General features: G+C 53.5%; 45 protein-coding genes and 1 pseudogene (2 of these 46 only partly in view). 34 read left to right on the top strand and 12 right to left on the bottom strand.

The genetic code is table 11. The features are described from left to right. The 4 genes from ACYQ15_RS19155 to ACYQ15_RS19140 all read right to left on the bottom strand — a co-directional run. Nucleotides 1–2,107: the 5' portion of a M4 family metallopeptidase gene (locus ACYQ15_RS19155; protein WP_459939093.1), read on the bottom strand. Its footprint begins 1,178 nt before the window's first position; 2,107 of the gene's 3,285 nt are visible here — the first part of the coding sequence; it begins with the start codon at nucleotides 2,105–2,107; its stop codon lies off the left edge, out of view. Nucleotides 2,108–2,429: 322 nt separating this feature from the next. Continuing rightward, on the bottom strand, nucleotides 2,430–3,953 hold the full coding sequence (locus ACYQ15_RS19150; RefSeq protein ID WP_459939092.1) for a DUF4214 domain-containing protein: 1,524 nt from the start codon (nucleotides 3,951–3,953) through the stop codon (nucleotides 2,430–2,432). A gap of 316 nt (nucleotides 3,954–4,269) precedes the next feature. After that, nucleotides 4,270–4,773, bottom strand: coding sequence for a DUF4214 domain-containing protein (locus ACYQ15_RS19145; protein WP_459939091.1), 504 nt, complete (start codon nucleotides 4,771–4,773; stop codon nucleotides 4,270–4,272). Nucleotides 4,774–5,356: 583 nt separating this feature from the next. Beyond that, on the bottom strand, nucleotides 5,357–6,844 hold the full coding sequence (locus ACYQ15_RS19140; protein ID WP_459939090.1) for a CAP domain-containing protein: 1,488 nt from the start codon (nucleotides 6,842–6,844) through the stop codon (nucleotides 5,357–5,359). Nucleotides 6,845–7,014: 170 nt separating this feature from the next. Between ACYQ15_RS19140 and ACYQ15_RS19135 the strand changes: the two genes are divergently transcribed. From ACYQ15_RS19135 to ACYQ15_RS19125, 3 genes are all read left to right on the top strand, one after another. Then, the gene (locus tag ACYQ15_RS19135) at nucleotides 7,015–8,568 is read left to right on the top strand and encodes a glycosyltransferase family 4 protein (protein WP_459939089.1); all 1,554 of its coding nucleotides are present in this window, start codon (nucleotides 7,015–7,017) and stop codon (nucleotides 8,566–8,568) included. Between the two features lie 39 nt (nucleotides 8,569–8,607). Continuing rightward, nucleotides 8,608–10,899, top strand: coding sequence for a right-handed parallel beta-helix repeat-containing protein (locus ACYQ15_RS19130; protein WP_459939088.1), 2,292 nt, complete (start codon nucleotides 8,608–8,610; stop codon nucleotides 10,897–10,899). Between the two features lie 73 nt (nucleotides 10,900–10,972). Then, nucleotides 10,973–11,911 carry a glycosyltransferase gene (locus tag ACYQ15_RS19125; protein WP_459939087.1) on the top strand — a complete coding sequence of 313 codons (939 nt, stop codon included), beginning with the start codon at nucleotides 10,973–10,975 and terminating at the stop codon, nucleotides 11,909–11,911. A 42-nt stretch (nucleotides 11,912–11,953) separates the two neighbouring features. On the opposite strand, the gene ACYQ15_RS19120 is transcribed toward ACYQ15_RS19125, so the two are convergent. Together ACYQ15_RS19120 and ACYQ15_RS19115 are read right to left on the bottom strand one after the other, a co-directional pair. Beyond that, on the bottom strand, nucleotides 11,954–13,123 hold the full coding sequence (locus ACYQ15_RS19120; protein WP_459939086.1) for a glycosyltransferase family 4 protein: 1,170 nt from the start codon (nucleotides 13,121–13,123) through the stop codon (nucleotides 11,954–11,956). Further along, complete coding sequence (locus tag ACYQ15_RS19115; RefSeq protein ID WP_459939085.1) at nucleotides 13,123–14,154, bottom strand: glycosyltransferase family 2 protein; 1,032 nt, start codon at nucleotides 14,152–14,154, stop codon at nucleotides 13,123–13,125. Before ACYQ15_RS19115 ends, ACYQ15_RS19120 begins: the two co-directional genes overlap by 1 nt. Before the next feature lie 165 nt (nucleotides 14,155–14,319). On the opposite strand from ACYQ15_RS19115, the gene ACYQ15_RS19110 reads away from it, so the two are divergent. The 14 genes from ACYQ15_RS19110 (at nucleotide 14,320) to ACYQ15_RS19045 (ending at nucleotide 31,881) form a co-directional block, all read left to right on the top strand. Next, entirely contained in the window at nucleotides 14,320–15,114 is a 795-nt protein-coding gene (locus tag ACYQ15_RS19110; RefSeq protein ID WP_459939084.1) for an ABC transporter permease, read from the top strand. 225 nt (nucleotides 15,115–15,339) lie between these two features. Then, complete coding sequence (locus ACYQ15_RS19105; RefSeq protein WP_459939083.1) at nucleotides 15,340–16,569, top strand: ABC transporter ATP-binding protein; 1,230 nt, start codon at nucleotides 15,340–15,342, stop codon at nucleotides 16,567–16,569. 20 nt (nucleotides 16,570–16,589) lie between these two features. Further along, nucleotides 16,590–17,864, top strand: a complete 1,275-nt coding sequence (locus ACYQ15_RS19100) for a class I SAM-dependent methyltransferase (protein ID WP_459939082.1) — start codon at nucleotides 16,590–16,592, stop codon at nucleotides 17,862–17,864. Next, nucleotides 17,864–20,584, top strand: coding sequence for a glycosyltransferase family 4 protein (locus ACYQ15_RS19095; protein WP_459939081.1), 2,721 nt, complete (start codon nucleotides 17,864–17,866; stop codon nucleotides 20,582–20,584). The genes ACYQ15_RS19100 and ACYQ15_RS19095 overlap by 1 nt, the downstream gene beginning before the upstream one ends. A 430-nt stretch (nucleotides 20,585–21,014) precedes the next feature. Beyond that, a complete protein-coding gene (locus ACYQ15_RS19090) occupies nucleotides 21,015–21,413 on the top strand; it encodes a GxxExxY protein (protein ID WP_459939080.1) in 399 nt (132 codons plus the stop codon). 305 nt (nucleotides 21,414–21,718) lie between these two features. Next, nucleotides 21,719–23,686, top strand: a complete 1,968-nt coding sequence (locus ACYQ15_RS19085; RefSeq protein WP_459939079.1) for a choice-of-anchor L domain-containing protein — start codon at nucleotides 21,719–21,721, stop codon at nucleotides 23,684–23,686. Nucleotides 23,687–24,009: 323 nt separating this feature from the next. Continuing rightward, nucleotides 24,010–26,376 (top strand): DUF4214 domain-containing protein, encoded by a 2,367-nt coding sequence (locus ACYQ15_RS19080; RefSeq protein ID WP_459939078.1) that lies wholly within the window; start codon nucleotides 24,010–24,012, stop codon nucleotides 26,374–26,376. Nucleotides 26,377–26,577: 201 nt separating this feature from the next. After that, nucleotides 26,578–27,333, top strand: a complete 756-nt coding sequence (locus ACYQ15_RS19075) for a SapC family protein (RefSeq protein WP_459939077.1) — start codon at nucleotides 26,578–26,580, stop codon at nucleotides 27,331–27,333. Between the two features lie 9 nt (nucleotides 27,334–27,342). Beyond that, nucleotides 27,343–27,570, top strand: coding sequence for a hypothetical protein (locus ACYQ15_RS19070; protein WP_459939076.1), 228 nt, complete (start codon nucleotides 27,343–27,345; stop codon nucleotides 27,568–27,570). Nucleotides 27,571–27,675: 105 nt separating this feature from the next. Continuing rightward, nucleotides 27,676–28,272 carry a hypothetical protein gene (locus ACYQ15_RS19065; RefSeq protein WP_459939075.1) on the top strand — a complete coding sequence of 199 codons (597 nt, stop codon included), beginning with the start codon at nucleotides 27,676–27,678 and terminating at the stop codon, nucleotides 28,270–28,272. Nucleotides 28,273–28,437: 165 nt separating this feature from the next. Continuing rightward, nucleotides 28,438–28,707, top strand: coding sequence for a BrnT family toxin (locus tag ACYQ15_RS19060; RefSeq protein ID WP_459939074.1), 270 nt, complete (start codon nucleotides 28,438–28,440; stop codon nucleotides 28,705–28,707). Further along, nucleotides 28,697–28,912, top strand: a complete 216-nt coding sequence (locus ACYQ15_RS19055) for a hypothetical protein (RefSeq protein WP_459939073.1) — start codon at nucleotides 28,697–28,699, stop codon at nucleotides 28,910–28,912. Before ACYQ15_RS19060 ends, ACYQ15_RS19055 begins: the two co-directional genes overlap by 11 nt. A gap of 454 nt (nucleotides 28,913–29,366) precedes the next feature. Then, a complete protein-coding gene (locus ACYQ15_RS19050) occupies nucleotides 29,367–30,539 on the top strand; it encodes a site-specific integrase (RefSeq protein WP_459939072.1) in 1,173 nt (390 codons plus the stop codon). Between the two features lie 166 nt (nucleotides 30,540–30,705). Further along, complete coding sequence (locus ACYQ15_RS19045) at nucleotides 30,706–31,881, top strand: MerR family transcriptional regulator (protein WP_459939071.1); 1,176 nt, start codon at nucleotides 30,706–30,708, stop codon at nucleotides 31,879–31,881. A 1,357-nt stretch (nucleotides 31,882–33,238) separates the two neighbouring features. Here ACYQ15_RS19045 and ACYQ15_RS19040 read toward each other — a convergent pair. From ACYQ15_RS19040 to ACYQ15_RS19030, 3 genes are all read right to left on the bottom strand, one after another. After that, nucleotides 33,239–34,066 (bottom strand): tetratricopeptide repeat protein, encoded by an 828-nt coding sequence (locus ACYQ15_RS19040; RefSeq protein ID WP_459939070.1) that lies wholly within the window; start codon nucleotides 34,064–34,066, stop codon nucleotides 33,239–33,241. 70 nt (nucleotides 34,067–34,136) lie between these two features. Further along, on the bottom strand, nucleotides 34,137–34,775 hold the full coding sequence (locus ACYQ15_RS19035; protein ID WP_459939069.1) for a hypothetical protein: 639 nt from the start codon (nucleotides 34,773–34,775) through the stop codon (nucleotides 34,137–34,139). Beyond that, on the bottom strand, nucleotides 34,772–35,002 hold the full coding sequence (locus ACYQ15_RS19030) for a hypothetical protein (protein ID WP_459939068.1): 231 nt from the start codon (nucleotides 35,000–35,002) through the stop codon (nucleotides 34,772–34,774). Before ACYQ15_RS19030 ends, ACYQ15_RS19035 begins: the two co-directional genes overlap by 4 nt. Nucleotides 35,003–35,973: 971 nt before the next feature. Between ACYQ15_RS19030 and ACYQ15_RS19025 the strand changes: the two genes are divergently transcribed. From ACYQ15_RS19025 to ACYQ15_RS18975, 11 genes are all read left to right on the top strand, one after another. After that, the gene (locus tag ACYQ15_RS19025) at nucleotides 35,974–37,137 is read left to right on the top strand and encodes a hypothetical protein (RefSeq protein ID WP_459939067.1); all 1,164 of its coding nucleotides are present in this window, start codon (nucleotides 35,974–35,976) and stop codon (nucleotides 37,135–37,137) included. Then, the gene (locus tag ACYQ15_RS19020; protein ID WP_459939066.1) at nucleotides 37,121–38,416 is read left to right on the top strand and encodes a hypothetical protein; all 1,296 of its coding nucleotides are present in this window, start codon (nucleotides 37,121–37,123) and stop codon (nucleotides 38,414–38,416) included. The genes ACYQ15_RS19025 and ACYQ15_RS19020 overlap by 17 nt, the downstream gene beginning before the upstream one ends. Before the next feature lie 9 nt (nucleotides 38,417–38,425). Then, nucleotides 38,426–39,670 (top strand): DnaB-like helicase C-terminal domain-containing protein, encoded by a 1,245-nt coding sequence (locus ACYQ15_RS19015; RefSeq protein WP_459939065.1) that lies wholly within the window; start codon nucleotides 38,426–38,428, stop codon nucleotides 39,668–39,670. A 14-nt stretch (nucleotides 39,671–39,684) separates the two neighbouring features. After that, nucleotides 39,685–41,655 (top strand): DNA polymerase, encoded by a 1,971-nt coding sequence (locus ACYQ15_RS19010; protein ID WP_459939064.1) that lies wholly within the window; start codon nucleotides 39,685–39,687, stop codon nucleotides 41,653–41,655. Between the two features lie 175 nt (nucleotides 41,656–41,830). After that, a complete protein-coding gene (locus tag ACYQ15_RS19005) occupies nucleotides 41,831–42,856 on the top strand; it encodes a hypothetical protein (RefSeq protein ID WP_459939063.1) in 1,026 nt (341 codons plus the stop codon). A 148-nt stretch (nucleotides 42,857–43,004) separates the two neighbouring features. After that, nucleotides 43,005–44,333, top strand: coding sequence for an AAA family ATPase (locus tag ACYQ15_RS19000; RefSeq protein WP_459939062.1), 1,329 nt, complete (start codon nucleotides 43,005–43,007; stop codon nucleotides 44,331–44,333). Between the two features lie 13 nt (nucleotides 44,334–44,346). Further along, nucleotides 44,347–45,321: a DUF3150 domain-containing protein gene (locus ACYQ15_RS18995; protein ID WP_459939061.1), complete on the top strand. Its 975-nt coding sequence runs from the start codon at nucleotides 44,347–44,349 to the stop codon at nucleotides 45,319–45,321. Between the two features lie 14 nt (nucleotides 45,322–45,335). After that, entirely contained in the window at nucleotides 45,336–47,426 is a 2,091-nt protein-coding gene (locus tag ACYQ15_RS18990) for a vWA domain-containing protein (protein ID WP_459939060.1), read from the top strand. 5 nt (nucleotides 47,427–47,431) lie between these two features. Then, complete coding sequence (locus ACYQ15_RS18985; RefSeq protein WP_459939059.1) at nucleotides 47,432–48,034, top strand: hypothetical protein; 603 nt, start codon at nucleotides 47,432–47,434, stop codon at nucleotides 48,032–48,034. A 96-nt stretch (nucleotides 48,035–48,130) separates the two neighbouring features. Continuing rightward, nucleotides 48,131–48,556 (top strand): JAB domain-containing protein, encoded by a 426-nt coding sequence (locus ACYQ15_RS18980; RefSeq protein WP_459939058.1) that lies wholly within the window; start codon nucleotides 48,131–48,133, stop codon nucleotides 48,554–48,556. A 23-nt stretch (nucleotides 48,557–48,579) separates the two neighbouring features. Further along, nucleotides 48,580–49,362 carry a hypothetical protein gene (locus ACYQ15_RS18975; protein WP_459939057.1) on the top strand — a complete coding sequence of 261 codons (783 nt, stop codon included), beginning with the start codon at nucleotides 48,580–48,582 and terminating at the stop codon, nucleotides 49,360–49,362. A gap of 353 nt (nucleotides 49,363–49,715) precedes the next feature. On the opposite strand, the pseudogene ACYQ15_RS18970 reads toward ACYQ15_RS18975, so the two are convergent. Continuing rightward, nucleotides 49,716–49,928: pseudogene (locus tag ACYQ15_RS18970) on the bottom strand (site-specific integrase); the annotation flags it as partial. 76 nt (nucleotides 49,929–50,004) lie between these two features. Here ACYQ15_RS18970 and ACYQ15_RS18965 point away from each other — a divergent pair. After that, nucleotides 50,005–51,150 (top strand): IS630 family transposase, encoded by a 1,146-nt coding sequence (locus tag ACYQ15_RS18965; protein ID WP_459939056.1) that lies wholly within the window; start codon nucleotides 50,005–50,007, stop codon nucleotides 51,148–51,150. On the opposite strand, the gene ACYQ15_RS18960 is transcribed toward ACYQ15_RS18965, so the two are convergent. After that, the gene (locus ACYQ15_RS18960; protein WP_459939055.1) at nucleotides 51,074–51,562 is read right to left on the bottom strand and encodes a tyrosine-type recombinase/integrase; all 489 of its coding nucleotides are present in this window, start codon (nucleotides 51,560–51,562) and stop codon (nucleotides 51,074–51,076) included. The genes ACYQ15_RS18965 and ACYQ15_RS18960 overlap by 77 nt on opposite strands. Nucleotides 51,563–51,805: 243 nt before the next feature. On the opposite strand from ACYQ15_RS18960, the gene ACYQ15_RS18955 reads away from it, so the two are divergent. After that, nucleotides 51,806–52,822 (top strand): Rpn family recombination-promoting nuclease/putative transposase, encoded by a 1,017-nt coding sequence (locus ACYQ15_RS18955; RefSeq protein ID WP_459939054.1) that lies wholly within the window; start codon nucleotides 51,806–51,808, stop codon nucleotides 52,820–52,822. A gap of 59 nt (nucleotides 52,823–52,881) precedes the next feature. On the opposite strand, the gene ACYQ15_RS18950 is transcribed toward ACYQ15_RS18955, so the two are convergent. After that, nucleotides 52,882–54,036, bottom strand: coding sequence for an integrase (locus ACYQ15_RS18950; RefSeq protein ID WP_459939053.1), 1,155 nt, complete (start codon nucleotides 54,034–54,036; stop codon nucleotides 52,882–52,884). A gap of 723 nt (nucleotides 54,037–54,759) precedes the next feature. Between ACYQ15_RS18950 and ACYQ15_RS18945 the strand changes: the two genes are divergently transcribed. The 4 genes from ACYQ15_RS18945 to ACYQ15_RS18930 form a co-directional block, all read left to right on the top strand. Then, nucleotides 54,760–56,493, top strand: a complete 1,734-nt coding sequence (locus tag ACYQ15_RS18945) for a hypothetical protein (protein WP_459939052.1) — start codon at nucleotides 54,760–54,762, stop codon at nucleotides 56,491–56,493. A gap of 103 nt (nucleotides 56,494–56,596) precedes the next feature. After that, nucleotides 56,597–57,355, top strand: coding sequence for a SapC family protein (locus ACYQ15_RS18940; protein WP_459939051.1), 759 nt, complete (start codon nucleotides 56,597–56,599; stop codon nucleotides 57,353–57,355). A gap of 9 nt (nucleotides 57,356–57,364) precedes the next feature. Further along, nucleotides 57,365–57,589: a hypothetical protein gene (locus ACYQ15_RS18935; RefSeq protein ID WP_459939050.1), complete on the top strand. Its 225-nt coding sequence runs from the start codon at nucleotides 57,365–57,367 to the stop codon at nucleotides 57,587–57,589. Between the two features lie 80 nt (nucleotides 57,590–57,669). Further along, nucleotides 57,670–57,671 carry a 2-nt sliver of a hypothetical protein gene (locus tag ACYQ15_RS18930; RefSeq protein ID WP_459939049.1) on the top strand. The gene runs 574 nt beyond the window's last position, so just 2 of its 576 coding nucleotides fall inside the window; only part of the start codon is in view: it crosses the right edge, with 2 bases visible at nucleotides 57,670–57,671; its stop codon lies off the right edge, out of view.

Below are 57,671 nucleotides of genomic sequence, written 5' to 3'. Positions count from 1 at the left end.
ATACGAAGGTTCCATCCCGTGAAACCGATGGACGGATCGCGGCCGCGGGATACGAAGACAACTGGACGCCCTGGACCGGATCGCCCAAGGCTGCTTCCCGCCGTCCGAGAAATGTTCCTTCATGCGTGGCGAAAAGAAAGATGTCGTTGTCCGCTCCGGACAAGAAAGGAATATCCCTGGGGTCGCGAGGAGACACCGGTTCTCCGGAGAAGGCTGGATCATAAATCTCAACCATGTCGAATGCTTGCGCAACGATCAATGCTTCCGGCGACCCTTTTCCGTACAATTCCTCGGCAGAGGCGATGCAAGCCAGCCGGACGTCGATGAATTGCGAATTGCTGAGCAGGTGAACGGTATTGGCCCGGAAAAAAATGGCCGCGGCCCGCTCCAGGCCCATGGCGCCGGGCAGGGCCTCGGCCATCAGGTAGAAAGCGTGACTGACGATCATGTTGTTGATGTGCACTCCGCCGTGATCATCCGTGCCGATCATCTCCCACAGCGGATGATCTCGTCCCAGGTACTCACTCATCCTGCTGGGATAGACATAGGGAAGGTCAGGGGCAATTCGAATCGAACCGGGGTCGCTCAAAGAGCGCATGCCGCCATCCTCCGCAATGTAGCCCATGATCCAGTTGATCCTCCCCTTGGCCCAGGCATCCGCGGCGACCCCGAAGATGTCGCTCATGGCCTCGTTGGCCGAACCGGATTGATCCCGGTATACGAGATCGGATGTGGAGGAAGTGATGCCGTGGGTGAACTCATGGGCCACGACCCCCAGGTCCGCGACAAAAGGTCGGGCGTCACCGTAGCCCATGATCTTGTGATGCGGATTCCAGAACGCATTGTAGTAGTTCTGGCCGATCCGGGTGATGCCCACGAGGTCGTGTCCCTGGCCGTCGAAGGAGCTCCAGTCGTGGACCTGGTGAAAATAGTCGTATGTCAGGGACATGTTCCTGTGCAGGCTCAGACCGTCCGCCACCCAGGGACCCGAAGGCAAAGGGGCTGTGTGATGCCAGAGCGTCTCGCTGACAGTGTTCCGGGCATCCAGGGTCATGATAACGCCTGACTCTGCCGTCTGATCAAACATTGGCTTGCTGGTGTCCAGCAACACGTAGGCGTCGCCTTCTTTCAGCCCCATGACGGCAATCGGATCACCAAGAACTCCCGTGCCCGAGACAACACTCGAGACCCCGGGGATGGTGTTGTAGGCGTCGAGGACAAACCCCGCGTGGGCATCCACCAGGACCCGCCAGACCTGATCCAGCGAGACATGCAGCTCGACTTTCCACGTCAGGATCGCGGGCCTGTCCCCCGGAGCAAAGATGATCAGTTCCTCGTCAATGCCCACGGCCGACGGGTCCTCCACAACCAGGCCTGCATGGGCGATGACGGCGAAGGCGATTTCAATGGCCCGGAAGCTGTCCACCGTAGGCTTCAGAACCAACCGCTTGGGCGTGGGGGCATAGGCTCCGGAAAAGCGCTCAACTCTGCCGTCCGGGGTCAGACTGATCTGCCATTGGGCCGGCCAGACCGGAATATCCTTGTACTGCTGGGCATATCTGACATGAGCGCGTCCGGTGCCGTCCTGAAAATACCGGACCAGGGCCTTCTCACGGTCCGGATCGGCCAGGCGCAGAACATCCCGGTAAACATACAGAAAGTCGCCTGCCATCTCGAGGTGATAATCCTGGTCGTTCGGGCTCCATCCTCCGGCCTTGGTCCGGACCACGTCCCGGACAGGCATGACGATCTGTCTGGGCGTCTGGGCGCCAGCCTTCAGGATGATCTCATCGGGAATCTCCCGGCTGGACGTGTCTGCCCGCGTCGTTCGGACGGGTTTTCCCTCCGGGAGCCCCGCAATGCCGTTGAACGTGTCGCCGAGATAACCGGAAAGAGCGGCGCGCAGAGCCATAACCGTATCCCGCGGGTTCGCTGCGGAGGCATGACCGTCAGCAGCGGCCGCGGACAAGGCCGTGCTGATTCCCGCAGGCAACGGATGGACATGGATGTCATCGAGAACCGCGGCAGTCGCCAGGGTCGAGAAAATGACCAGTACCCAGAGCAGGAAAACCGAACCCAACCAGTGACGGAGACAGCGTCTCTTCATAAACACCTCTCTTTGAGAACTGTGACATGTAATTCCGCTATGCATCAAACGACATTGCCAAGTCAGCCTGTTGATGGAGACAAGGCCAAATGGGCATCAACAATCAACAAAAAATGCAGTTTTGAAAACTGTGATGGGGTTGCGGTTCTCGTGTTCAACACTGGGCGCAATCCGGCTGCCGATGTTCCGCAGTGCATCGGCAGGTGTAAAAAATGACCACTGAACCATCCTGTGCCGCCTCTCCGCTGAAGAAGCAGCAAGATGTTTTAAGCGTTCCGGCTCCCCTGAAGCATTGCGGAAGCCGAAACGCCCGACATCCCCGTTATGGCCTGGTGAACGTCAGTGGATTTTCGGATGTATGATACGTGAATCTTTCTGAAGTACCGAATACGAGGGACTTCATGATTTCCAAATCGTCATCAAATATGAAGGTGAGATAATCTCCGACAAGCTCCCAGGTTCCGCTGAATTCTCCTGTTCCTTCCGCCAGGACGATGGTGCCTGTTGCCCGGCCGTCCTCCATAAAAACCATCGTCCCGGCCCCATCATGTTCCGTAAAGTTCCACTCTCCCAATATGGTCGTCGGGGTCAAAGGTTCTCCGTCGAACTGCTGGAAAAACTGGTCGATCCTAACCTTGGCCGACACCAACGTTGCGGGATCGCCCTGTATGTAGTCCAGGGCATGCCCGGCCAGGTTCAGGTCGCTTTCCTGCCACATCCGGCCGCTGGCCTCGAAACGCTGGGTAAAATACTCGGCCGCCTGGATCTTGTTCCAGACGACAGCCCAATCTTCGCCGTCCAACTGGATCGCGGCGTGGATGATGTGTCCGATCACCGCGCCAGGAGTGGTATTGTCGGAGCGCAATTCCTGCACCCAGTAGACCAACCCGGCATCGTCCCCGGGCACGTCACGATTCAGAAGGTTCCGGTACACGGCTCGGACAAAGGCCGTTCGTTCCGCGTCAGTGGCCGTCTCCGGCGAGTTGAAGTACGGGTACATGGCCTTGGCTTCGTCGGACAGAGCGAAATTCTCGGCCACGCCGGGCACGTCGATGATTCCCTGACTTACCCGTCCAAGCCAATAGCTCAGACCGTCAGGATCTCCTGCCCGGCCCCAATAGGCCGCATAAAACGAGGAGATCCACTGGGCGTCGGTCAACCCCTGAGGCTCTGGCTCTGGATACAGAATGTGAATGTCCCGGAACAGGGCGTCGGCACGTCCCTCTTCCGCGTCAACGAGCACCAGGTAGAAGGGACTGAGCGAAAAATCGACGTCTTCATTCAATATACAGGTTTCGGTTCCATATTCCGCGGCAATAAAATGCATCTCATGACCCTTACGGGCTATTCCCAGCTGGATGCCGCTCTCCAGGGGATTGCCATGCACGGGGATGAAACCTTCACAAAGCGGTTCCTGGGATACTCGATCAATCACGACATATGAGACATTATATTCCCCTTCATAATGATAGATGAACATTACCGAATCGATCCTGTTGCCCTCGATGCTGTTGGCAAGCCGAGAGATGCGTATTCCCGCACGGGACGGCCCGCTCAACTCGTTGATGTCAATGGTCGCCGTCACACCGACTGCCCCTTCAAAGGGCTTGTACATATCTGCGTATGACTGCTCTTCAGCTGTCAGCACCACCTCGCCGGGACTTTGAATTTCAAATGCACCATCGTTGTCGATATATGATTCCCAATCGCTCAGGTCATTGACCCGCACCTGCTCGAAATGCTGAAGAGAAGATCCAGCTTCGGCCCGCACACTGTTGAGCCCCACGATGAACAAACACAGCAGCAAGACCAGAACGTGCTTTGAATAAAAAATCCCCTGTTTCATGTTGCCTCCAAGTGTTCAGGTTTCCGGTGTGAAACGGGCAGGATAAAAAAAAACGCCCGCTCCGGCCGATCAGGCGGAAACGGGCGTTGGACGATACTCTGATTCTCCAGAGCCGATACGGTTGAACAACAAAACACCTTACAGTAAAGAGATTCGCTGGAAATCAACCTGCTCTCACAATGTCATGATTAAAAAGGAAAACACAAAATTATCTTCCTGTGTGTATTGATATTGATGTCCCTATTTTGACTGCCTGTAGCTGATCACTGAAATCAGGTCAAGCGAATGCCGCAGACCAACTCGTGGAAACATTTGGTCACGGAAGCAGTCGATCCACCTCGGTTTTGCCTTCATCCACCGAGTCCGGATCATCCGTTACACCACGCAATGCCTGCCGTGCGAGCTCCAGATCGCCGTCCCGCCAGTGTCCTCCTCGCTTCCGGAATTGTTCCGTGAAGTATTCCGCCACCTGGACCTTGTTCCAGATGGTAGCCCAGTCCATGCCGTCCAACTGAATCGCGGCATGAATAATATTCCCGATGACAGCTCCCGGCGTAGTATTGCCAATGCGCAATTCCTTCGCCCAGTATTCGACTCCGGCATCATCGTCCGGCACGTCTCGGTTCAGAAGGTTCATGTACACGGCTCGGATAAAGGCCTCCCGTGCAACCGGCATCGTCTCTTTGCTGGAATACTCTCGATATCTTCTTCCTGCAAAACCCTGCCACGCGGCCACGGGACGGCCGTCCGCGCCGATGCTGATTCTCGGCAGAATATCCGGCGTCCGATTGTCGGGTGCGCCTTTTCCGGCACGCTCCATTTGTCACCGAGCCAGTGCACGGCGTACACGTCGCCCTGGATTCCATCGCTGCCGGAAAATACCATCCAGGCCCGACCTTCTTGATCCACTGCGAGCCACGGCGCCAAATCCGAACAGGTTTCCGTGGACAAGGTTCCCGGAGCACCCCACGCCCCATTGGCAAAAACTTTGTACCGGATCACGCCGTGTACTCCATTGAGTTCACTCCAGGCCACCCACACGGAACCGCGACGATCCGAAGCCACCGCGGGGAGGATTGCATCTTGCTCGCCGTCGGAAAGCAGCGCGGGTAAAGACCAGTTCCTGCCGTCATGACGGCTGAAATGCATTCTGTAGGTGCCGACGTCGTCGCGTTCCGCCCAAGCAAGGTATGAGTGCGGCACCCTCAGAAAGGGCAAACTGAGTTTCGCTCCCAAGCCCCCAGGTCATCGTCAACCCCCAAACGAGCATCCATCGTAAAAAAGGCGTTGCCCAAGATCATGATCGAATCTCCCAAGTATTCCGACGCAGCCATAGCCTATGTTGCTGCCGCGGCGAATCAGTTGCTAGAGGACTGAAGATATTCTCGAACTGCCACGATTTGTTACGGCATGAGCTGGTCAATCCAGGCCTTGCGCGCGGTGACCGTGGCTGGATCGCTGGTCAATCCCTTCAGGGCCTCGACCGCTGCATTCCGGGCATTTTCATTCCAGACGTACCCTTTCTGCTCGAAGCGCCAAGCGAAATAATTGGCCACCTCCACCTTGTTACGGATGATCAGCCAGTCCGTGGACCCGGCAGCCATGGCCGCGTTGATGATGTTCCCGATGACCAGCCCGGGCGTGCTTGCCCCGGTGCGCAGCACGTCGACCCAGTAGTTCAGGCCGGTGGTATCCGCGTGCCGGTTCAAGAGATTGATGTAGACGGCCCTGACGAAGTCGGCCCGTTGGGCGTCCGTGGCCTTGCTCGGAGAATGGAAATACGCATAAACGGCCCTGGCCTCGTCGGACATGGCGAAAACCTCGGCTACCTGGGAGACGTTCAGCCGTCCGGAGTTGATCATGTCCATCCAGTAGGCCAAGCCCTCCGGATCCGGACTGCGACCCCAGTAGGCCACGTAAAAAGCGTTTGCCCAGCCCAGATTGTTCAAAACCTCGGGCTGAGGATCCGGACTTGGCTGGGCGCCGGGCAGAGGCGGATCGGCCACGGCGGGGCATGTGCTCAGCCCATGTTTGCGACCGAAGTTCTGGGTCCAGTAATGCCTATACTGACTGGCGCTGTTGTGGACATATCCCACGCCGATGTCGCAGATGACGCTGTCCAGAATATTCTTGCGATGGCCCGGGCTGTTCATCCAGGCTTGATGAACTTCCACCGGCGTTGTCTGGCCCACGGCGATGTTTTCCCGGTACGCGTTCCAGACATATCCCGCGGCCGTGATCCGATCGCCGGGGTTGCGGCCGTCCAGGCTGGCGTGCGCGAAATAATTGCGCGCGGCCATGTCCCCGGAATGCTCCCGCGCTGCGGTTCGCAGCTTGTCGTCCCAGGCCAGGTCGTGCAGTCCGTTGATCCGACGCTCCTGGTTCACCAATCCGGCATTGTCCCACTCCACATTCAAAGGAGCCTGCCTGGTCCGCGAAGAGTTTGCCAAATCCGAGACGAAAACGACTTCCCGAATCACATGCGCATCGTCGTCAAGAGGCCTGATGTGAAACACCCGCCCATGCACGTGAACCTCCCCGGATATCGTTCTCCCACCCACGGCCAGAATTACCTTCGCAGGGGGCGTGTCCGTGCCGCGGCCCTGCCAGATACGGCTGCCCAGCACCTCCCGGTCCGCGGATACGCAGACCGCTTCCACCCGCACGTCGTCGAACAGGTTCAGCAGCACAGAACTGCCCGGTTCCATCCGGATCGAATCCGGACGCACCACGACCAGTCGCTGGCGCGGGACAAGGGACTGATCCACGGTCGGAACCTCCAGTGGGCCGGAATATGCCGCAAAAAGCGTTTCCGGAACATCCCCGGCTTCAGAGAATCCTCCGCTGAAAACAACCATGACCAACAAAATGATCCACAACCCGCGCGGCATGAATGTCCTCCTTGTAGTATTGGTGCGTACATGCACCGGTTGACGCAAAAGCTGGAACAACCTATCAAGACACGCCATCAGGCGCAAAAAAACAATTAAATCCGATCAAAACAACCAATAGCCTAAGACATTCCACCCCCATCTTCCGCCTCCATACGGCAATAGTCCTCATGCGCATAGGTTTCGACATCAGCCAGACAGGACAGGGCCGGGCCGGCTGCGGCCACTACGCCGCGTCCCTGCTCCAGGCCCTGCTGACCTTGAACCGGGACGACGAATTCCTGCTCTATCCCCGATTCAACCCGGCCGTCTGGGACGACTCCGTCTCTTTCCGCGGCCCATCAGATGAAGAGCGGGTTCGTAACCATTTTCTGGCGGAAAACCGCGGGGAGTTGGTCGAGTTCTGGCGCAGCGACCCTGACCATCTCGCCATGAGCCTGGGCAAGCCGGATGTGCTTCACGCCAACAGCTATTCCTGTCCGCCTCTCCTGCCAGGCTGCAGATTGGTCTACACGTTGTACGACCTGAGCTTCCTGGACCATCCGGAATGGACGACTCCTGAAAACTGGTGGAACTGCCTGAGCGGAGTCCTGGACGCAGCTTTTTTCGCGGACCGGATCGTATCCATCTCAGCCTATTCCAGAGAGCGCTTTCTCGACGTTTTTCCTTTTTTTCCCCGGGAACGTATTCATATTGCCCACCCGGCCAGCCGTTTAAGCTTCCCCGAAGGGGAGACCCCACAGAACTCCGTCCCTTTTGATTTGACTCCCGGTGCATTCTGGCTGGGCGTGGGCACGCTGGAACCGCGCAAGAACCATGTCCGGCTGCTCAAGGCCTATGCCTCCCTTTTGGAACGGCATCCGACTTCGGCTCCACTGGTTCTGGCCGGTGGTCGCGGCTGGCTGACCCAGGAACTGGACCAGGAGCTGAACAGGACAGAATTGTCCGGCAGGGTTCGAGTGCTGGGGTATGTTTCGGATCAGGAGCTTACGTGGCTTTACCGTCACTGCCTGGGCTTTGTCTATCCGTCCCTGGACGAAGGGTTCGGCATGCCCGTGCTCGAAGCCATGAACCTGGGCGCGGCAGTAATCACCTCCAACGTCGCGGCCCTGCCGGAGGTGGCCGGAGACGCCGCGTTGCTTGTCGATCCCCTGGACATGGAGCAGCTTGTCCAAACCATGCTCCACCTGGCTGAAAATCCTGCATTGCGCGCTGAGATGGGGCGAAAGGGCCGGATACAAGCCGAAGCGTTCTCCTGGAGTCGTTCAGCGGAAATCGTGAGACAAGCCTATTTCGAGGCCATGACAGGTGAGAAACGGACCTCGCCGGTTTCTCAGCGGCATCTGCGCCAATGGTGGCTGACATGCTCATTCCATCTGCGGGATCAAATCCAGGCCGTTTTCGAGCAGTGGCGACAATCCGAAACCGATCGGGAAGCTCGGCTGAAGGTCGTCAAAGAACTGGGGGACAGGCTGACCGTCTCCGAATCCGACCGGGAAGCACGGCTGCGGATCATCAACGACCTGGGAGACAAGCTGGCCGCCTCGGAAGCCGACCGCGAGGCCCGACTCCAGGTCATCCACGACCTGCAATCCCGCATCCATTCCACGGAAATGCAACGCCAAGTATTCCAAGACCGTCTGCAAGCCCTGGAAAGCAACCTGCTCATCCGCGGACTGCGGAAGCTGAAAATCTTGCGCTGCGGATCCGGGCAATACACCTGACCTTTTTTCATTCACTCCCTTGCAACCCGAGAGGTTCCCATGCCCGTGCCCATGTCTCCCCTCCGTCTCATGGCCCTTACCTGTCTCCTGACGCTCTGCCTGCCCCTGGCCGCGCAGGCGCAGGTTTTCGTGGACCAAAGCCGTCCCGGCGGCAACGGTTCCTCCTGGGTACAAGCTTTTCAGACTATTGAAGCGGCCATCAACGCCTCCGGCGACAATGCCGTGATCTGGGTCGCCCATGGCATCTATACTCCTTCACAAACTCTCTCGCTCAAGCCGGGAATGCACGTCTACGGAGGATTTGCCGGGCATGAGAGCGATTCCGACCAACGCGATATCGCAGCCAATCCCACTGTGGTTGACGGGCAAGGGCGTCTCAAGCACGTTTTCCTGATCAACATGCTGGCCGCGAACGCCCGCCTCGACGGGCTGACCATTCGCGGCGGAGCCGCGACCCCTGGTTCTGGCTGGGACGAGTACGGCGGCGGGCTGTTCATCGACATGCAGAACCCGACCATCGCCAACTGCGTTTTCGAGGACAATTCGGCGTCGTTCAGCGGCGGGGCCGTCTTCGTGAACAGGGCCGCGGCCACCTTTCAGAACTGTGTTTTCCGCCGCAACCAGTCACCCAAAGGTGGGGCAATGGGGGTTCAGGACAGCCCGATATTCATCGAAAACAGCCAGTTTGAGTCCAACCTGGCTACAGAGGGTTCACCCCAACGCGGCGGCGCGATCTGGGTCAACCAAGGGGCCCCGGTCATCAGCGGTTCCACGTTTCGCGACAACCGTGCCGGCGCCTTCGGCGGGGCCGTGGACTTCAACAATACCTCCGCTCAAGTGCACGGCGGTTATTTTATCGGTAACGAGGCCCAAAAAGCCGGCGGAGCCATCGCCAACAACTTGGGATCACTGGAGGTGAGCGGGTCCCGTTTCGTGAGCAACCACGCCCGAATCAACGAAGGCGGAGGCGTTTACAGCTATTTCACCCCCGTCGCTTTGCGCGACAGCGTCTTTCAGGGCAATTCAGCAAGCCACGGCGGAGGAGTGATGCTGGACTACAAGCTGGACCGGGAAGACGTCATTGAACGCTGCCAATTTCTGGGCAACAGCGCCTTCAAGGAAGGCGGCGGGCTGCATTCCTATGCCCGAAGCGTACGAGTCAGTTCAAGCATTTTCGCCGGAAACACAGCGCCCAACGGCGGCGCGATCCGGGTTCACGGTGGAGATACGCCTGAAACTTCCAATCCCAATTACCGGACCATTTTTACCAACTGCACGGTCTACGGCAACCAAGCCGCCCAGTATGGCGGAGGCCTTTTGTCCAGCAATACCCGGGATCTTCGCCTCCAGAATTGCATCTTCTGGGCCAACCACGCCGTGATCGCGATCTGGGACCAGAACCAGGGCCGCCATGTCCCCACCCCGGATTATTTCCTGTCAGGTTCCTCCAACCTGACCGTCGGCTATTCCAACATCCAGACCCTGGCCTGGAATCACGGCGCGCTTCAGGAGAATGTATCCAACTCGTTTTCCGAAGACCCGCGCTTCATTAATCCATATGGACCCGACGGCGTCCTCGGAACGCTGGACGACATCTTCGAGCTCGCTCCCGACTCTCCGTGCATTGACCGGGCCGACGGCGCACTGGCTCCGGCCGTGGACATCCTGGGCAACCCCCGCCTGGACTACCCCGGCGTGCCCAATAGGGGCACAGGGACGCCGAACTATGCGGACATCGGGGCCCAGGAAACCCTGCCGGACGCATTTCGACCGAACACGCTTACGGAACGAGGCTGGATTTCCGCCTTCTACGCGGCCTACTGGGGTCGAGCCGGGGACCCCGAGGGCCTGAGCTACTGGATAGATCAGGCGGGCAGCGGGCTGTTGACAATCCCGGCCGTGGCCGAAGTGTTCGCCTTGTCAGCCGAGGCCAAGGACATGTACCCCTATTTCAAAGCCCCTCACTCCGCCACGGACGCGGACCGGCTCGAATTCGTCCTGGCCGTGTATCGGAACCTGCTGAACAAGAGCCCTGGCCCCGAGGACCAGGGCGTCCGGTACTGGGTCGAGGAACTGCGCACCGGCCGCACCACCCCGGGCCTGCTCATCGGCAACGTCATCTACGCGGCCATCCAAGCCGACGGTCAGGACTGGGCGACCATCTGGCACAAGGTCCGCGTGTCCGAGTATTTTACCCAGCGCTTCGCGACCAAGGGGCGGATATGGCGGGCTGACGATGCGCACCTGGCCCGTAAGGCCCTGGATGGAGTGACCAGTGAACAGGCCACCGTGGCCAGCGGCCGGGACCGGGTAAGGGGGCTGCTGCCGTGATCCGGATTTATCTTTACCGTCGCCCAGGGAAAACAGAGAAAAAAAGCGGGAACAGGCGCAATAGGCTATTCCCATGAACCAGCACGCATTGTCTCCCGACCTCTCCGTCGTCGTCCCTGTCTACAACGGAGAAACCTACTTGCGCTGGACCTTGCAATGCCTGGCGGATTTGGACGACCACCTCCGGTGCGAGGTGATCGTCCAGAACGCATGCAGCACGGACAACACGGGATCGCTGGTCGAGGAATTCCGCCAAAATCGCCCGCACTGGCGCCATGTCGAGGAACGCGACGCCGGGCAAAGCGACGCCATCAATCGAGGCATGGCCCTGACCACCGGCCGCTGGGTTACGTGGCTTTGCGCCGACGACCTGCTACTGCCGGCCCTGGCGAAAACCCTGGTCGAGGCAGATCAGCACTGCGCCGACATCGTGTACGGGGATGTCTTTTTCGCCCTGGACAATGCCCTGATCCCCGCAACGGGTACCGAAACCCACGCCCCGGGGCGCTTGGCCGGACAGCGCCTGATCATCCAACAGCCGGGAACATGCATCCGGCGGCAAGTCTGGCATCAGGCCCAAGGCGTGCGCAATGACCTGAACTGGACCATGGATTACGACCTCTTCTTGCGCCTGGAAGCTCAAGGCCGCAAGTTCCGCCGCGCACGGACCTTCGTGGCCCTGGCGCGCCTACATGCCGACGCCAAGACCAGCTCCGGATCCGTCAGGCGACTCTTGGAACTGTGGCGCGTCCTTTGGGCCGCGCATCGCCGTCGACCAAGATTTTTCCGCCCCCGGCCCTATGTCCTCTATTTCTGGGAGTATCTGATCAAAAGCATGGAAGCGGGCGCCGGTCCAGTTTCGCCCCTGAAAGCCCGAATCATGCCCGCCATGCACGCTATTTTCTGGTTTCTGGCCAGACCCCGCGAAGAAGCCGAAATCCGCGCCCGCTTCACCCAGTCCCTGCCCGAAACCACCAAAAAACTCACCCCCCTGGGCATCCCTCCCCACTAACCCCAAAAACCCCACAAACCCCACAAACCCAATCCCCCCCCTCTACCCCCTCCGATGCTTCCACATGGTCCACAAGACGTGGCGCCCGTGTTCGAGCCGGCGAAGCCAACCGAGCCAGGGACGGTAGGCCGCTTTCGCCGCGATGAACGCCTGTTCATGGATTGCGGCCAGCCGTTGCCGGCTGAAAAGACGCACCCGCTCCCGCCCCAGTTCTCTCAGGGATGCACGGAGATTTTCGTCCGTCCAGAGCCGTTCCATGGCCAGGGCCATGTCTTCGGCGCTGTCCGGGTCGAAATAAAGCACTGCCTCGCCCCCCACTTCCGGCAGGGATGTCGTTTTGGAGCAGGTCACCGGACAACCCGCTGCCATGGCCTCGGCCAGGGGAATCCCGAATCCTTCGAACAGGGAAGGAAAGACAAGCATCCTCGCCCTGGACATCAGATAGACCATCTCCTCCACACGCAGATATCCCGCTTTGACCACCTCATTCTCCAGCCCGTGCGCGGCAATCCGTTCCGAAAGGTCGGATCCGCCGGCGACATTGTCGTGACCAGTGCAGATCAGGCGGATCACAAGGCCGCGTTCCCGCTTCAGCCATGCCAGGGCCTGAAACAAGGTTTCGTGATTCTTGTGCGGCCAGTGGTTGGCGGGGAACAGCGCGTAATCCTCCTCCAGCGGCAGATCAGGCCGGATGCCGTGGTGTTGCGGATCAAAAAAGCGATGATCCGGACACAAATGGGCCACATTCACCTTTCCCGCGGATATTTTGTGCCGCTCTACGATGGTCTGCTTGGAAAATTCGGAGATGGTCACCACCCGCTGGGCCAGACGGGTTGAGCCCACGTAATGCAGTTCCCGGTTGTACAGATCCACGGCTGAGAAGAATTGCGGAAAAAAAACTTCCTGGATGTCCACCAGGGTGACCACGCAGGGCAGGGGCAGGGGTCGCGGCCAGAGGGAGCCGAAGGGGCAAAAGTACAGGTCCATGTCTCGAGCGCGGCCCCGGATCTCGCCCTGATCGGCAATGAACACGGCATCCTTCCGCCACCTCTCGCTTTCCAGCTCTTCCAGCAAGGGCAGATTGTTCGGAGTATGAAAAAAAACGTAGTCGTTTTGCTCATCGCCAAGCAGCTCATTGAACAGGGCCATGAAGTACTGCCGCACACCCCCGGCCCGGGGGTGCAGCAGGAAACAGTTTACGCCGATGCGCATTACGTTACTCCTTGATCCTGCTCGATTTCCAGCAAGTAGCGTCGCGGTCGTCGCAAAACATGGTCCATCCGTCTGCGTTTGCGCAGAATCTTTACGAACCGTGAGGTCAGATAAAGGCCGGCCCGCAAGTAGTTCCTGGCCAGATTGGACTGGGGGGTCGCCGGGAACGAAGCCTCCGGCCGTCCGGTCCATGCCGTCCCGCCGCCGTTGGCAAGACCAAGGCCAAGCCCCGCCAGAGCCTTGAAGACCCGCAGCACCTCTCCTGCCGGATAATTCTCGGCCAGGGCCAGCAGGCAGTTGCGGCGGTACAGATACATTTTCCGTTCCAGGGATTTGCCCATGGCCTGACTTTCCAGATGATGCACCACCAACGAGGGCTCGTAGCGCACGTCCAACCCGGCCAGATGAATGCGCAGGCTCAGGTCCAGATCTTCGCAGGGATAAAAGTATGATGCATCGAAACCGCCCACGAGCTCAAAGACGTCCCGCCGCATGATCATGCCCGCGGAACAAACGCCCAGTACCCGCCGCGACACCAGATGCCCGCCTTTCGTCGCATCCCGGCGAAAGGCATGGTACCGTCCCCCGAAGACCAGCCCCACCCGTTCGATTCCACAGTCCAGAAGGACCGCTGGATCAAATCCGTTCAGGATCATCGCCCCGGCCTGCCCCAGTCCGGGTTCCTCGCGCATCAGGCGTACCGCCTTGTCCAGCCAGAATTCGTCTTCCAGAAAGGTATCGTCGTCGAACACGGCTATATAGGGACTTTTTCCCATTCCAGCGGCCACGTTACGGTTGTGGGCCGGCCCCTTGTTCCGCTTCTGAACCACGAAATTCACCCACGGATACCGTCCCCGGATCAACGGAGCAATGTCCTGCGGCGAGCAGTCATCAATGACTGTGCACGTAAACTCCTTGCATGTCTGCCGCTCCAGGCTGTCCAGCAGCCGCGGCAGATGATCCGTGCCGTTGTAAGTGGGTACAATCACGTCCACCACAGCCCCGGAACTCCGCAAAATCCCCACCTCCATACACCCCGCCTCCAATTAATATGAACAAACTCCCACAACCCCACAACCCAACAAACCCAACAAACCCAACAAACCCAAACCTTGACGTCTCAACAAAAAATGACATAAATTAAAAAGTTTGAGCACGCAAACCATAACTGTTCGACATCAGCAAACAGGAAACCTATGAACGCCATGTTGGCAGGCCTGTGGCGCTATCGCCATTTCATTTGGACCTCCATCCGTAACGAGTTCCTCTCCCGCATCGTCGGCAGTCGGCTTGGCCTGGTCTGGATCGTGCTTCACCCTCTATCCCAGGTCCTGATGTACGCCCTGGTTCTTTCCGCGGTCATCTCGGCCAGGTTGCCGGGCATTGACAGCAAGTTCGGCTACGCCGCCTTTCTCATGGCCGGCATTCTGGCCTGGAGCCTGTTTTCGGAAATCCTGACCCGCTGTCTGAACATGTACATCGACAATGCCAACCTGCTCAAAAAGATCGTCTTTCCCCGAATCTGCCTGCCCTTCATCATTACCGGATCATCAATCCTGAACAATATGCTGCTTTTCGCGGCCATAATCGTTGTTTTTGCGGTCATCGGCCACCTTCCCGGATCCACCATCATCTGGCTGCCCCTGCTGATTTTTCTGAACGTGGCCCTGGCCGCCGGGCTGGGTCTGCTCCTGGGCGTGATCAACGTCTTTGTCCGCGATGTGTCCCAGGCCGTGACCGTGGCCCTGCAGTTCGGATTCTGGCTGACCCCGATCATCTACAGTCCGGTCATCATCCCGGAATCCTATCGTCACCTGCTGGGCCTGAACCCCATGTACTACATCGTCACCGGGTATCAGAACGCCTTGATTTTCGGCACAGCACCGAGTCTGCGCGGCTTGGCAGTGGTGGCTCTCATATCCGCCGTGCTCCTGGTCTGTGCATTTGAGTTGTTTCGCAGGGCGGGGCCGGATATGGTGGATATGCTTTAGGGTTTGTGGGGTTTGTTGGGGGTTGTTGGGGGTTGTTGGGGGTTGTGGGTATAGGACAAGAATTTTGGACAGGATCATCAGGATTGACAGGCTTATGAAACGGCTTCCTCTCTCGCCTCTGGCGATAGTTTCTGCACAGTGGCCTCCGGCCGCTGATTGAGAATCCTGTCAATCCTGTTAATCCTGTCAAAAAATTCCTATATTTGTTTTTGTAGTTGGAGAAGTATGAACGACATTGTGCTGCGGGTGGAGGATCTGGGCAAGGCGTTTCGCCGGTATCGCCGGGAGAGCCACCGCTTTATGACCTGGTTCGGGTTGAACCGGAAGCCCGCGGAGGAGTTTTGGGCCTTGCGCGATGTCGACTTCACGGTCTCCCGGGGCGAGGCGGTGGGCATCGTGGGCCAGAACGGGGCCGGCAAGTCGACCCTGCTCAAACTGATCACCGGCACCTTGCGTCCCACCACCGGCAGCGTGGGCATTGCCGGGCGCATCTCGGCCATTCTGGAACTGGGCATGGGTTTTCATCCCGAGTTCACCGGCCGGCGCAACGCGGCCCATTCCGCCGGCCTGATGGGGTTCAGCCAGGAGCAGATCGAGACCATGATGCCGGAGATCGAGGATTTCGCCGAGATCGGCGATTATTTTGACAAACCGGTGCGCACCTACTCCAGCGGCATGCACATGCGCCTGGCCTTTGCCACGGCCACGGCCATGCGTCCGGAAATCCTGATCGTGGACGAGGCTCTGTCCGTTGGCGACGCCTATTTCCAGCACAAAAGCTTCGCCCGGATCAGGGAATACAAGCGCCAGGGCACCAGCCTGCTGATCGTCTCCCACGATAAATCCGCGGTCCAGGCCTTGTGCGACCGGGCCATCCTCCTACACAAGGGCGCCATTCTCAAGGACGAGATTCCCGAACTGGTCATGGACTGTTACAATGCCCTTCTGGCGGACGAGGAAAACCGGACCCTGCAGCTGGAGCAGGGACTGGACGGCCGAACTCGAACAGTCTCCGGAACCGGTGAGGCCTGGATCGAGGACGTCGCGCTGCTGAACGAGGCCGACGAGGAACTGCGCATGGTCGCCGTGGGTCAGGACGTCAATCTGCGCGTCGTGATCCGCACTCGGTTGCCGATTCCCCGCCTCGTGCTGGGCTACATGATCAAGGACCATCTCGGGCAAGCCATCTACGGAACCAACACCCACTTCACGGACCAGGCCGTGGGAGACCTGCCCGCAGCAAGCTCCCTCACCTTTTCCATCCGTTTCGCCGCGAACATGGGACCGGGCAATTATTCCGTTGCCGTGAACCTGGCCGACGGAGAGACCCACCTCGCCCATAATTACGAATGGCGCGACCTGGCCCTGGTCTTCACCGTGGCCAACCTGAACAAAACCACCTTCATCGGCTCCAACTGGCTCCCCCCCACCATCACCATCCACCCATCCCCATAACCCACAACCTAAAAACCCAAATGCTCAAAACCTCCATCCCCGGACTCGACCGCGATCTTCTGCAGGACCTGACTCGATCCGAGCTGGAGCGGCTGGGTGTCAGCCAAAAGCACTTGGCCTCGGAAGACGGGCCTGCTCCGGAATTGGCGCCGGTTCCGCTTCCTCCACCCGGGACGACACCGCCCCCGGCCACCCTGCCTGACCTCCTCGCCCTGAACGGCCAGGAATTCCTGGACCATGCCTGGACCGCCCTGACAGGGACGCGGCCTGATCCGACCCGGTTGGCAGCCTACATGGAAGCCATGCAATCCGGGGAACTGCATAAGGTTGAAGTCCTGGACGCCATCCGCCGAACTCCCGAAGGCCGCGCGGCAGCGGTTCCTCTTCCCGGCCTGCGACGACGTTTGCTGCCGTTCCATATCGCCCGGCTGCCCCTGCTCGGTCCGCTGCTGCGCTGGTGCGCGGCCATGTATCGCCTGCCGGAAAACTGGAAACGCATGAACATCCTTTGGGCGCGGCGGGACGTGCCGCCGGATTCGGCCCCTGTTGATCAGGAAATCCTGCTCCTGCGACGGGAACTGCAAGCCGCACGCATCCGCATCGAAGATCTGGAACGACGCAACGCGCCGACGTCCTCGCTCTTGGGGCTCGACGGCCTGTACCTGGACTTCGAGAACACCTTTCGCGGCCCTCGGGAGGAGATCAAACAGCGTCTGGCCGTCTATTTGCCATATCTAAACCGGATCAAGGCCGGAACGGCCGACGCTCCCGTCCTGGACATCGGCTGCGGCCGGGGCGAATGGCTGGAACTGCTCCGCGATCAGGGACTGCGAGCCTCGGGAGTGGATCTGAACCCCGCCTCCGCAGCCTTGTGCCGGGAACTCGGCCAGGACGTCCGCGTCGGGGACGCCCTGGACCATCTTCACGGCCTCCCGCCCGGCAGCCTTGGCGCGGTCACGGCCTTTCATCTCATCGAGCATCTGCCCCTGGAGGCCATTGTCGCCCTGCTCGACGCGGCCCATCGGGCTCTTGTCCCCGGCGGCGCCCTGATCCTGGAAACCCCTAACCCGGAAAACCTGCTGGTCGGCGCCTGCTCCTTCCACCGCGACCCCACCCACCTGCGGCCCATCCACCCGGAAACGGCCTTTTTCCTCCTGTCCCGGCGCGGCTACCAACGCGTCTACTGGACCGGCCTGCACCCCTTTGTACACCAGGACATGGGCCAGGTCCCCGATGGCTTCCTCCGCCGCATGTTCTTCGCCCCGCAGGATTATATGATCGTCGGGTATAAGTAATGACCTATTGCCAGGAAACTGCCTTTGCCCTGCGTGAGGGAATAAATATCCTTTGTTTGCGGCAGGAGTCGGATCTGGGCCAGCTGCACGTCCATCTGACCCGCCTGTTGCCCCATCCCATCCGCCTGATTCTGCCCCACCAGTCCGATCCCCATCCGCTTCCTCCGGAAGAGGGAGTCTATCACCCGCCGGACGATCCATCCGCCCTGGCCGCCTGCGTGCGCATGGCCTCGGTCTGTCTCGCACCGGGAGACGCGGAGCCCGACGCGGTTCTGCTCGACCTGTGCCGGGACATGGCCGTTCCGGTGCTCGTTCTCGGCAGCGACCCCCGGACGGCTGATCTGGCATCACGGGCCATCATCCTGGAACATCCCGACCCGGAGACCGTTGCCGCGCTCATCGCGGCCCTGCTGCGCACCCGCTCCCTGGCCCGGGCCGCCGCCCCCGTGGCCGATGACGGTCTCGACTACCTGGTGGACGGTCCTCATGAGGGCAGCTACAGTCTCTCTCTGTTGAACCGGGAGCTGGCCATGGCCCTGGAACGCATCCGTCCCGGCCGCGTCGGACTGGATTTTCTTTGCCGACCCAACGGCCAGACCCGGGCCGGTCGCGGCGGCGGCCTGCGTGAGCCAGGGTTGGAGGCGCTGCGCCGCAAGGCCGAATCCGCGATCGGCGTCCGCACCGTGCTCTGGAACTCGTATCCTCCTTATGTGTTCTCCCGCCCGGGCACGATCAACATGACCGGCAGCTACGGCTGGGAGGAATCCCTGGTGCCCGCGCCGAACGTGGAACGGTTCAACCGCACCCTGGACGGTCTGACGGTTATGTCCGAGTATGTGCGCAAGGTGATGGCGGACAACGGCGTGCGCCTGCCGGTCCATGTGGTCGGCCTGGGGCTGGATCATGTCCTGCGTGCGCAGCGCGAGCCCCTGGATATGGACCTGGGCCGAATGTTCCGCTTCCTGCACGTTTCCTCCTGCTTTCCGCGCAAGGGCGTGGACGTGCTCCTGGCTGCCTATGCCCGCGCCTTTTCGGACAGAGACGACGTCACCCTGGTGATCAAGTCCTTCCCCAATCCGCACAATACCGTGGCGGAGCAGGTTGCCGCCCTGCGCGCCGCCCATGCGGACTGTCCCCATATCGTGCTCGTCAATCAGGACTTGTCCGAGGGCCGGCTCAAGGATCTCTATCTGCGCTGCCATGCCCTGGCCGCGCCCAGCCGGGGCGAGGGGTTCGGCCTGCCCATGGCCGAGGCCATGCTTCTGGGTCTGCCGGTGATCACCACGGGCTACGGCGGCCAGACAGACTTCTGCACCCCGGAAAACAGTTGGCTGATCGACTGGGATTTTGCCCCTGCCGCCTCACACCTGAATCGCTTCGGTTCGGTCTGGGCGGAACCACGGGTGGAGAGCCTAGCCGCGTTGATGCGTGAAATCCACCAGACAGCCCCGGAACAACTCACGCCTCGCCTGGAGGTCGCCCGCCGCACCGCCTCGGCCCTGACCTGGGACAACTGTGCCCGAAAAATCATGCATGCCGTTGCCGCGACCACGCAGGCCCCGGTCCGGCCCCAACGCCTCTCCACGGCTATGATTTCCACCTGGAACAGCCACTGCGGTATCGCCAAGTACTCGGACTACCTCTGCGCCCATCTTGATGATACGCTGGAGGTCCACCACTTGGCGCCGGTCTGGGAATCGCGGCTGGGTCCGGACGAGCCTTCGGTCTGCCGCTGTTTCGGCCACGAGGATTTCGATCGGACCCTGCCCGAGGTCATACGGCAGCAAGGATGCGCCGCCGCGGTGATCCAGTTCCATTTCTCCTTTTTCGGCCTGGACCGTCTGGCAACGCTGCTACGCGAGCTTCACCGCGGCCGAATCTCGGTGGTGATCATCTTCCACTCCACCGGTGGACCGGGCAATCCGCTGCGGCGAATTGTCCCGGAGCTGGCCCTGGCGGACCGGCTTCTTGTGCATACGGTGGCGGACTTGAACCGGTTCAAGGACATGGGCTTGGGGGACAACGTGACCTACTTTCCCCAGGGCGTCCTTGATCGCCCCCTCCTCCATCCCAGCATCCCGGCATTTCAGCATCCCCCTGTCCATCAACCCTCAACCCCCAACCCTCATCCCTCCCCCCGCACCATTGCCGGCTTCGGCTTCCTGCTGCCCCACAAGGGCATCCTGGAGCTGATCCAGGCCTTTGCCGCCCTTGCCGGGCAGATTCCAAACCTGCACCTGCTGCTGCTTTGCGCCCGTTATCCCAAACCCGCCTCCCAGGGCTTGCATGCCGAATGCCTGGAACAGATCAGCGCCCTGAACATCATGGACCGGGTCTCGCTGATCACCTCGTTCCTGCCCGACGATCACGTCCTGGATCTGCTCTCCGCCTCGGAACTGGTCGTCTTCCCCTATCAGCACACCCAGGAGTCCTCCAGCGCCGCCGTCCGCTTCGGCCTTGCCGCCCGGCGACCCGTGGTCTGCACGCCCCTGCCCATTTTCAAGGACGTGGCCGAAGTGGTCCATTTTCTTCCCGGCACAACCCAGGACGACATCTTGAACGGCCTGCGCAACCTGCTCCACAACCCCGAACATGCCGCTTCGACCCTGGAGTTACAAAATCTATGGCTGGCCGCCCACTCCTGGCAAAACATGGGCCGCCGCCTCACCGGCCTCCTCCACGCCCTCCGCGTGCAACCCGACACGTTAGACGTGCGCTGAAACTTTTTTTTAGACAGGATGTACAGGATGAACAGGATTAAGCAGGCATTGGCCGGAAGCCAAAGCCCGCAACCATCGCCTACGGCAAAACCTCCCGCCCCCCACGACCGAGGATGCATTTCAGCCCCGGCCGTCCAGGCCACGGCTGACAATCCCGTCCATCCCGTTCATCCTGTCAAAAAAAACATTTAGACAGGATGTACAGGATGAACAGGATACGCGGATATTCACCGGAAGCCAAAGCCCAAAACCATCATCGCCTGACGGCAATACCTCCACACGCGCAGCGGATGCATGTCAGCCCCGGCCGTCCGTGCCGCGGCTGAATATCCCGTCCATCCCGTTCATCCTGTCAAAATTCTTTCCTTTCCCTCCTAAAGCAGTTACACCGAAACAACACAAATTATTCAACTTCAAAACGCATAAGGATATGGAACACCAAGAAATCACCAGCAAAATCATTGGTTGTGCATACAAAGTCCACAACAGTCTTGGCTTTGGCTTTCTCGAAAGTGTCTACCACAAGGCCATGCTCATCGAACTGGCCAATGCTGACATCAAGGCCGAGTCTGAAAAACCTCTTTTCGTAATCTATAACGGGCAATCAGTAGGAGAATTCCAGGCCGATCTTGTCGTCGAAAACAGCATCATCGTGGAATTCAAGTCCATTGAACGCTTGGCCAAGGCGCACGAAGTCCAGCTCGTTAATTATCTCCATGCCCTGAAAATCGATATCGGCCTGCTCATTAATTTCGGTCCGGAACGAGTTGAGGTCAAAAGAAAGTTCAGAAAACTTTCTCTAACTCGGACTATGCCCGCAACCCATTAAAGAATGAAGATTTTTTTGACAGGATGAACAGGATGCACAGGATAAGTGGGCAAAGCCCGGAAACCAACCTCGCGCAGCGAATGGCTCTTCAGCCTTGGCCTTCCGGGCCATGGCTGAAAATCCCGTCCATCCCGTTCATCCTGTCAAAAAATCTTCCTCTCTCCCTCCACTCATAAAACTCCCCCCCCAAAAACCCATAAACCCCACAAACCCCATAAGCCCAACAAACCACCCCCCCATTGACATTCCCTCCCCTCCATAGCAAAAATGCAAAAACTTTCACATCATCTACAGGAGGATCTGTCATGTCGAATGATTCCACAAATGTCTTTCACCTGTACGACCCTGACCAGCAAACTCCGCAAGATCTTCTCTCCCACATCATCGCCAATATTCCCGGCATCAACATCGACTGGCAGAGCGTGCGCCTCACCACCCCCCCTGGCGCCACGTCCTTTTTCAGCTCCATCTTTTTCGGCATGCACCAAGGCCAAGCCGTGGGCATGGAAACTAGCGGACTTCTCCTCACCTCCGGCGACGGATCGCCACCCCTGCAAAATACAGAGCGTGACTATACCGTTGCACATTTCGCCCCTGGCGATGCGGAGCTCAGCCAGATAGCCTTGGAGGCATTTCCTGCGGCAGGGCCTACATTTGACGCCTCGGTCCTTGAGTTTTCGTTTTCCGTAACCGATCCCTGGGTCCGGGGCATCAGCTTCGACGTTATCTTCGGATCGGAAGAATTTCCCGATTTCATCGACTCGGAATTTGTGGACATCGCCGCAATCACGGTCAACGGACGCAATTACGCCTACCTGGACGGCGATCCCGCCAAGCCCCTGAGCATCATCGGCGCCACCGTCGGCGACGGCCGGTTCATCGACAATATCGGCACGGCGAGCTTTGGTGATTGGGAGGATTTCGATTGGGAGGATTTCGACTGGGAAGATTTGCAAGACGGCCCCTCTATCAACGCGCCGCTGGCCATCGAATACAACGGCTTGACCCCGCGCATGACCATCTACATCCCCATTGATATCAACGAACCCATCCACACAGTGCGCATCGGCGTTGCGGATACCGGCGATACCGAATGGGACTCCGGTCTGTTCGTCTCCAATTTCAAGAGCCTGGGCACGGACTTCGAGGGCGTGCTCGTGGTGGTGGAGGCGCCCGCCGAAGGTGGCGTGATGGGTCCTCCCGCCCCGAACACCCCGACCCACTTCATCTCAGGGCCGGGCAACGATATCATCACCGGCAGCACCGGACAGGACTTCTACGACCTCACCGCCGGCGGCCAGAACCTCATCCAAGGAACCCTGGAGCAGCTCAACAACGACGTGATCAACGGCTTCGACGCCGACGATGCGCTTCTTTTTCTCGGCGCGTTCTTCAATCCGGAACAGCTCGCCGTGATCATGGGTTCGGCCATCCTGCACGTGGATTCCAACGGCGACGGTCAATCCGATACAGTGGTCACTCTGCAGGGGGATTACAGCAACGGCCAGTTCCAGGTAAGTCAGACGGAGCAGGGCACCGCGGTCACCTTTGAGCCCGGTACCGGGATTCAGTTCACCAGCGGAGATTGGCTCAGCGCGATTTACCTTGCGTATTGGGGTAGACCCGCCGATCCGGAAGGATTGGACTACTGGCTGAATCAATGGATGGGTACTGATGCCCAGGGCGCGCAGAAAAACGCTGTCTGGTTCGCTTCCACCTTCGCTCTTCAGCCCGAGGCCATTGCGGCGTACGACTATTTCGCCGCCTACACCGCAGGTGACGACATCACCCCGCAGATGCGCGAGAGCTTCATCCAGGACATCTACCAGAACCTGTTCAACCGCGCTCCCGATGCCGAAGGCTTCAGCTACTGGCTCAACCTCCTGGATTCCGGCGCGGTGGATCCCGGCGTGTTCATCGCGGAAATCGTCAATTCCGCGCTCTCCAACGCCGGCGGCCCGGACGCCCAGACCATCCTGGCCAAGATGCAGGTGGCCGAACATGTCACCTCGATCGTCCGTGCCAATATGATTGATTCCGGTATCCTGTTGCAAGGAGGAATCAAGGATATCATTGCCGCCACGACCCCAGGAAACGTTGCCCAGAAGCAGGCGCAGGCCGAGGACATCTTACTCCCCGCACAGAATGCGGTAATGCAGATGACATGGCTGACGGAACAAACGTCTGATCTTGGATGGGAGGACTCAGCAGGAGATAACATGCTCGACATGATTCAGTTGCAGGGAATATGCCTCGAATTTTCTGGAATTTAACTCCTATGGGTTGACAACATTTACTTATTGGAGCTATGTCGCTTGAAAACAAACGAGGTTTAGTTAGTCGCGTACAATCAAGCTTCCCCTGCTTGACATCCGCTCTCGTGCGGTTTTAAAATGTAATCTGATTTTTTTGGGCACATAGGTGGTTTACTCAGCTACCGGGCATGCATGAGGCATGGCTGCAAATTGAAAGGAGGATTTTTTTTTTAAGTGTTGGAGCTTCTCTCTGAACCAGCCGTAGTGAAAACCACCATGTCAGAATTTTGCGTACCTTAGGCAAGTATTTTTTTTCTATCAACAATTAGGAGGAAGTGATCATGGCGCTTACGACCAAGCAGTTTGTACAAGGTATTTATGTTGCCTACTTTGGCAGGGCAGCGGATCCGTCTGGTATCAACTACTGGACGAATCAATTCAACACCGGAAACTTGAGTTTTTCCGGAATTGCTTCAAACTTTGCTCAGCAGTCGGAAGCAAAGGCAAATTTCAGTTTTTTCGAGAAGTACTTCGCCCAGGAGCCGATTACCACCGCTGACTACCAACAGTTTGTCAGGGAAGTTTACCAAAATCTTTTTGACCGCGACCCCGCAACTGATGAAGGCGATCCGGAAGTGGAAGGCGACACCGCGCTGAGCTACTGGGTACGTCAGCTTGAGGAAGGAAATGTCGATCCGGGTGCATTCATCGCCCAGATCATCGACACTGCCATCATCCTCGACGGCGACGATGCTGCCCTGCTGACCGCCAAGGTTGAAGTAGCCGAAGCCATGACCGATGCCGCCGCTGCCGCCGGTTGGACTAATCAGGATGCTATCATTGAATTCCTGCAGAGTGCCGAGGCAACTGCCATCATTAACAACACAACAGCCGAGAATGTTGAAGCCCAGAAGCAGGCGGCTCAGGAAGCTGTTCCCCCGATTCCGACTCCCGGTGAGACCTTCACGCTCACTGTTGGTATCGACGACATCACCGGCACTACTGGTAATGACGTGTTTAACGCCCCGATCGTTGAAGACGACATGACCCTGAGCGCTGGCGACCTTATTGATGGCGGCGCAGGAATCGATCGCCTCAACGCTGTTTTGAATGACAACGTTTCTGGCTTCTCTATCGACAACGTTGAACAGTTCTTCATTCGTGCTGTTGACGGTGACCCGAACATTGATATGACCGATGTTACTGGCGCTCAGCAGCTGTGGAACGATCGTTCCATCACAGGCCAAACCCTTACTTTTGAAAATGTCCAGAACCAAGTCGTTATCGGTTTGAATGATGTACGTGGTGGTACGACCATTGTGGACTATCAAGTAGCCAACGATATCACGGCTCAAACCATTGTGGCTAATGGTACTCGTGCTCTACATGAAGTCAACGTGGACGGTGATGTTGATCTGACTTCAACGACGATCAATGTCACAGCCAACAGTAACATCGATCTGCTTGATGGCTTTGATGGCATCAGGACCCTGACGCTTACGGGTAATTCCGATCTCACGCTGACCAGCGCGAACGACTTCGCCAACATCAGGACCGTTAACGCTTCAGGTCTGAGCACCGATCTGACCTTGGATATCTCTGGACAGGACATTGTGACAGGTGCTCCCAGATTGCAGTCTGTTGTAACTGGCATTGGTGACGACAATTTGACGATCGCCTTCGAGCAATTGGAAGCCCGTACTGCAGCAGACTCACTCAGCATTAATCTTGGCAGCGGTGAGAATACACTCACAGTCGCGGGAGATCTCGACAATACTGAGATCGGTGGTTTGAACTTCGGCCGTACGGCTGCTGCTAACCTGACGATCGACGGAGTCGATACACTTGCATTTGCGGGTGATCTCGACGTTTCTGGCGATGCTACGCTCGATACAAGAGGGATTGATCCCTCAACACTTGTGTTCGAAGGTGAAGTTGATGGCGCAGGCCTTTTGACTTTGACTGGTTTCTCCGGAAACACCATTGTTTTTGAAGACCTGGTTGGTTTTACTAGCGATGTCAACCTCACTGCTGCTGGCATTGAAGGCGACCTGACTATTGTCCTCGAAGATGAAGCTTTCTTCGGTACCATCACTTTGGCCGAAGTCACCGACCTGACGATTGATGCAACTGAAACAGCTGCCTTGGACCTTGTGTATGTCGACACCCTGACCGCTGCCAAGTTGGAGACTCTGACTCTCAACCTTGGTGAAGGGATCCTCGAGATCGACACAGCTCTCGAGATGACCAACCTCACTTCCATCGTCGTGACGGGGAACGAGGATTCGAGTCTCGTAATTTTTGATATTGGTACAGGGGTTGAGGATCTAGCAACCATCGATCTTTCGGCATTCGAAGGTACAGCGGCGATTGACATGAGCGCTGCTGACTCGTTGGGTCAGGTCTTGACGATCATGATCGGCGAAGGCAACGTTTTTTACGCCGCGAACGCCGGGGAATCGCGCGAGATCTTCAATTTCGTCGGTGACGATATCGGAACGATCGAAATAGGTAACTTCACCATTGGTACTGGCGGCAATGCTGACCGGCTTGACCTTACCGCCTTTGGCATCACGGACGTGAGTCAGCTTACAATTGGCGGTGGCCCTGACGCTACTATCGATTCGGCTCTGTTCGACGGCACGATCACACTGCTTGGTGTCAACGAAGCAAACCTCACACCTTTCAATTTCTTGGTCACCGCCTAAGCGTCACGCTTTAAGACCTGCATGACCTAATCGGGGGGGGCTGTAATCCAGCTCCCCCTATTTTATTTTAAAGGAGAGCTGATTTGGTTAGATGACAAGGGGAAATTATCTACCTTCACGTCCAACAATCTCTCTCGTCGCTATCACATCCACTCGTCAACCTAAGTTGTATTATGTAACCTAACTATGGAGTTCCATGATATGTACATCAAACCTGTATTACTCAACCCAAAAGAACATGAAAATCTCAGGTTGGTTCGTAATAATAGTTTTCATTTCGCATCCAAGCAGATGCTCATCCCTATAGTTTATTCAGAAATGTCTGATACAGCCAGAGAATACCCCTTGGTATTTCTCAAAGATAAGCCTTCAATAGCTACACTAGTCGGTTTTGAGAATAATGTTAACGCGTATGTATCATCAGATGGTAGGTGGCTATCTCAGTACGTACCAGGACGTATCAGGGCCTATCCTTTCACACTAGTACAGAATACCAAGAATCCCAGACAATACGGTGTAGCTGTGGATATGGACTCTGACCTTATCAGCGTAGACCATGGAGAGCCCCTATTCTTCATGGGCAAACCCACCCAAGTTCTTCAAGAGTACATGAGACAGCTTGAAGAAATGCAGAAAGCCGAACCCTTAACCCAGCGACTTGTACAGATTATCAGAGACGCCGATCTGTTGGTTGAAAAGGCAATTAAGGTTCAAAAGAAAGACCAGGAGAACCATCAGCTCACAGGTCTGGAATTTGTAGATGAAAAGAAACTGAACCAGTTGCCTCATGAGGAATTCAACAAGCTCAGAGACAGCGGAGCACTTCCCCTGATCTATGCCCACCTGCTTTCTTTTGCTAACTTACGCATGGGTGTTCTCAAAGGGCAATCAACTGTGCTGGAAACGGAAAACCTCGGCTTTGTCATCGGCGACGACGACATGATTAAATTTCAATAAGGAGCAACCATGCATATTTTCACGGATGGAATCAGCAAAGTCAGCTTTTCCAACAATAATCTCCGCATCACAATGATACAGAACGGGCCTGACAACACGCAATTAGAAGCAGGCACCCTGATTATCCCTATCAATCAAGCCGCACAGTTCGTCAACTCCATGGCAGGCGGCCTGAAGCAACTCGACGAGCAACTCAAAGCGAAAGCACAACAAGAGTCCCTCGATAAGCAGCAATAATCTTCTTCCATTGCCATCAACATTACCTCGAGATTCCAGTAGAAGATACTTGAGTAGCTGCAGAAGGAAAGCCCATTCACGCATACCCTGCCGAAGACACCTGAAGTGACCCGCACCTATCCCAAAGCCCACAAGCTCTCCGTCGGCTACAACCAAAAAGAAGACCGCCTGTTCCTGATCTTTCATCTTCAGGACGGAGGTTTTCGCAAAGCGTTCATCTCCAGACGCATCCTCGGGGCTTTGCTTGTCCGCATGAGCAAGGAACTGTCCGCCAGCCACCCCAATGCCGAACGGATCGCCCAAAGAGACGAAGTGCTGCAAATGGAACACGTGGCATCAATTTTCGTTCTCACCAATCCTGCCCCACCTGCCGGTACCCATCCCGAAACCGACACCGGCTCCCGAAAAGCGGAGCGGAACCAGAAAGAGCAACTACCATCCGAGTTCACCAGAATCTACTACATAACCGCCGCACACCTGGAAATCCAGGAGAGCCTGCTACTGATCGGCTTTTCCGGCGAAAGGCTGAACTCCGAAAAACAGAATCCCGAACCTATCGCTGCCCTCGCCCTTGCCCGACCCGAAGCGCATCAGGTACTACGGCTGTTACGGGATAAGGCGGATTCTGCCGGATGGAATGTTGAGCTGACTGCTCAGTGGATGAAGCCGTTGGAGTATGGGCAGAAGCTGGTGGTGAATTGAGGTTGAAGGTTTAAGGGTACCCTGCCTTGCCTTCCCCAAGCCTCTGTCTTACGATTCAGCTTGGTTATCGAGATCACCAACATACTCGACAAGTTGACCAAATTAATATTTTCCCTTGGCCACAAGCCTTCTGCCAGCGCATCAAACCAATAATATCGGCTCGCTATGGACTTCACATGGGACGGTGCAAAAGCCCTCTCAAATCTCAATAAACATGGCGTTTCGTTTGAAGAGGCTACCGAGGTTTTTGGGGATGAATTGTCATCTTGCGTAGCAGACCCTGATCATTCGGTTGGGGAAGATCGTTACCTGCTTTTCGGAACCTCTTCAAAAGGAAGACATCTTGTGGTTTCGTTTACTGAACGGGCAGGGTCGATCCGAATCATTTCAGCCAGGCACATGACCCGCAAGGAGAGATCAGCATATGAATCATGACGACACCTTACGCGCTGAATATCCACCGGAACTCATCAAATCCGGCGAACGTGGCAAGTTCGCCAAGAGATATCGTGAGGATGGGACAAATCTGGTCTACATTGAGCCCGACCTCTTGAAGTTTTTTCCTGATTCTGAGGCAGTCAACCGCGCCTTACGGAAATACTGCAGTGAACACCACCCATCACCAAACTCTTCTTACTGAAGGCTCTTGCACGTCCTGATTTTCTTACTGAAGGGAAGCCCACCAGCTTCCCTTTTTTTATTGCCTTCATCCTGATAACGCCCATCACCATCACCTTCCACTTGTCCGTCCCAGCAGCAACTGAGGTCTTATCCTCGGACCTTCAATAAACTGCCCTCTCAGCTCAGAAGCCATCCCCATATTTGCCCTGTATCGTATTTTTACACATCCTGCCAAGCTAGTCATACAAAATCCAATTGAACGCCGCAAAATCGATTCTAGCGCCTTCTGACCATATCTGGCCTCAAGCAGGCCCAATCCAAGCCCTCCAATCCCCTCCAACACCAGTAATTTTCAAAAACACCTACCTGAAGTTGTTATAAGCTCCAAAGGGACCTCTTTAGTATCCCAAGGAAACCATCTCAAGCCGCTCTGGAATCAGCCAGGGCGGCTTTAACTTTTTCAGGAGGTGTTTATGCCCAAGGTACATTTGCGACCGGCGTTTGTGGCGAGTCCACCGGTGCCGAAAAATGGCAAACCGAAAGTGGACTACTTCGACAACAGCCTCGGTGGCTTCTTGCTGGAGGTACGCAACACAGGAACGGCCACCTACTATCTGAGGTACCGCGACAAGGGCGGGCAGATTCGACAAGTGAAACTCGGCACTCCCGACACCATCACACTGGAAGAGGCGAGAGCAAAGGCCAAAGCTTTGAAAAGCCAGACAGTGATCGGCTTCGATCCGAAGGTGGCACTGGAGAAGATGAAGGCCGTGCCGACGTTCCGAGACTTCGTGAACAATCAGTACCTGCCCTACGCCAAAACGTACAAGCGTAGCTGGGAGCAGGACCAGAAGCTAATCGAACAGCGCATGATCCGGCTCTGGGGCAAGAAGCGGATGAACGAGTTCACTACGCAGGATTTGATCTCTTTTCAGAACGCCCTGCACCAAGGCGGCTTGAAGGCCGGAACCGTGAACCGGTACATGGCTTTGGTGAAGTACATTTTCAACCTGGCGGAACGCTGGGAGGTAATCGACAAAGCCCCAACCCGCAACGCCAAGCCGTTGGAAAACAACGCTCGCAAAGAACGGTTCCTGACTGAAGAAGAGATGTTGCGGCTTCTCCAAACGCTGAAACAGTGCGCAAGCCCTGTTGTGCCGGACGTAATTGAATTCCTGATGCTGACCGGAGCCAGGCGCAACGAGGTCATGGGTATGCGCTGGGAGGAGCTGAACGCGGACAAAGGCACCTGGACCATCCCGGCAGAACGGAACAAATCTAAACGGGTAAAAGTGCTGCCGCTGTCTCAACAAGCCCTGGATTTGCTTGAACGCAGGCGCAACGGCTCAGAGTACGTGTTTCCCAATCCAGACACGGGAAAGCCTTTGGTTCACATATTCTCCAGCTGGGACCGCATCCGGAACCTGGCTGGCCTGCCGGACGTTCGAATCCACGATCTGCGCCACAGCTACGCCAGCCTGTTGGTGAACCGGGGCGAAAGTCTCTACGTGGTGCAGAAACTTCTGGGCCATTCCCAGCTGTCCACCACCCAAAGGTACGCCCACCTGACCGGCGATACCCTGAAGCAGGCCACCGAAAAAGTGGGTCGCGTGGTGGGTACTGTGCAGGTGGAAAATGGCCTCTGAACCCGCATGGGCTCTACATAAAACCTGATGTCACTACTTGATGCCTGGTGGGTATAGTGCAGGTGAAAGCCATGCTGATGGGTGGCCGAGAAAAAGAAGACATTATTCCAGACAGTTGAATATCCATTGTGAAGGTATGTGCCCATTCTGATGGGTTCCGTGGTGGGTGGTACCGGCGAGCATCAATGATGTCAGCCAATACCACCCTTTTTTGTTGCCGCTTGATGCTGATGCCATGATTTTTGGTGCTGGGGTTGGGCGGCTTGATGTCAAATTGATGCTGGAGGATGATATGACGGAGAAAAGCTTGCTTACCATGCGCGAGATCGCTCGCGAGTTGAACGTGCATTACAAGATGGTTGTCAATTTCCGAAACCAACTGCAACCCCTGCTCCCAAGCCGCTTTGGAGGACAATACGACAAGTATCCCACTGAATGCGTTGACTTCTTCAGGCTAACATCCGTGCTCAAGGACGAAGGATACACCTTCGAGATGATCAGGAACGTTCTTTCTGGCCAAGAAGAGGTCATCGAAGATGGAGAAATAAAAGAATGGGTTATGCAATGGAGGGCAAAAATCGAAGTTCCCAGTTGTTACCAGTCGCAACCAGCTGTGACCAGTCGCGGCCAGCCGTTACCAGCCGTAACCAGTCGTGACCAGTTGCTACCAGACATGACCAGTCGTGACCAGCTGCTACCAGTCGTGACCAGTAGCAACCAGTCATCACCAGTCGTAACTGGTCATTACCAGGACGAACCGGTGATGACCAGTTACGACCAGGAGCAGCCAGTCGTGACCAGTCACAGCCAGGACCAATCAGTAGAAGCCCCAGAGCCACAACTCGAACAAGCCCAACCCTTCCAACCAAGCCCGACAGGCCCTGACCTCGAAGAGCGAATTCAGGACATGCTCGACCACTCCCTCTCCCGTCTGGAGTCTCGTATCCTCTCCGAGATCAGCGAGCTGCTCCCGCAACTGAACTCCGCGTTGACCCAGTTCTACAAATTCTCGCACGAGTTACTGACCCGGTTGGAGAAGATCGAAACCGAGCTGGGCGTTGAGGCCCCAGCCATGGCCACCGAAATTGATCTTGAAGGCATGCAGGTACGGATGGAACCGGCATACTCCCATGCCGATCTGGATTTTGTTCGGAACTCTGTCCATGAAGGCAAGCCGGATCGTGAGGCTGTTCGTCAGTGGGTGCTGAGTGAGCGCCGAAAGGGGCCGGAGCAGAGTTATGCTGTGCTGGCTGAGATTCTGAATGAGGCCGGGGTTCCTACGTTGAGTGGTCGGGAGGGCTGGAATCGGGGGACGCTGCGGAATCTGATCACGGGGCGGTAGTAACCGAACAGCCGTTTGAGAGGAATGACTGACGGATATGACAGTGTGTCCGGGTGTTCGGCACTTTTCGGAAGTATTCAGGCAATGTCGGTAGCCTCACAAGGGCACGGCAGGAGTGCCTATACACCGAAAATTAGCCGGATACCCGGACAGCTACAGATATTTTTCGTAATTACTGTTGATCTGTGTCCGAATGGCGGCCAGATCAAAACCAACCGTTAATTTTCATGGGAGCAGATAGCACTGCCCTATGACCCGCCAAACGAATCCAGGATTGGGTAGACTGTATCTACCCAATACACAACCACCTTTTTTTAAATACTTCTCCGACATTTTGTACAGCGCAGCTTTTGGAGTCGCTATTCTTCCGGCCATGATTAAGAGGCTGGAGGCTGGTCTTCATTGTGCCCAGATGCGTTCTGGTATCCCGAAGATACAAAGGGGGTAGAAATTTTGTACCCCCTTCAGGAACGCGGTTCAACAATCTTTAAGACCTGGAACTGAACGGACCAAGATCGTAAAGCTGCCCGCACTGATCACGAAGGCACAGGCCGGTGAACAGGTGAACACCTCCGATCAAGGCCCGTATTTACTAGCTTCGCGCCGTTTACTCCATTGTCATCGCAACCGGAACTGGTGAACACGTCCATGGTCAGCAGGCTCGTCCAGAATTTTCCTGGCTTCGGGTGTTCCCGAGGCAATGGAAACACGAGTAAGCAGGTGAACACCCCAAGCCTACGGCTTTGTCGCTATGTGTTGAGGAAACCGCTTAATATCACAATAAAAGCTTGGCAGACGAGATGCCATGAAGGAGAGGTGTTCACCTGTTACCCTGACCTGGAGGGTGTACTCCCTATTGGCCCAGTGAAGGACCGTTCTAAGAGAGACGAATGAGACTCTGGACCCTACACATCGTCATACAAAGCGCAGGGGAAGAAATGCAGGGAAGAAATGTGGGGAAGTATACGAGAAGGGACAGAAAGCTATAGCCGACAAGAAAATGCAGAAAGATGCTGCATCATTCGCCGACACATAAGTCTCGGCAACCACAAATATTTTTTTATATAAACAAAAAGACAAGATAGATAATCAGACCAGGAACTCCCCATAACCAATACGTGAACAAAGTGCCAAAAGTCAGAAAGTGGATTGCTTCGTTTGTGGTCTCCTCAAATTGATCAATAGACCCTCGATAAGGATTGATCCAGATGATTTCATTATTCATAAATATACCTCATTATGATAAAGCCCCGCGATCGAGGCTTTTGTTTTTTGTGTGTACGTACAGACGGAACTGCAAGCAAAAAGAGAATGCCAGGATAATGCAAGCTCAGCTCCAGCAATTTATAAAAACAAATTAACATTCCGCTGCCGCTACATCCTCAACATGCCTCTTCAGGAACGTGGGAACAAACACGTCGTCAATTCTACCCAAGTTGATATTCCTGCTGTTGTTGACTTGGTCGTAAACAAAATCAATGTCGTCAAAGCTGTGAATAGGATGCGAGTTGATGTATAGTTGGTCACATTCCATTCCTCTCGACCTCCTTACGTAACGACACAGGTAAGGCTTGGCTTCAAGAATATCATACTTACGCGCAACCACTTGGCTGAACCTAGCCAAGATTTCAAGTAATTTCGTTTTTTCAGAATGCGAATATTCGTGCATTCTAAATCCAGATTCGAAAATCTGCCTCCCTCTATAGAAGTCTTTTTGCTCAACAAGAGCCACTGCCCAATCGATATGGATATCCGCTTTTGCGGAACAGTAGCATTCTGAACGAGAAATAATTCTAGCTGCTCGCTCCAACTTCACGGAAGCCAAAGTAAAATTACCCTGATCAATAAGTACTTTCCCCAAATCATACCAAATCATGGCACATTCTTCCGAATCGTTTTCACCACAAGTGCTTTCAATCAATTCAAGAAGTTCGGTGAAGTACGCCCTGGCTTCATTCAGCTTTCCCATTTTATGATAGGTCTTTCCATGCAAATGTATTGCCTCATGAACATAATGATGCCCATTTCCAAAATTTCGAGAAGCGTACCTGGACACCTTTTTAGAGATGTACAGAGCATCTTCATATTTTCCGGTCTCTATTTTCTGTCGAACTTTATCAAGCACTTTAGAGCAGTCTATCTGATTTTGCTGCTTATCTGATGCAACGGTCTCTTTGTCGGACATTTCGCCAACCCTCATGAACGCGTTAAATGTGCTTTGAATCTGCCACTGTGGCGCTAAACCTTTGTCTAGATTACCGAACAACGTCACCCACGATGGCTTGGTTCGCCATCACGTTCACATGTTTTACCGTAACCTCCTGTTTCCCATGCTGTCCTTTCAGCCTCTGCAAGGACTTCAAGGTATCCGAAAACTGCTTCAGCAGCCTCTGTCCGGCCTTGTTGTACCTGTCCGCACTTTCCTGAGACGAGACACTATTGGCGCTTCTGAATTGCTGCATTGCCTGTAAGTGAAGCACAAGCAGCTGAGCGACTACAATGCCCTCCAACGCCGATTCCGGAGCAACCTCCTTCACAAAAGCAAAATACTGGCTTTGTTTATCGTCTGCCGTCTGGTGAGAAGCCGCAGAGAAAACCGGCCACGCTGAATTCAAAATAAACATATCCACAATATTAGACTTTGCTCCGGCCAAGCTTGGCCTTGTATTTCCAGCGAGGTTTGCCAAAGGCGTCTGCTGCTGCGGCACAACACGCGGGATGTATTCCACGAGCTCACCGTCTTCGGGCTCTTCCACGCCTAAAGCCTTGGCCAGAGATTCTTTGGGTTCAGGCGATTCGGGGAAGGCCGGAGCAAACCGCGGCTGAGTAAAATATTCGAACAACGCACCGAGAGAAAGCGAACCATCGAACGCGGCTTCAGTACTCATGCTCATGACGTGTGCGCCTGTCCGGAAAACTGCAATTCACCAGACTCAATTTTCTGCAGCAGCCGGTGACACTCCCGAATCAGGGAATCCATCTCCTCCCAGTCTTTTTTAGCCCCCTTGCTATAGAAGCCATGCTTCTTTGCGTTGGTATTGCCGGCGGGCGCACCCACCTTCCGCATCCCACGGCGCTCTCTCGTAGCGCCAACCTGGTTGTCCAATTCCTGAATTTCCATAGCTGTGTCCTTTGACTTGTGTTTATCTTTCACTTCTTTCCCTAACCTATAGTAAATAATGCGCCCAAAAAACGTATTTGTTAACTAGATTCAAAAAATTATTTTTAGGAATCAATGATGCAGATGTGCTGATGACTTCCGTAAAACACGTTTGCAAAGATTTGCACTGTATGCACAGTATGGCTCTATTTGTCCCGAGGATACCCCTGTAACGTGTTTTGTCTTGTTTACACACATTAATCAGTGGACAAAGACACAGCTGCGTGGAATGGCTATATTACACGGTAGTGATGCCAAGAAGTATAAGACGAGGGTATATAGCTGTAGCAAAGAACTAACACTTCCTGAATAAGTCGTACCTGACCGAAAAATAATTACCCCCCCTGTCATCATTGCTGTAACGGCACCGAGAGTCGAAGTAACACCCTCTGTAACATAAGCGTACTCAAGTATCGGCATTTTCTACTTGGGTGTGTTCAAACCAACGGTAGCACAAACTATTTTTTCGTATAATTATTTATAATATCAAAGACTTGCGTCAACTAAAAAGACAAATTCAAAAAAACTTTTGCCAAGACAGTTAAATTCCGCATTCAACTTGAGCATTGTTTAATATGAACAATTTGCTGCGGGAAAAAACTGGCCATAGAAGCCCCCACTCCATCACTCACTCCGTAAGGCCGTCCCAAGTCGCGAAGACTATCCGCCATCGCCCAATTAACTTGGGCGCGGGGCGGTTTTGTATTCTGGCTTCTCTCCCTTTCCGCTTCCCTGAGCTGAAGCGAAGGAGAAGCGTATCTATATTATCATATTATCTAGGGCCGGATTCGCCATCAATATCAAATAGTTATGGGCATTCGAGGCCCAGGTTGGTAAGGTGCGAGGCCCACCTTGGTAAGGTGCGAGGCCCAGGTTGGTAAGGTGGATTTTGGCCGGATTAGGCCGCTCACAACAATTAACAGGAAGACGTCATGCTGAATTTTGAAAGCTCTATTTTCAACTGGTCACAAGTATCGCCTGTTGAATCGTCTATAGATTACGCAGTTGCTCCTGAGACTCTGGAAGAGGTTCAGACACCACCTCGAAGCAATAGCGTTGAATTGGCTTTACTGCACAGCAACCCAATGGTTGCGAACAACCCTATAACAGAGACTTTTGCTCAAGCAGCCATGCATGCTGGAAAACCTATCGGTACGATGACCGACGGTTGGTTCGTTGATGGTGAAGAGTTGGTTTTCTCGCCTTTCAGAACAACAGGAAACGTCAGGATTTCGATTCCGTATTCTGAGCATGGTAGGGAGTTTCTTGAAACATCGACCACCTTGATGGATACGTATGCGCTCGCCTTGCTTGGTCTCTATTGGTCCAAGCACAAAGAACAGCCGGCAGTTATCAGTATCGACGAGGTTCTCAAGGCAATTGATTTCAGCAAATACGGCGTGGATCGGGACAAAAGGGCCGAAGCCATTTCCGACGAGCTGAATTGGTTGAGTAAGTTCGACCTGCAATACTCGAAACTGGTTGGTCGGGTTCAGTTGAAGAAAGGTGGGGGGAAGAAGCAACAGCAGGGCAAAGGTGTGGTGTCCTTCAGTGGGGACCATTTATTCAGCTTGGTTCGCATGATGGTCCATGCTGAAAATCATAGTCGGGCTTTCTGGAACATCAAGCCGGGTCAATGGGCCTACTACTATCTCAATGATGACCAATTCTGCTGGGTTTCCAAGTTGCCTCGAGTAATTCTTGGCCTCGACGGGCGCCCCCAGCGACCTGCCGATTACTTCGGGAAGAAGCTTGCCTATAGCTTGGTCGGATTCTCTGGTGGAACAACAACAGCCAAAGGTCCATTCAAGCGGAACATTGCCAATTTGCTTTGCGCCATTGGCGAACTGCCTCTGCCTGAAAAACGAGACAACAAGTGGGCATCTCGAACCAAGGCTCGGATGGAGAAAGGACTGCATCGTCTGATCGAGATGAACATTCTCTCCCATGCCGACTACGAAGCAACGAGCATGAAGACATCGAACAGATACTGGGTGAAATCCTGGTTGAACTCGAACCTCTCGATCCAGCTCCACCAGTCTCTTCAAATCAGAACCTACAAACCGCGGAGTAAGAAAAATGTCGAATCAAAGTAATCCTGATGTGTTTGCTGGCCTCGAACAGGAATTTCAGCGTTTGATTTTTCCTGACAGCAACAAGCCCACGGCCGGAATTCAAAAATCCGAGGGGAACAGCTACCCGAACGTGGACGATTACCTGTTGTCTGACCACTTTACGGGCGTGAAAACCTACGCCTTCGATCTTGCTTACGAATCAGAGCAGGGTCCGGTGACGAAGCTTGGCATTCTGGACATAGATGAGGGGCTGGAATCGTTGAGCAAGGCTTTGGAAGTTCGGGACTACGTTCAGTCTATGGGGCTAAATGCGCACGTAGCGTTTTCCGGGGGCAAGGGCTTCCACGTCTGCATCTTCTCGCAGCCGGTACCTGTAAAATTCATGCAGGCCGTTCTGGAGCACATTCAGAGCAATGTTCCGTTCAAGGGCGAGATTATTCCGGCGAAGGGAACAAGGCGCGTGAAAGTGGCTCCGTGCTTTCACCAAGTAGCCGGGCGGGGTTCCTATTTTCTCGAAGGTGCTGGGCCTTTGAAACCCATGTCTTCCCGACAGGAACTGATGGATGTCCTTCCGGATCAGCTTGCACTTTTACAGGCGATTCGTCCGAATCCTTCAGCGCAAATCATTGCACAGGCCCACTACCTTCTGGACGGGAACGGCAATGCCGACCCCGCTGCTCTGATCCCTGACCTGCGTAAACTTGAAGGTGAGTTGCCTCCTTGCATGCTCAAGTTCCGGGATATTGGCGGGGCAGCTTCCATAGGGACGTACGATCAAAACAGTCTGACTCTGCGTACGTATTGCAACAGCGCCGGGCTGCCGGAGGATAAGGCAGACGGTCTTGCTGCTCTTCTGGCTGATCGCACCAATCCCGACATAGAAACCTCAAAGGATTTACCGGCCAAGCAGCGGCATTGGGCATCGACCAAAGATGTGCCGTCAGCTCAAGGGCCGTTCTCTTGCGCTTTAATGTTGCGGGCCAAGAGAGAGCTTCGTTTTGACTGTTTGGCATGTCGGGTAGCGCCGGAAGGCGTGAATAGTAATATCAAACACAACAAACCTGTTCATGAGGAATTGCATCCGAGCATGATGCTTCCGCTTCATATGTCAAGGCGGCTGTTGGCGTACATGCTTCAATCTGGTGCGAATCTGCCAGATGCTGTGGATTCGATTTTCATGGACAAGACGGATAGGGCAATAGTTCGAGCATTCATGCAAGGTCATAAAGATGCTGTGGACGTATTTCGGTACTGGGATTCGCAACCCCAGAAAGAACGTAACCTTTATTTTAGCTCATAGGAGGATACCATGAGTTACAGAGAACGTTTGGACGCGAGACTGGCTGAATTGGTGGGTATTCCCAAAATTTCAGATGAAGAGGGCCGTAAGCTGGTTGAAGAGGCGATTGAGTATTCCCGGCGTTGTAAAGCCTACAATCTGGCAAAAGACGCAGCCAAGAAGTTGCAATCCCAGGCTTCCCCCTTGACTGTTCTTTCCGAGATGAAAGAGCAGAGTCAAAGGTTGCTTAGTTCAGGTTCGAAGTCGTTACAACCTGTTGGTAGAATGGCCGAGGATTTTCTAAACTATATTGAACACGGTGGATTTGCTATACCTACGCCGTTTCAATCTTTAAATAAAGTTCTGCCTGGGAATGGGATGCTTCTTGGAACGAACACGAGATTAATTGCCCCTCCAGCTGCTGGCAAGAGTGAACTTGCTACAATGTGTGCTGAGTATGTAGCGTCTCTGGGAATTCCTGTGTTGTATATAATGACAGAAATGCGGTACTATGACGCCGTAATTCGTGGCATATCTCGAATTGGCGGGATCAACAGCCTGAAAATTCATAAGTTGCATTCCTCTCAAGATGAGCAATTAATATCTACGTTTATGAAATCATGTGATGAATACTTTAGGGTATTCGGTAACTATTTATTCTATGTTGAAGTTCCTGGTACTGCAACAACGTATGATATCGCCTCATATATAGGACAAATCAGGAAAATTCTGGAATTGCCTGATGACTCTCCATTCTTTGTTGTGATCGATTACCTTCAGATGTTATCGACGGGAAATGATAATTTGGATTTTGGTGGTCAAGATACGGCCAAAGTTACAAAACTTGCTGGGATGGATTCTGACCTTGCACGTGAATGTAATGTTGCTCTGTTATCAATTTCAGACATTACCAAGGACGAACTTTCAAAGTCTTCATCGCAGAAGGGAATGACTTTAAATTCTCTGCGAGGATCAAGTCGATTATCACATAATTGCGATACGGTTATCTATTTGTATTCCGAACAGGCTCAATCTGGCAGTGGAAAGGCGGACGATGATCCATGGGAGGTGTATGCAAGTGGAGTAAAGGCACGGAATGCAGAGGACCCTATACTTGAAAAGCTCGAAAAGGCTCGCAAGCTTTACCCTCTGGGTGGAGATGCGGGTAATGCTTATGCTCGAATAGAGCTTGGCAAAAACAGGTCGGGTGAAAAAGGGTTCCAACTTCCGCTTGTTTACCAGAAGGCGTACCACCGAATGATTGAAATTTGTTAATTAAAGGATTGAACATGTTCGAACAGCTAAGAAAAAATATTGCTTTGGGTGTTTATGGGAAATCAGTGCCTATCTCACAGAAAAATACTGATTCTCTAAAAGCAGGGGGCGTAAACGCCCCTTGCGCTCCAAATATTTCCTGGATGCAGATGCCTACTCAAGGTACAACCGAATGCACTATAGGTATCGCGCAGCCTTCCAGTGCGCAAATAGTGTCTCTGGCCACCTTCGGTACCGGCTTGGAGTATGTAACCGACCCGGCACGGGCCGCTGAGATTGTTGCCTCCCTTCAGGGCAAGCTATGCGGGTTCGATATTGAAACGGCCAAGCACTCGATTTTCAAGACACATGACCAGGCCGGATTGAACCCGCACCTGTCCAAGCCCAGATTGGTTCAGTTGTACTCGGGCACCGGCGATGTATACGTGTTCGACTTATTCAGAATCGGTACCCCTTGCCTTGAGCGCCTGAATGGGATCGACCTTGTAGCATACAATGCTGTGTTCGAAATGCAGCATATGTTGCACGTAGGCTTTCCCCTCCCTGGCATTCGATGCGCTATGTTGATGGCCAACACCTTGACCAACAAACGTCCCAAACTGATTGAGGTTGTACCGCAGTACTTGGATGGTCTGGTTGTGTTGAAAGATGAGCAGAAATCAGACTGGTCTGTTTCAGACCTTAGTGCCGCCCAGATTGAGTATGCTGCCTTGGATGCGGTTCTGGCACTCAAGCTTCATGAAATACTTCAGGTTAAAATCAAGGATGTTGGCCGGGAGCGTCTGTATTCTCTGCTGCACGGGGCGCAGTGGCCGGTTGCCCAGATGATTCACAAGGGACTTAATGTGGATATTGCTGCCTGTCAGGCGGTTTCAGAACAGGTTTGTGTACAGATTCAGGAGGTTCGCGACGTCGCCATGCATCACTTGCACGGCGTGAAAAACCTGAACAGCCCTGATCAAATTGCGGCTTGGTTGGAAAGAAATCTAACTCCAAGCAAGATCAAGGCTTGGCCGAAAACGGACTCTGGTGGGTTGTCCACTGCCAAGGACGATCTCGAAAATCTACGGTCTCACCCCGGCATAGACGCATTTCTGTGGTATAAAAAGCTGGTCAAGCTCAATACCGGATTTCTTCAAAAGATGCAGGAGTTGGTGGTACCGACAACTGGACGGTTGCATCCGAATTTCAAAATCGCTGGTGCCGAAACAGGCAGAATGACATGCTCCAAGCCCAACGTGCAGCAGGTTCCCAGAGGTGAAATGCGGGAAATGTTTACTGCTGGACCTGGAGAGGTAAATGTCGGTGCAGATTTCTCGCAGATGGAAACCAGAATCGCGGCCCAGGTATCCGGAGACCAAGAAATGCTTGGTTGTTATGACCGAGGAGACGATCTGCATATTCTTACGGCAATGGCCATTACCGGAAAGCAAGCGGGCCAGATCGCCAAGTCCGAACGCAACGCAGCGAAGGCGGCCAACTTCGGTTTGCTTTACGGCCAAGGAGCACTGGGCCTGAAAAACTACGCCCGTACCGGTTACGGTGTGCACCTGACCAAGAAGGAAGCCGCAGATATTCGTGAGAAGTTTTTCGAGAAGTACCCCATCTTTCATCAGTGGCAGATGCAAACCACTAGATCGGCGGCTAGGTGCAGCTTCGTAGAAACCCCAAGTGGACGCCGACGCTACCTGAAAGCGGATAAATACTATGGTGCGTCTCTAAATACACCTATCCAGGGTGCTGGCGCGGAGATATTCTACGCCGCCATGGGTCGTTTACCCACCTATCTTGCCGGACTGGACGCAACCCTGGTGAACGTTGTTCACGATGAAATGATCCTGGAAGCCTCTGAAAAAGACGCTCCTGCAGCAAAAGCCGCCTTGGAACGTGCCATGGTTGAGGGTTTCCTTGAAATCTTCCCAGAGGCGTCCACCAGGGACTTGGTTGAAGCCAAGATCGGGAAGTCCTGGGCCGAAGCCAAGTAGTCACGGCTAATTGTGTCGTCGAAGTAGAACGGAAAGCACTGCCAAAAAGGCGGTGCTTTCTGCGTTTAGAGCCGTTGATGCCTGGAAAATTCAAAAACAAGCATGGTTTTTTGGTATAAGTAAGCGACACCGACCCGAATAGGTCCAAAAATCTTAACCAATAGGAGCAAAAGCCATGCTTATGACACCCGAACAAATCGAAACCGGCCTTACTCAAGCCCAAGCCATTCACACGGAGACAACACTCGGCAACAGAACCACCTACATTGGCGCATCAGACATCGGCAGCTGCCCCCGAAAGGCGGTACTTGGCAAGATTATCCCAAAGAAGCCTGACCTTCATTCCCTTCTGTTAATGAAGCGCGGCCACCTGGCAGAGCAAATCGTTTTGGAAGCTCTGGCTGACTTCGATCCAACCCATCAGGCAGAGCTGTCGCTGTATCTCCAATATTGCCCAACCTGCAATTGGTACGATCCGTACGAGCCCAGCCTGAAACTAGACTGCCCACGTTGCTCCGAGCCTCTGGATGTTCTCCCCCTGAAGGCCCACCTGGATATTCTGCTGCCAGGTCAACGGATTCTGGAAATCAAGACATCCCAGCTTACGGAAGTACCCACGGCCTGGGAACTTCAGCTTCAGACCCAGATGTTCCTGCTCAGCCGGACCGCAAACCGGAAATTCATTGACGGAGCCATTGTTGTTCTTGATCTCGGTAAGGGCACCATGATTATGCGTAATAATTACCGGCACAGCCCAGAAAACGCTTACACCCTGATCAACAGGGCCATAACGATCTGGGAAGGAGTAAAGGCGGCTTCCCAATCTGAAACTCCAGAATCTCTGCCCCTCACATGTGAGCCGTCACCGCTCTGTGGCTTCTGTTCATACTTGGCTACATGCCCAGCTTACGCCGGTCCTGAGTTGCCCGAACAGCTTCAACCTCTTCTGATCGCCTACCAAAGCCTCACGGAACAAGAAAAGAGCATCAAGGCCCAGAAAGAAGCAGCCAGGGACCAGCTTCTGAGGCTTCTCAAACCCGGAAAATACCAGTCAGGTGATCTTCGGGTACGTCTGTCTGAACGGTCCCGGACCACCACCGATCTGAAGCAGTTGGAGTTGCTGCTCGGTGAACTCGGACAAGATATTTCCGAGTACCAAAAAACCTCGAAATACGCCGTCCTGGATGTAAAAGCTGCCTAAGCCCGCCCAGCCTATCGCTGAGTATCACGGGATCAACCCGTAATACGCTACTCAGCCTCTCTCTCATTACCACAATCATTTCAGACAAGCCTGGCTCTGAATCCGACTCAGAGACACGGCACAGCTGCGTCCAAAGGAGGCAATCAGCATGAGTGCGCCTACCAACATCTTACACCTACGTCATCCAAATAAAGGAAGCCCGAAGGACTGGATCGCAATACCAGGCAGTAACCATTTAGACATCTACTTCGGCAGCACAGGCAGAGGGATAACCTGCCCCAGGCAGTTCGGAGATACTACCGGCCTGACCAAGAAAACCATCCAGACAGGCCGCCCTATCGGAGAAGCCAACAGCAGGGCCAAGGCAAAGCTGGCCAAGGGTTACAGGCAGCTTTTCCCAAACACGTCACAGGCTCCAACTCAGCAGCCCTCACAGCCAGACCCGGCACCTGATCCAGTTGCGATTTGGCAGCAAGGCACAAGCGAATCCAATAACAGTCACGAAAATGGAGGCATAATTACCATGAATATCCCAACCACGCCAACAGACGTTCCAACTGTTCAGTCTCTCTTTCATTCATCGTTTCCGCCCGTACCTTGGCCTGTCAGAGAGCAGCATGAATGGCAGGCATACGTTCCCGAAGCTACGACCTACCGATTCAGGCCTGAAGTAACGGCTGACTTTCTCGGCTGGTGGCAGTTCGGCGGCCTCTCATGCTTAATTTCAGGTCCCACAGGCTCGGGTAAATCCTCCCTGGTCAACGAGGTAGCCGCAAGGAGCAACCAGCCCGTATTCTCTGCAACAGGTCACAACAGGTTGGAGTTGATTGATCTGATCGGTCAGTACATCCCCAATGCTGGCGGCGGCTTTACATTCGAATTCGGACCTCTGCCTCAAGCTATGAAGTCCGGAGGGGTGTTCCTGTTTGATGAAATTGACCTGGTGGACCCTTCCACCCTGGTTGGTCTTAATTCAATATTGGATGGCAGACCCCTCACCCTATCGGCCAACGGTGGCGAAGTGATTCATCCTGAACCCGGTTTCAGGTTTATCGCCACGGCGAACACTACAGGCCAAGGAGAAGGCGAAGCCAACGGCTATTCCGGAACCCTGAAAATGTCTAAAGCCTTCCTGAATAGACTGAAATGGACATTCTTGTTGGATTACCCGGAGCCCAACGTAGAAACCGACATTCTTGAACAGCTGCTGGGCAACCGGGACATCGCCGAAAAGATGGTGGCTTTTGCCGGTGAGATAAGAAAAATCCACACCGCTGAGGAGAACCCAATCCCGGATACCTTGTCCACAAGAGAGCTTGTCGAGTGGGCAAAAGCAGCCCTCTTTTTCAGGCAAGTACCCCGCGTAAAGCATCCCATCGCCCACGCTCTCAAATACACGGTCCTTAACCGGGCTTCCCAGGACGGCAAGCCGATCCTCCGGGAAGTGTACCAACGTATTTTCAATCAGGAATTGTAAAGGAGACACCAACATGACTACTACTCAATCCCCTATTTTCGCGCATTCAACCGGCCTCATCCTCGACATCTCCATCTGGTCGGGTTCCAAGAACCTGAAGCCCGAGGACTTCGCCGGGATCGATCTTCCTCCAGATACCCTCGTAAGTCTGGGCTCCAAGCGCATCCATAACAAGGAAGCGTTCAAGCCAATCCAGGCAGTGCGGACCAAGGCAGTCACATATCTCGAAGGCGTGGCCGTATCGTTGTACGGCGGAAAAATCTGGATCGCACCCGAAGCCCGTAAAGACGAAATCGACGCCACCTTGTCGGACCTGGCTCGCGAGTTTCATGCCGAGAAAGACAGGTTTCTCAACGACTTTTATCAGGAGCAGGAAGCGTGGCTTGAACAAAATGCCCGCTGGGCCAGTATTCTCCGCCCGTATCTGGAGACGCCCACAAGCATTGAAAAGAAGTTCGGCTTCAAGTGGCGAGCCTTCAGGATGTCCTCTTCTGACAATGATCCCGGCTTTGCCCAGACGCTTACTAACGATCTAACCGGCACTATGCTCAGGGAAATCAGCATCCTGGCAGGGGAGACTCACAACAGCCTCAAGGACAGGGACCGAGCCACCTTCAAGAACCTGAACCGTTTAGACAGGCTTGCCGACAAGCTGCGCGGGCTGTCCTTCGTGAATCCCGGCGTGTCCATCATAGAGGCCGAGCTTCAGACCTTCCTGGACCAACGGGATTCGGGAGGCGCTCTGACCGGCGCGGCCCTGTTCAATCTGACCCGGCTGCTCGTACAGCTGAAAAGCCCGGACGTGCTTCAGGATATTCTGGCCGCCGCGGAGCAGGGTGACGCATATCAGTTCGTCTACCCACCGATTCAACAGCCGACGCCCGTTGCGGCTTCTACTCAACCGGTACAACCCGCACCCAATCACAACGGCTTTGTACCGCCGACTCCACCCAATCCTCAGCCCAGGTTGCCTACTGCCTGGTTCTAAATACGGAGCATACCGTGATCCCACACCAATCAATTCAATCAGAATTGAAAAATATGGCCGCCTCACAAGCGGCTTTTTCAGTTACTGGAACCCTTCCAAAATTATCTCCGGCACAAATGGCGAGCTTGGCAAGCGGTCTTGGCAGGAAGAACGGTGTAAAGGTGATCTTCGATAACCACTCGACCGCCAGCACAGATGGGAATGTGATCATAATGCCCCTCACTTCCAGGGAAAACTCCTGGATATGCAGAGGTTATTTGGATCATGAACTTGGCCATGTCCGGTTCACAGACATGGACCTGGTTCCCAAATCAACTCCGTTCGAACGATCATTGTGGAACATCATTGAGGACATTCGCATCGAAAAAGCCCTCGGAGATACCTATCCCGGCATGGCAACGAACCTCAGCACCCTCGTATCGGAGTTACGCAGAACGAAGGCTGGAGTTTTTGAAGTTCAGCCCGACAGTCCGCCCGAAGCCGTAATATGCGGGTATGTCGGCCTGACCCTTCGGACTCTGTATCTGAAGCAGCACATGCTTGCCGACCTGGCCCTGAAAGCCAGGGAGTATTTCCTGAATACGTTCAGCCCTGAACTGGAACGAGACCTGTTCGAGATCATCACCCAGATTGCCTCTGTCACAGACACGGCAGGAGTAGTTGCCATGGTTAAAGAAATCGTAGCCCTGCTGGAGAAGCATAGGGACGCTGCCGATAACTCTGAGTCGGATTCGAAGGATGAGCAGGAAGAGGAACAGCTAAGTTCTGACGATCAGGATACTCCGGATAATCCCGGACAATCACAGCAATGCCCTGACCAGCCAGATAATCCCATCCAATCACAACCCGACCCCGCAGATCAGGACGATCCAGATAATCCAGATAATCCTGGATCATCTGAACAAGTCCCTGCTGATCGAGATCAGAACTCAAACTGCTCTGCCGATCCTGATCAGCACGAACAGAGCCAGACCAAAGATCCAACCAACCAACCTTTCGATCAACAAGGAGCACAAGACGATGCAAATCTTCCAATTAATACTGACTCTGATCCAGCAGATAATGACGATCACCCAACCGGTTCAGAAGCCGGAGAACAAGCAGATCAGTCCGAAGCCGAGGCCGAAGTCGAAGTATCCGACACTGCATCCGTGGGCATAGGTGGCAACGCATCTACAGATCCTACCCCGCTGCAAGCAGCAATAACCCAGGCCCTGGAATCCCAGGAGGAGATCAGCGACTTCGGCCAACAACTCAAAGAGATGGCCCTGAAGTCGGAGGTACTCAGCGGCAATAATACCAGAGCATTCGGGATAGCCGAGGCAACTCCACAATCCCAATTGCAGAGTTACGGCTATATCCCACAGCAGATCACGGCTTCTTCCGGCGTGGTGGCAAAACTATCTGCCAATCTCAAAGGCTTACTACAGGCTCAAGGGTTAGCCAGGATCAGACCCAGCGCAGCAGGAACCCGCATAGCCAGGTCTCGCTTACACCGGATCAGAACCGGTGAGAGCAAACTGTTCCTCAGAAACGCCAGCCACAAGCAAGTTAACACTGCCATTCACATTCTACTCGACATTTCTGGGAGTATGGATGGGCGGCGTCTGGCAATCGCAAAGGACGTAGTTTTCGCCCTGGTAAAAGCCCTGGCAAACCAACGCGGCATCAATCTGGCTTTAACGCTCTTCCCGGCATTTTATCCCTATAACGCCAATCCTTCAAAGGACCACGCAGTTTATCCTGTGGCTCCGCTAATCGCTCACGGGCAACAGCCAACCAGCACGTTGCCATGGCCTTCCAGTAACTATGGCTGCACGCCAGTAGCCGAGTCTCTGCGATACGTGCTTTCGGCAATGGTGCCTCTTACGGAACCCAGGAAGCTGGTTGTCCTTATCACTGACGGTGAACCCAATGATTCCAGAACCACAAAGACCGGCCTGGACGAGGCCGAAACCCTGGGAATCGAAGTAGCCACAATCGGCATTGAAGGGCTCGCGTACACGGACCTGTTCCCCATCTGCGAAGTGGTCAACCGGGTTGAGGAGCTGCCACAAAAAGCCTTCCGACTTCTTGAAAACTTACTAACCCCGAACAAGGAGTAACTGCCATGACACCCACTATCAGAACATCCGCGTTCCGTACCTATCTGAAGAAGAAACCAGGCCCCGTAATGGTAATCAACAATTGGGGTCTTATCATTGCTGGAACCGTGGCCGTTCACTTGAGCCTTCTGGAACCTGACCTGGCCATGATCTTCAACCTGACAGACGAGGATTTGCGGAAACAAGTGATCAACGCGGCCCTGAAGGTTGAAACCCATTCCATCACCTTTCACGACGAGATTCCCAAAGCCATCGCCACCATGGACCACCCGGCAAACGTAGTGCCTTGCACCAAAACTCCGCTGCTGTTCCAGATCTGTGAGAGCAAGAAATCACCGACCAATCTGCACGTGTTCAAGAGCGAGTCGGCACCGGACGAATCTCGGCGTGTACTGCTGATCGACCAGACGGATATGGACCTGTTGGGCTTCCCCTCCAAAGTGACGGCACCCAGAAACGGTATGATGCTACTAATTGCCGATTCCACGCCAGCCCCCAAGCGGCTAGCCGCTGTTTACTCACAAGAGGCTGTAGATGAGATGGCCCTGCATCTTGGTAGCCTGCTGTCGCTTATTCCGAAGCAGGCCGGAATGGGCTTGGCGGCGTAGGGCTGATTACTGACCAATCAAAAAGAACCACGGAAGATAGAAGCCGGTTCCTCAAAGAGAGGGATCGGCTTTTCCATTTTCAAAAGGGGAAAATCAATGAATCGAGTGAAAGAGCTGCTTTCGGAGCTGTACGAGGCAAGGCGTGACTGCATCAATCTCAGTCATCCTGAGTACGTGGCTGCTCACATGCTGCCATATCGGAACAAGAAAATTGAGTATTTCATACTGTTCCTGCTCGACAACAAAAACAACTTGATGGCCAGGAAGACCATCTCACGCGGCACCGTTGATCAGACGCCCGTCTATATTCGCGAGATCATGCGTCAAGTCCTAATCAAACAGGCCAGCGGGATCATCGTGGCTCATAATCATCCTGGCGGTGACCCAAAGCCTTCGGTTCAGGACCAGGAACTGACCACCAGAATTCAGAAAGCTGCCGATACCCTGGACGTGCGTTTCTTGGACCACGTTATCGTAGCGAGAGATGGTCACTTCTCGTTTCAGGCTCAAGGCCTGCTGTAACCTACAAACCAAAGGAGTCCTCGATGCTTCAAGAATACCCGGATCAGCACCATCCGGTTCATGCTGATCAAACACCCCGGCCCCGTTTAGACGACCGTTTCCTGATCAACCTCAAGGGCAAAGACTTCGTAACCTATGCTGGCCTGCTTGACCTAGCGCATCAGCAGGGGTTGGCTCGTCTGGAGGTTGAACTGATCCAGCACCCTAATCCCGAGAATGGCAACGAAGCCATCTGCCGAGCTATCGCAGAATCAACATCCGGCCAGATTTTCTCGGATTGGGGAGACGCATCACCGACCAATACGAACAAGATGATCTCGGTCCACCTTATCCGCATGGCCAGCACAAGAGCCAAAGCCCGTGCATTACGTGATCTGACGAATATCGGGATCACGGCTTTGGAAGAACTCGGTGGAGACGTGGACGATTTCTCTGGAAACGGCTTCGCCCCCGGAAAAGGAAACGGATCATCCCACTCACCGAGGAAAAGCCAGAAGCCTCCAAACAAAACGGCCCCTACCCCTCAGCCTCAGCCCCAGCCTCAGTTACAGCCACAGCAGCCAACGTCCCCCATGGCTTTCCAAAACGCCAGCAGCAACGGGAACAACGGGAACAACGGCAATAATGGCAACGGGCAACACGGAGGAATCACCGAGCCTCAAATGCGAGCCATCATGGCGTTGGCAAAACGCAAGGGCCTCACTGAAGATGATATTGAGATCCAGGCTTTGGAAGCTTTCGGACTCAGCTTGAACGCCTTGAGCACCAAAGACGCTTCTGCCCTGATAGTTCAGCTTCAGCAGTAACCGGCTAGCACAGCTATCCGCGCCTGCAATTTCGACCGGCGCGGCAACCTCAAACCCCAGGAGAAGTCATGAGCATAGACAGCGGAAAGGATCAGTCCGGTGAAAACTGGACAGTTCTGATTGGCAACTTGGTTGGCATCGGCCTCGTGTTGCTGATTGAGTTTTTATCGAAATCCAAACGGTAACCACACCAAAACCAAAGAGGCCGCAACATGCGACCTCTTTTTTAGCTATTCGTGAAGTACCCACAGCAATTTCCGGCATAGTAAACCCTGCCGAACAGAGTTTAAAGGCCTTAAAACGCAAATATGAGCCTCAATATTTTCGAAATCTGCAAGGCATTAAGGCAAAAATCATATATCGTTCATCAAAATCCCGTTTACTTCTTTGTCCTCGATGCCCAGATAATGCATGGTCACAGCTGGGCTGGAGTGGTTGAACCGTTTGCAAAGCAGTTCGAAACCGATTCCGTAATGAACACGCTGAACGTAGCCAAAGGTTTTGCGCAAAGTGTGCGTACCGTAGTTGCCACGCAGATTGATCAGAGTACACCAGCCTTTGATTAGTAGTTCGTTTCAATAATATATTTACGTTTTGAAGTTTTTCGGCTATCTCTGAATCGAAATCAAAAAGGAGGTAGTCATGGCCAGAAAAACCTGCCTTCCAAAAGTCAACATGACTGAGGAGCATCGCAAAAAACTTGAATCCATCAGCAAATCCAGAACTGCTCCTTTTCGAGAAGTACAAAGAGCTTCAATAATATTGCTGCATAACGACGGGCACTCAATTACGAAGATTCAGGATTTGGCTAAGGCAAGCAGACCAACCATTTACAAGTGTATTGAGAAGGCCTTGGCTGCCGGACCTGAAGCCGGTTTAAAGGATTACTATCATAGACCTTTTGAACCTATAATTGACGATGCTGCCAAGGCCTGGGTTGTCAATCTTGCATGTACCAAACCGAAAGACCACGGTCTTGCAGCTGAACTTTGGACATATAGTGAACTTGCCAAGTTTACAAGGAATCAGGCCCCGACAGATGGCCACCATTGCCTGTCTAATGCGGCCAAGGCCACTATCTGGCGCATTCTTTCTGAGCATGATATTCGTCCACACAAAATCAAGTATTATCTTGAAAGAAGAGACCCTGATTTTGAGCAAAAAATGCAAGAAGTGCTCGTTGTCTATCAAGAGGTTAATCTTCAAAACAGAAACGTCGAAGCATCCAGATCGACAGAACCTCTGAAAATAATAACTGTATCAGTTGATGAAAAGCCTGGTGTGCAAGCGCTGGGGCTTGTTGCTCCAGACCTTCCTCCATCACCTGGGAAACATTGCTGTACAAGCCGTGATTATGAATACAAACGTTATGGGACGGTTTCCATACTGGCGGCACTTGATCTTCATGATGGAAAAATGACAGCGCAAGTACACGACCGACATCGTAGCCGAGAATTTATTGAACTGTTGAAAGAGCTTGATAAAAAGTATCCCGAAGAAAGCACTATCCGTCTTGTCCTCGACAACCATTCATCTCATGTTTCAAAGGAAACCATGAGCTACCTCGCAACAAGGCCAAACCGCTTTGAATATGTTCACACTCCCAAGCACGGCTCCTGGCTCAACCTGGTTGAAATGGCATTCTCGAAGATGGCTCGTTCTTTCTTAAGGCATATCCGTGTGGCTTCCAAAGAGGAACTAAAAGAACGCATCATGAAAGGAATACAGGAGATGAATGAGTCACCAGTGGTGTTCCGATGGAAGAAGTTCGACCTGGGCATCGCTTAATTATAAATATTTTAATGAAACGATCTATTAGTCTGTTGGCGGCACTCACGGTCAGGGGCTTACCCTTTGCCTTGTGACTCTGGAACAGAAAGGCTTCCGGCTCCGGCTGCACGATTCGGAGGAACTCCTGCAAAACCTTGTGCGTTGTCTTGTTGACCAGAAGCACGTTGGTCTTGCCGGTTTTCTGCTCCTTGACGGTCAGGGGTTCGCCGGGTTGTAGGTGCTGAACGTCCTTTACCCGCAGCTGAAGCAGATCACCGATCCGAAGACCATTGTTGATACCCATGGTGAAAAGCAGCAGGTCTCTGGGCTTGTCTGACAGCAGCTTCTTGATAGCCTTGATGTCCTCCAGGCGACGGATGGGCTCGACCTTGGTTGATGATCCCTTCTTGGGGTGATTGGTATTGGGCATGGAGACAATATATCAAGTATAGAGAGTTTTGGTCAATAAAATTGGCAATCACCTACTGAAGTGAAGGTGTCGTTGCGTGCGGCATCCCTTATATGGTTGTTATAGTGAAATATTTTTGAAACCAAGAGCAGAATGTCAACTTTTTGATAAAAGTTGACATTGCGAACCAGCCGGATCATCCGCTCCCATTCCCAGCCTCGTTCATATCTTGCTCATCTGGCCAGGAAATCATATTGTCTCCGTATGCAAGACAAGATCAACCAGCCTCACGACATGTTCATTGTGGAGATGCTCTCCAATGAAGAGGTCACTCGGGAACTGATTACCAAGCACGTCCCCCAGGAGATTACTCAGCACCTGGACCTGGACAGCCTGGAAATCAAGTCCGAGTCCTATACCGACGAATTGAGTCGCGTTTTCACTGATATCGTCATCAAGCTACACCTGAAAGACAGGCCGGAACGTGAGGCGGAAATCTACATCCTGATAGAGCATAAAAGCCGACCAGAGAAATTTGCTCGGCTCCAGATACTCAAGTACAAACTGCGAAAGTGGCTGGAAGCCCTCAAGGCAACAGAAACCCCGCAATACCTGCCGATCATTATTTCCATGGTCTTCACGCACGGAGAACGGAGGTGGTACTACAGCCCGGATTTTGCGGATCTGTTTGACTGTCCCTCGGACTACTTCCGGCAATTCATTCCCAACTTTCGTCACCTGCTCCACGACTTGAACGATCTGGATAAGGAGCAGCTCAAAGAGCAGACATTGCTGAACGTGGTTCAGTTGGCCATGAAATTCTTTCACTCCGCCGAATTGAAAGACCATCTTGGCGACATTTACAACCCACTGGCACTGATCAAAGACCCCGAAAAGCGGAAACTGTTCACGATTTTAGTGAGCCTGTATCTCATGTCAGACCAAACCCACATAGATGTGGAAGATATAATCGAGGTTCTTGCGAATTTCGACCAAAAGGAGGAAATTGTGCAGACCGTTACCAAAAAAATCAGAGCTGAGGAGAGAGAGATTTCCTTGAAGAAGGGACGCGAGGAAGGCGAACTCAAAGCCGCCCGCACCATGCTCCTGAATTTCGCATCATCCAAGTTTGAGTACGTCCCAGTGGGCTTCTCCCAGAAGATTCACGCCATTGATGACATCGACGTGCTTAATTCACTGTCTCACAGCCTTGCTAGGGCCGAATCTTTGGAAGCCTTCGAGGCCCTCGTAAACAAGGCCACAAAGCCAACAACCCACTAACACAGAGCACACTGGGGCTTCTCAATCCGGAGAAGCCCCACATATCCATCCCGCCACCTCTACGCCACCCTTCCCAGCGGCACCGTATTCACCGCGTCCCGCAACGTCTGGTCAGCCAAGTGAGCATACCGCTGTGTTGTCTTCAGTTGGGTATGTCCAAGCAAATTCGCCACTTCGTAGATTCCTCTTCCGGCATTGATCAAAAAGCTGGCGAAAGAGTGACGCAGGTCATGAATCCGGACATCTTCCAACCCTGCCCGCTTTCTTGCAGCATTCCAGGCAGAAAATATCGACACAAACGGTTCTTTGGTTCGTGGATTGGCAAAGGCATACTCACAGCCATTGATCTTCGGCAACTCGGCCAGCACTTCCAAAGCCGTGTCGGATAACGGCACAGTTCTTGGCTTCCCCGACTTCGTTATCGGTATCCGCCAAGCCTTCCGGTCCAGATCAAAGTCTTCCCACTTCGCGTCCAATAGCTCCCGTTTCCGAGCACCTGTGAGCACCAGCATCAGGATAATAGGCTCCAGCAACGGATTCTCGCTCTGCTTCACCGATTCAACAAGTTTTTGCAGCTCTTCGGAACTGAGAAACCGTTCCCGGTTGTTGTTTACGTTGAACAGAACCACGTCCTTTGTAGGATTTTCCTGTACTCCAGCCACTTTCCACTTTATCGCCAGGTTGAAAATATACCGAAGCAAGATCACCAATCTATCCGCCGAGGCAGGCGCTGCTCCAGCTGCGATTCGTTCCTGATGAAGCCCGGAGATGTCCTCTCTGCTGATTTGATCCAGATGCATGCCCCCCAACTTTGGGAAAATATGAACCCGAAGTAGGGTCTCGTCAGTTCCCCAGGATTTTTTATAGCTTTTCACGTATGGCAGATACTGCTCCTGGGTAAATTTCATCAAAGTAGGAACTTCACGGATGATTCGCTGCTCTTCAAGGGGGTCTTCTCCCATTGCAATTTTTCCCAGATACCGATGGGCAAGCGCACGAACCTGCGTAATATTCAGATCTTCCACCCTGCCCAGTTTTATCTGCCTAGTTTTACCGCGCTTGTTCTGGTAGCGGAGGAAATACGTTTTGGTTCCTGTCGGTCGTACTTCCAGCATCAGTCCCTTGCACTTCCCATCGTAAAATCGAAGCTTTACCTTGCTCTCATCGCACAAAACTTCCTTTAGGAAACGCGCCGAAAAATCTCGTTTTGCCATTACCCGCTCCTTTCAAGAGGTTAATGGAAAACATGCGCAAAACGAAATTTTTTTTAAGTACTGTTACTTTTACTGTTCTTGACTGTTAATTTTAATGTTACTCGGACTGTTACTTAGGCTGTTACTTAGAATGTTATTTAGAATTTTTGTATTTCTAACATCGAGGTAAGCAGGACAGAATTCACAAAAGGGTATTTCAATCTGGCGTTGATGCTACGCGCTCCATGAAAAGCACTTGGGCTAGAATCAGGAGAAATCTGCCTCGAGGTGGGGATGTCCAAGGCCATAATCAGCAAGTGCGAATCGTGGAGACGGCTCCGAAGGGCGTGTTCATAATGCGAGCAACCATGCTTTCAGGGAGCACTGCATCGAGATGGATTTATTTTGATCAGGGGATTTCAAGATGACTTTCAGCGACAAAGTTTTCGATGAACTGAGCAAAGCATCACCGAAACAAAGACTCGAAAACCAGGAAAGAAGAAGCTAAAAGAGGTTACTCCAGGGCCGATCAGGAAGAAATAGGGGCAGAATTTTGATCAAGATATTGGGCATACCGCAGTCTTTTTGCGGACATCAAAAATGCTCCAAATATCTGTCAGAAAACAACTTATCTTAATTCAAATGCCATTTTCTTAGCCATTTTCGTTGATCAAAATTGGGCATACCGCAGTTTTTTCAATTCATGCTACAAATGACGCTCCTTAGCTACTGATTTTATTCACCTTGCATTTTGACCAAACCATTACGCTCACTATTGGTTCTGATGAAATCACTGGCACTTCGGGCAACGATGTATTCAATGCTCCCTTGGTTGCTGTACAAGACCCATCCGGGGTTGGTGAAGCGCAAACTTTGAACGATGGCGACATTCTTGATGGCGGCGCAGGTGTCGATCGTCTGAATGCACGTTTGATTGAAGCTACCACCACACCAGAATCAATCGTTAATATCGAACAGTTCTTTTTGCGCTCAACTGCAGGGGCAAGCACACTGAACGCGATGAATGTTGATGGCCTTGAACAGCTGTGGAACGATCGTTCAACTCAAAACTTAAGTGTTAATAATCTCCAGGATAGCGTTACCCTTGGACTAAACCAGGTAGCTCGCAACACAACATTTGAAGCTACGTATGCCGCTAACACTGCCACCCAAAATGTCGTTTTGCAGGGTGCGGGTCGTGCGCCAACAGCTGGCGGCAACGATGCAGTGACTTTGGATGTAACCGGAGCTACCACTATTACCACACTGAGTCTCAATGTTGCTTCAGGTGTGAACAATATCATCGCTGACGGCGATCTTGATGACATATCCCGGCTCAACATTACAGGTTCAGGTACATTATTCCTTGAGGCTGCAGCTAACGACTTTCGGAATATCATTACTATTGCAGTAGGTAATTTTGCTGGCGACCTGGACTTGAACATTTCCGGTCAGGACTTTGCTGGCGGAGAAGGCAATATTGTTTTAGGAAGCGGCGACAATCGTTTGGTAATTGATGGCTCGCAAGACCTTGATGGCGTTTCCATCGATTTGGGTGCTGGTTATAATATTCTTGCAGTCGGAGATTTGAATGCTCTGGATTTGAGTGAAGCTGAAATAGTATATGCTCATGTACAAGAACTTGAGTTTGGTGCATCTACTGCAGGCGATTTAGATCTAGAAAATTGGACCGCTGTCGAAACTTTGACTTTCGCTGACACTCTTGCTGTTGATGCAGACATCACAATCGAGAATGCTCCTTCTACGTTGACTGTAAATTTCGAAGGTGCAGTGACTGGTGCAAACACCATTGATTTCCAGGAAGCCGAAAACCTTTTCATTAACAATACAGCAACGGTCGATGATATTACCATAACCGGTGAAGAACTTGTCAACGTTGTAATCGTTGCTGAAGCAAACTTTGGTGCAACCACCGCTGTAACTATTGAAGGTAATACAGCAGATGAGTGGTCACTGAGCACATTGACTTTAATTGATCTATCGGACGATGGAGATGTAGAATTTGGCATTGTATTGGATGAAACTGTCGAATTGAAAACAATAGATGCTTCTTCCATGCAGGATGGTTCTGAAGTAACCATAAACGCAACTAACGCCGATTTCGGAAGCGCAGTAACTATTCTTATCGGCAAACTTGGATTTGATGCGGATGGCGCAACCACTGGAGTTGCATTCACTTATGAAACCACTGGCACTAATGCTGTTCGTGAGGTCTTCCGATTTGTTGGTGAAGATATTGGCGAAGTTGTAATTGACGGATTCCAAGCTGGTGTGCTTGGCAGCAACGATCGCCTTGACTTTAGCCAATTTGCAGGTGTGAGTAGTTTGGATGACCTGAATGTTGATGACAGCATCGCAGGTACTTATGTATTTACGTCTGACGGTTTTACAGGCGAAATCACTCTTGTTAATGTTGTTGGTAATCCAACTGACGATGCTGCTAACTTCATTTTCTAGCAAATTGCATTTCAAATAATTGCAACCAGGTTGCAGTTGAAAGGGGAGGAAACTCCCCTTTTTTATATTCAGTAACATTACTAAAACGGGAGCTCATTACGTAATGTTTTCCAAACCTGTCCTGTTAGATTTAGCCAAGCATCGCAACACTAAATTGAATTTTATTCACAATTATCACTTTGCTGCTCAAGAAATTGTCATGCCCATTGTTTTTTCTGAAATGGCTGACATTGCACGTGAGTACCCTCTGATCTTTTTAAAAAAAATACCAACGCCATTCGCTTTGCTTGGGTTTCAAAAAAGTATGAATGCGTATGTTGATGTACAAAGTGGTCGATGGATGGCAGAATATTTACCAGGCAGAGTTCGTGCATATCCTTTTTCACTGCACGAGAACCCAGCAAAGCCAGGTGAGTTTGGTATTGTTGTGGATTCACAGTCTTCCTTGTTATCCACAAACGATGGGCAACCTTTGTTTGCTGACGGAAAACCGACACAGATTCTTTCTGACCGTATAAAGCTTCTTGAGCAGATGCAGAAGGCACAGGCCACCACTGTAAATATGGTAGAAACTATTCGAATTGCTGACCTGCTCAAAGACCAAGCTATCAAGATCAAAATGAAAGGCACTGAAGACTCTCAGCTTACAGGCATCCAAATTGTGGATGAGAAGAAGCTCAATTCCATGTCACACGAGGACTTTGCCAAACTACGCGATAAGGGTGCACTTCCTCTTATTTACGCTCACCTGCTGTCTCTGGCCAACCTTCGACGCGGCCCACTCAAAGGTTATACTCCCGTGCAGACCGCCGACAGTCTCGGATTTATTATCGGCGACGACGACATGATCTCATTTCAATAAGGAGTTTCAATGCATATTTTCACCGATGGAATCAGCAAAGTCAGCTTTTCCAACAATAATCTCCGCATTACAATGATACAGAACGGTCCGGACAACACCCAGTTAGAAGCAGGCACCCTGATTATCCCCATCAATCAAGCCGCGCAGTTCGTCAACTCCATGGCAGGCGGCCTGAAGCAACTTGACGAACAACTTAAAGCGAAAGCACAAGAGTCTTCCGATAAGAAACAGTAATGGCCCTTGGAATCTGGGACTAGATCTGGAGATAATCACGGACAGCATGATATTCTACGCAAAGCTTGGGTTGTAATGAAGT

Source organism: Desulfonatronum parangueonense (assembly GCF_054656975.1).
The sequence above is the reverse complement of the archived record's forward strand: the minus strand, read 5'-3'. Positions and strand labels throughout refer to the sequence as shown.

Coding starts and splice junctions, on each gene's coding strand:
- ACYQ15_RS19150 (WP_459939092.1), bottom strand. CDS start 3,953: ATGAAACAGGGGATTTTTTATTCAAAGCACGTTCTGGTCTTGCTGCTG.
- ACYQ15_RS19145 (WP_459939091.1), bottom strand. CDS start 4,773: ATGGAGCGTGCCGGAAAAGGCGCACCCGACAATCGGACGCCGGATATT.
- ACYQ15_RS19140 (WP_459939090.1), bottom strand. CDS start 6,844: ATGCCGCGCGGGTTGTGGATCATTTTGTTGGTCATGGTTGTTTTCAGC.
- ACYQ15_RS19135 (WP_459939089.1), top strand. CDS start 7,015: ATGCGCATAGGTTTCGACATCAGCCAGACAGGACAGGGCCGGGCCGGC.
- ACYQ15_RS19130 (WP_459939088.1), top strand. CDS start 8,608: ATGCCCGTGCCCATGTCTCCCCTCCGTCTCATGGCCCTTACCTGTCTC.
- ACYQ15_RS19125 (WP_459939087.1), top strand. CDS start 10,973: ATGAACCAGCACGCATTGTCTCCCGACCTCTCCGTCGTCGTCCCTGTC.
- ACYQ15_RS19120 (WP_459939086.1), bottom strand. CDS start 13,123: ATGCGCATCGGCGTAAACTGTTTCCTGCTGCACCCCCGGGCCGGGGGT.
- ACYQ15_RS19115 (WP_459939085.1), bottom strand. CDS start 14,154: ATGGAGGTGGGGATTTTGCGGAGTTCCGGGGCTGTGGTGGACGTGATT.
- ACYQ15_RS19110 (WP_459939084.1), top strand. CDS start 14,320: ATGAACGCCATGTTGGCAGGCCTGTGGCGCTATCGCCATTTCATTTGG.
- ACYQ15_RS19105 (WP_459939083.1), top strand. CDS start 15,340: ATGAACGACATTGTGCTGCGGGTGGAGGATCTGGGCAAGGCGTTTCGC.
- ACYQ15_RS19100 (WP_459939082.1), top strand. CDS start 16,590: ATGCTCAAAACCTCCATCCCCGGACTCGACCGCGATCTTCTGCAGGAC.
- ACYQ15_RS19095 (WP_459939081.1), top strand. CDS start 17,864: ATGACCTATTGCCAGGAAACTGCCTTTGCCCTGCGTGAGGGAATAAAT.
- ACYQ15_RS19090 (WP_459939080.1), top strand. CDS start 21,015: ATGGAACACCAAGAAATCACCAGCAAAATCATTGGTTGTGCATACAAA.
- ACYQ15_RS19085 (WP_459939079.1), top strand. CDS start 21,719: ATGTCGAATGATTCCACAAATGTCTTTCACCTGTACGACCCTGACCAG.
- ACYQ15_RS19080 (WP_459939078.1), top strand. CDS start 24,010: ATGGCGCTTACGACCAAGCAGTTTGTACAAGGTATTTATGTTGCCTAC.
- ACYQ15_RS19075 (WP_459939077.1), top strand. CDS start 26,578: ATGTACATCAAACCTGTATTACTCAACCCAAAAGAACATGAAAATCTC.
- ACYQ15_RS19070 (WP_459939076.1), top strand. CDS start 27,343: ATGCATATTTTCACGGATGGAATCAGCAAAGTCAGCTTTTCCAACAAT.
- ACYQ15_RS19060 (WP_459939074.1), top strand. CDS start 28,438: ATGGACTTCACATGGGACGGTGCAAAAGCCCTCTCAAATCTCAATAAA.
- ACYQ15_RS19055 (WP_459939073.1), top strand. CDS start 28,697: ATGAATCATGACGACACCTTACGCGCTGAATATCCACCGGAACTCATC.
- ACYQ15_RS19050 (WP_459939072.1), top strand. CDS start 29,367: ATGCCCAAGGTACATTTGCGACCGGCGTTTGTGGCGAGTCCACCGGTG.
- ACYQ15_RS19040 (WP_459939070.1), bottom strand. CDS start 34,066: ATGTCCGACAAAGAGACCGTTGCATCAGATAAGCAGCAAAATCAGATA.
- ACYQ15_RS19035 (WP_459939069.1), bottom strand. CDS start 34,775: ATGAGCATGAGTACTGAAGCCGCGTTCGATGGTTCGCTTTCTCTCGGT.
- ACYQ15_RS19030 (WP_459939068.1), bottom strand. CDS start 35,002: ATGGAAATTCAGGAATTGGACAACCAGGTTGGCGCTACGAGAGAGCGC.
- ACYQ15_RS19025 (WP_459939067.1), top strand. CDS start 35,974: ATGCTGAATTTTGAAAGCTCTATTTTCAACTGGTCACAAGTATCGCCT.
- ACYQ15_RS19020 (WP_459939066.1), top strand. CDS start 37,121: ATGTCGAATCAAAGTAATCCTGATGTGTTTGCTGGCCTCGAACAGGAA.
- ACYQ15_RS19015 (WP_459939065.1), top strand. CDS start 38,426: ATGAGTTACAGAGAACGTTTGGACGCGAGACTGGCTGAATTGGTGGGT.
- ACYQ15_RS19010 (WP_459939064.1), top strand. CDS start 39,685: ATGTTCGAACAGCTAAGAAAAAATATTGCTTTGGGTGTTTATGGGAAA.
- ACYQ15_RS19005 (WP_459939063.1), top strand. CDS start 41,831: ATGCTTATGACACCCGAACAAATCGAAACCGGCCTTACTCAAGCCCAA.
- ACYQ15_RS19000 (WP_459939062.1), top strand. CDS start 43,005: ATGAGTGCGCCTACCAACATCTTACACCTACGTCATCCAAATAAAGGA.
- ACYQ15_RS18995 (WP_459939061.1), top strand. CDS start 44,347: ATGACTACTACTCAATCCCCTATTTTCGCGCATTCAACCGGCCTCATC.
- ACYQ15_RS18985 (WP_459939059.1), top strand. CDS start 47,432: ATGACACCCACTATCAGAACATCCGCGTTCCGTACCTATCTGAAGAAG.
- ACYQ15_RS18980 (WP_459939058.1), top strand. CDS start 48,131: ATGAATCGAGTGAAAGAGCTGCTTTCGGAGCTGTACGAGGCAAGGCGT.
- ACYQ15_RS18975 (WP_459939057.1), top strand. CDS start 48,580: ATGCTTCAAGAATACCCGGATCAGCACCATCCGGTTCATGCTGATCAA.
- ACYQ15_RS18965 (WP_459939056.1), top strand. CDS start 50,005: ATGGCCAGAAAAACCTGCCTTCCAAAAGTCAACATGACTGAGGAGCAT.
- ACYQ15_RS18960 (WP_459939055.1), bottom strand. CDS start 51,562: ATGCCCAATACCAATCACCCCAAGAAGGGATCATCAACCAAGGTCGAG.
- ACYQ15_RS18955 (WP_459939054.1), top strand. CDS start 51,806: ATGCAAGACAAGATCAACCAGCCTCACGACATGTTCATTGTGGAGATG.
- ACYQ15_RS18950 (WP_459939053.1), bottom strand. CDS start 54,036: ATGGCAAAACGAGATTTTTCGGCGCGTTTCCTAAAGGAAGTTTTGTGC.
- ACYQ15_RS18940 (WP_459939051.1), top strand. CDS start 56,597: ATGTTTTCCAAACCTGTCCTGTTAGATTTAGCCAAGCATCGCAACACT.
- ACYQ15_RS18935 (WP_459939050.1), top strand. CDS start 57,365: ATGCATATTTTCACCGATGGAATCAGCAAAGTCAGCTTTTCCAACAAT.